We start from the raw sequence: 55,858 nt of genomic DNA on the forward strand, positions 1-55,858 counted from the left end.
CGGCCGGTTCGACGATGGTCGGCTCCGCGTCGACCGATTCGACGGCGACCGATTCGACGGCGGCCGGTTCCGCGTCGGTCGGTGCCGCTTCGGCCGTTTCGACGGCGGTCGGTTCGACGGCGGCTGGGACTGTCGCGTTGGGTTCGTCGCTGGCGAGGGCTGGGTCTTCGGCGAGGTCTCGTTGCTCCGGCTGCGGATCGTCGGCCTCGACCGTGGCCGGCTCCGGCAGGTCAGGGCCGGTGGACTCGCGATCGGCGACATCGGCATCCACCGTGTCAGGCGCCGCGGTGATTGGCGCTGTAGCGTCGGGCGCTGCTGTGCGGGTGGCGCCCGTGTCGTCGGCCGGCGTGTCGGCGGACGGGTGCGCCTCTGCCGACGCCTCGTCCTCCGGGATGACCTCCGCGGACTTCGGCCTGACCATGCGGGTCTCGGTGGTGGGCGAGAACCAGTCCTGCTTGACGGCGGCCCCACTGGTCGGCAGCGAACTGACCGGCGCGGCGCTGACGGGGCCACCGCTGACCGGTCCGCTGCTGATCGGACCACCACTGACCGGCGTGCCGGCAATCGAGCTGCCGCTGACCGGAACGCCGCTGATCGGGGCGGTGGTCGCGAGAGCAGTGTCGGGCGGGCTGTTGTCGATCGTCGCGCCGCTGACCTCGTCGTTGGCGGTGGTATCTGGAGGTTGGATGACGAGATCGGTCGGATCCGGGGCGGCAGGTTCCGGTTCCGGGGTGACCGCGCCGAGGCCGCTCATCGACAACAACCAGCCCAGACCGTGCGGTTCCTCCGCGCCGGCTTCCTCTTCGGCAACCGGGCTGGGCTGAGCCGACACGGGCGTGACCGCGGTGTCTTCTGGGCTCGGCGCCGTCTGCGTAGCCGCGTCATGCCCCGCGAAGGGCGGGATCGGCCGGGTGACTTCCGGATCGACTGCGGCAGAACCGCCCACAGCACGCTGAACCGTCGAACCGGTGGACTCAACCGGCGCCGACTGCTGCGGTGCCTCCTCGGACCGAGCGGGAACGCCATAAGGAGGCCGCAGCGCCTGCCGCTGGTCGACCGGCGGGGTGGACACCGGCGCCGGCGGCGGCGTGCCGTGCCGTGGCTGAGGCTGGTAGGGCTGGGTCGGCGGAGCCGGACGATAGTGCGCGGGCTGCGCGGGCTGCGCGGACGTGGGCCGAACAGCGGGCGGCGCCTGCTGCGGCCCAGCGGCCGGACTCGCCACGGCAGGCGGGCCGGCGTAAGCGGCAGGCGCCCAAGACTCAGGCGCGGGCCGGCCTTGCTGCTCGGGCCGCCCGGCCTGAACCGGCGGCACGGCAGCCGGCGGTGCGGAGTGCACCGGCGGTGCGGAGTGCACCGGCGGTGCGGAGTGCACCGGCGGTGCGGAGTGCACGGGTGGTGCGGAGTGCACGGGTGGTGCGGAGTGCACGGGTGGTGCGGAGTGGATGGGTGGTGCGGAGTGCACGAGTGGCGCTGAGTGGATGGGTGGCGCTGAGTGGACGGGCGGCGCCGGGGATGCGGGGTGCACGGGCGGTGTTGCGAAACCTGCGGGCCCGGAAGGCCCCGGCATCGCCGAGGGCGTGGACTGCGCGGGCGGCGCGGAGTGCACCGGCGGCCCAGTATGCCCAGGCGGCGTCGCGAAGGCCGCGGGCGCGGAATGCCCCGGCATCGCCGAGGGCGTGGACTGCACAGGCGGCGCGGAGTGCACAGGCGGCGCGGAGTGCACAGGCGGCGCGGAGTGCACAGGCGGCGCCGCATAGGCGGCAGGCGCGGCAGGTGTCTGCGTGGCCGGCGGCGGCCCGTAGGCAGCCGTCCGCCGCTGCTGAGCCTCCGCCGGCGGCACTGCCCGCATCGGCGCCGGGAAGCGCGGATCAGTCGGCGGCTCCGCACTGTGAGCCGCACGCCGAGCCGCAGGCGGCGCCGACCGAGGCGCCACCGACCGCGATTCACCCTGCTCAGCGCGCGGCCCCAGCGGCGTAGCAGGCCGCGGATCAACCGGCGAAGCCCAGGTCGGATCAGGCGCCACCGGCCGCGGGGCCGGATAGGGCGCCACCGGCGTAGTGGCAACCGGCCCCTGATAGGGCGGCGTGTCATGACTCACGGGCCGCGCCGGCTGGCCGTAGACCCGGTCGTCCCCGGGCCGGGCGGCCGGTTCCTGGGCGGGCCGCGACGGCGACTGCGAGGCCGGACCGATCCGGTACGGAACGTAAGCATCCCCGCTCGGCCGCGCCTCGGGTCCGGAACGTTGCGCCGGACGTGCCTGACCGCCGGGGAAGTCCTGCGGCGTGGCGGGACGACGCGGCTCCACCGGCCGATGCTCAGACTCGGCTCGCGCACCGGCCGACCGCGAGTCGTAAGACCGCCCGTCCGGGAACCGGGTGTCCGCAGCAAAACGGTTGTCCGCAGCCTGCTGACCTTGCTGGAACCGCGGATCCACCCGACGAGAATCAGGCGGCGACTGCCGAGAATCAGGGGAAGGTGGACCCTGACGACCCTGCGGAGCCTGCCCCGCGGACTGCGGCCGTTCCGCGGACGGCCGCTGATGCCGCCGCTCCTGCTCCGGCAGCCGATCCGGCAACGGCACCGGCCTGTTCCACGACGGCCCCTGCTGCTGCGACGGCCCCTGCTGCTGCGGCGGTGGCGCTGCTCCCGCCACGTACGGTGTCCGGCCCGCCGGTGCGGCGTACCCCTGCTGTTCCTCCGGCCCGGTCCACGACGGTGGCGGCTGCGGCGGGCGGCCGACCGTCGCGCGGCCGGCCGCCGGTGACACCGGGCGGGCCGTCGACGGGCCGCCCGATGATGGCGCCGGTGGGCCGGAGGCCTGGGCGATCGCCCGGAAGTCGGCGTCCCAGGCCGAGGCCGCTTCCGCTGCTCGGGAGGCGTCGTAGACGGGGTGGTGCACGGCCCGGCGGCGGCCCGGGTCGCCCGGGTAGCGCTGGCCGGGCAGGGGTTCCCATTCCCAGGTGATCTCGTACACCCAGGCGGGTTCGTCGTCCCAGCGGTCCGCGCCGGAGTGGGAGCTCCAACCGTTCATCGGGCAGCCCTCTGGGCGGCCGATGGCTGGTTACGCTCCGTCACGACGATTATCCACCTTGTCGGAAATAGCTCGGTGGCAGGGCGGTGCACCGGGTACAGTCGCCCGGCTCCGCTGCGGGGGTTTGTGGAAGGAGATTAACGGCGTGGACCGGCTCGACGCCAGGGTGCCTCAGATCTCTCCGCACCGGCCGTTCCGGGACACTCTCGCTACTTCCGGTGCTCTCGCATGGTCAGGTTTCCGGAGGTACGCCACCTACCGGCAGGCGACGATAGCCGGGGCGTTCACCAACACCGTCTTCGGGTTCCTCCGCTGTTACGTGCTGCTCGCCGTGGCCGCGGGTGCGGTCGGTGGCCGGCCCGCCGGCTATGACGCCGCGCAGCTGACCACTTTCGTGTGGGTGGGACAGGGGTTGCTCAGCGTAGTCGCGCTCTGGGGGTGGACGGAACTGGCCGACCGGATCCGCAGCGGTGACGTGACGGCCGATCTGCTGCGGCCCGTGCATCCGGTGCTCAGCTATCTGGCGCCGGACCTGGGCCGGGCCCTGCACGCGTTGCTCTTCCGGTTCGTGCCGCCGGTTGTCGTCGGCCTGATCTTCTTCGATCTGTATCTGCCCGGCCGCCTGTTCACCGTGCCGCTGTTCGCGGTGTCCGTGCTGCTCGCGGTGGTCGGCAGCATGGGCATGCGGTTCCTGGTCAACGCGACCGCGTACTGGCTGCACGACGCGCGCGGGCCGCTGGTGCTGTGGACGCTGGCCGCCGGGGTGCTGGCCGGGCTCTACTTCCCGCTGCGTTTCCTGCCCGACTGGCTGGCCGTGACGCTGTGGGTGGCCACGCCGTTCCCCGGCTTCCTGCAGACGCCGCTGGACGTGCTGGTCGAGCGGGATCCCACGCCGGTGCAGGTCGCCCTGGTCGTGCTGCAGGCCTGCTGGGCGGCGGTGCTGCTGGCGCTCTGCGCGCTGGTGCAGCGCCGCGCCGAGCGCCGGCTGGTGGCTCAGGGTGGCTGAGCTGCGGGCGTACGCCGCGCTGCTGGGTGGGCAGTGGCGGTCGATGATGGCGTACCGGGCGTCCTTCGTGGTCGAGATGATCACCAACATCGGGGGTACGGCGCTCGACGTCATCGCCGTCCTGGTGATCTTCCGCGCCACCCCGACCATCGCCGGTTTCACCCTCACCGAGGCCATCCTCATGGTGAGCCTGTCCTCGTGCGCCTTCAACCTGGCCGACTTCGTGGTCGGCAACATCGACCGGCTCACCACGTACGTGCGGACCGGGATGATGGACGCCGTCCTGCTCCGGCCGTTGAGCGCCTTGGGCCAGCTCGTCTTCATGGACCTGCCGCTGCGCAAGGCCCTGCGCGTCGCGCTGGCTGTCGTCGTGTTCCTGGTGGCCCTGCGGCTCAACGACATCGACTGGACGCCGGCCCGGGTGGCGCTGGCGTTGCTGGTGCCGGTGGCCGGGGCGGTGTTCTTCGGCGCGATCTTCGTGCTCAGCGCCAGCCTGGCGTTCTGGTGGGTGGACTCGGGGCAGCTCGGCAACGCGTTCACCTACGGCGGGCGGGACTTCACCTCGTATCCGGTGCCGGTCTATGCGGGCTGGTTCCGGGCCGTCTTCGCGTACGGCCTGGGTTTCGGGTTTGTGGCCTACCAGCCGGCGCTGGCGCTGCTGGGCCGCACCGACCCGCTCGGTCTGCCGGGCTGGACGGGTTACGTGTCATCGCTGGTCGCGCTGGTCGCGGCGGGCATCGCCGCGCTGGTCTGGCGGTCCGGCATCCGGCACTACCGCAGCACCGGATCATGAGGGGAAGATCGTGACCGTCATCCGGATGGACGGCCTGCGCAAGGACTTCACGGTACGGGTCCGCGCCGGCCGCCTGCGCCGCACGAAACGCACGGTGGCCGCGGTCGACGGCATCGACCTGCGGATCGAGCGCGGCGAGATGGTCGGCTACATCGGCCCGAACGGCGCCGGCAAGTCCACCACGCTGAAGATGCTGACCGGCGTGCTGACCCCGTCGGCCGGGACCGTGTCGGTGTGCGGGCTGACGCCGGTGCCGCAACGCACCCGGCTGGCCCTGCGCATCGGGGTGGTCTTCGGGCAGCGTTCGCAGCTGTGGTGGGATCTGCCGCTGCGCGAGTCGTTCAGCCTGCTGCGCCACATCTACCGGGTGCCGGCGCCCGAGCATGCCGCCCGGCTGCGGCGCTGCGTCGGCCTGCTGGACCTGGACGGCTTCCTGGACACCCCGGTACGGCAGCTGTCGCTCGGCCAGCGCATGCGCGGGGAACTCACCGCGGCGCTGCTGCACGGGCCCGAGGTGCTGTTCCTCGACGAGCCCACGATCGGCCTGGACGTGGTGAGCAAGCAGGCGGTGCGATCGTTCCTGGCCGAGCTGGGGGCCACCGGCGACGTCACTCTGGTGCTGACCACGCACGACCTGGCCGACATCGAGCGGCTCTGCCGGCGGCTGGTGGTGATCGACCACGGCCGGGTGGTGCACGACGGGACGATCGAGGCCCTGCACAACCGGTACGGGTCCCGCCGCCGCCTGGTCGTGGACCTCGACGCGCCGTTGCCGCCCGGCTTCACGGTCGACGGCGCCACGCTCGTCTCCGTCGAGGCCGACCGGCACCGCGCGTCGTTCGACCTGCTCTCGGACGAGGCCGGACCGGTGGTGGCCCGGCTGGCGGCGCTGTCGTCGCTGCGGGACATGTCCCTGGTCGAGCCGGACATCGAGGACGTGGTCGCCCGCCTGTACGCGTCCTAGCGGTGCTCCATCACCAGCACCGCCCACGTCCCGGGCTCGAGGGCCTGGTAGCTGTGCGGGATGTCGCCGGGAAAGGTCACGTAGTCGCCGGGACCGAGGTCGAGCTCCTCCCGTTCCGGCCCGACCCGTAGCCGGCCCGCCGCGACGACCAGGTGCTCGATGCTGCCGGGCAGGTGCGCGTCGGCCTGCCGGGAGCCGCCCGGCTCCAGCTCCATGACGTAGATGTCACGCCGCGCGTGGGCGCTGCCGGCGGCGAGCAGGGTCGCGAAGAAGTCGGCGTGGTCGGACTGCAGCCGAGGTCCCTCGCCGGCCCGTACCACCCGGATCAGCGGGGTGGGCGGCTCGACCAGCCGGCTGAACGGCACGCCGAGCGCCACCCCGAGCGACCAGAGGGTCTCCACGCTGGGGTTGCCGGTGCCCGACTCGAGCTGGGACAGCGTCGACTTGGCCAGTCCGGCCCGCCGGGCCAGCTCGGCCAGCGAGATGCCGACCCGCTCGCGCTCGCGGCGCAGGGCCGCGGCGATGGTGGCGAGCGGGGGAGCGGGGTGCGACATGTTCACTCCGTCGATCGAGTCGTTCGGTTTGACGAACGCCGGGCGCTTCGTTCATTATTTTGAACTATGCGTACGCCATCGCGAACACCGGACCACGCGCTGCTGCGCGACGCGGCGGCCATCGCGGCGGCGATGATCGCGGTGGGTGCGTCGTTCGGGGCCATCGCGATCGCGTACGGGCTGCCGACCTGGGTCCCGTTCCTGATGTCGACGGCGGTCTTCGCGGGCGGCGCCCAGTTCCTCGCCGTCGGCCTGATCGCCGCGGGCAACCCGATCGCCGCGGTCTTCGCCGGCCTGCTGCTCAACGCCCGCCACCTGCCGTTCGGCCTGGCGGTCTCGGCAACCGTCGGGCCCCGCTGGCGTGACCGGCTCATCGGCAGCCACCTGATGACCGACGAGGTGGTCGCGTTCACGCTGGCCGAGCCGGACCCGGTCCGGCGCCGCCGCACGTACTGGCTGATCGGCGTCACGCTGTTCACGTCGTGGAACGTGGGTACGGCCCTGGGCGTGTGGCTGGGCGGCGCTACGGGCGACCCGGCGACGCTGGGCCTGGACGCGGCCTTCCCGGCCGGCCTCATCGCCCTGATCCTGCCGTCCCTGCGCGACCGCGACACCCGCCTGGTCGCCCTGCTGGGCGCGGCGATGGCGGTGGCCCTGACCCCGGTCCTGCCGGCGGGCCTCCCGGTCCTGTGCGCTCTGCTCGGCCTCGCCGCGTTGTTCCGCCCCCGCCGCCGCCCCGGCCACCCGGCCGACACCGCCGGCGTCCGGCCATCCGGGCCGGCGGGGCAGGAGGCCGAGCCCGGCGGCCGGCCGCGTGAGGCGGCGGGGCAGGAGGCCGAGCCCGGCGTCCGGCCGCGTGAGGCGGCGGGGCAGGAGGCCGAGCCCGGCGTCCGGCCGCGTGAGGCGGCGGGGCAGGAGGCCGAGACGGGCGTCCGGCCGCGTGAGGCGGTGGGGCCGCAGGCCGAGACGGGCGTCCGGCCGCGAGGGACGGTGGCGCAGGAGGCCGAGACCGGCGTCCAGCCGCGAAGGAAAGCTGAACGCAGCGCGCCGGCCGGACCCGAGGGTGAGCGGCACGCGGAGTCCGAGGAGGCGTCATGCTGATCGCGGCGATTCTGACCCTGGCCGTGGGCACCTACACGATGCGGCTGGCCGGCGTGCTGCTGCGCGACCGCCTCGAGCTCTCCGACCAGCTCCAGCGCCTGCTCCCGATGGCCGCGGCAGCGCTGCTGGCGGCCCTGGCGACCACCGCCGCGCTGATGGAGGGGACGGGCTTCGCCGGCATCGCCCGCCCGGCCGGCGTGGTGGTCGGCGCCCTGCTGGCCTGGCGCCGGGCACCGTTCGTCGTGGTCGTCCTGGCCGCGGCCGCTACCGCGGCCTTGCTCCGGCTGGCCGGCATCGAGTAACCCGGCGCGGGTTTCTCCGAGCACGGACCTGGCAGGGTGAGGGTGGCCGCTCATGAGCCGCCAGGCGATTGGTCACTCTCGCCCGGTCTCGGCGGGAGCGACGGTCAGCACCATGCAACCAGGCACGACATCCAGTTCCTGATCTTGACCTTGATCTGGATGATCAGACTTTGTCGCCCAGCTCCACCTGAGGCTTCGGGACGCGCATGCGGCGGAAGGTCAGCCCGCGCATGATCCCGTAGAGGTAGAGCGACCCGATCCGCTGCGTCGTGTCCGGGAAGCGCTCCGAGACCAGCTTCTTCACCTTGCGGGCGATCAGCACGCTGTCGACGAGCACCGCGATCGCCAGGATCGCCCAGAGCAGGTTCGCCCCGATCTGGACCACCGGGGGCATCGCGCCCGTCGAGCCGATGAAGACGATGATCGCGCCGGCGAAGAACCAGGTGCCGGCCGTGCGCTTGGCGTCGACGATGTTACGGACCAGGGCGCGTTCCGGGCCGCGGTCGCGGGCCAGCAGATAGCGCTCGTCGCCGGCGCGCATGCCCGCCGACGCCTCGGCCCGCTCGACCTTCTGACGCTCGCGCATCTGCTTGTAGGCCTCGCGCCGGTTGGCCGGGGCCTGCGCCGTGTCGTGCCGGCGCTGCGCGTTGGTGCGCTTCGGCGTCGCGACGCCGAGCTCCTTCTTCGAGGGCGTGTAGGCCTTGGGCTTGGGCGCGGCCGACTGCCCGGCTTCGTCGGTCACCGTGGCGGTGGCGTCGGAGACGAGGTCGGGGGACTTTCGGCGAAACAGCGAGGACACCCCCGCAGCGTAGCCAAGAGCCCCCACAAACCCGAAACCGGGGGGGGGGGGGGGGGGGGGGGGGGGGGGGGAGGGGGGGGGGGGGGGGGGGGGGGGGGGGGAGGAGGGGGGGAGGGGGGGGGGGGGGGGGGGTTCGGCGGGGGTGGCTTTTCGGAGAAACGGTGGGGACCCCCCCGCAGGGGAGAAAAGACCCCCAAAAAACCCAAACCCCCCCCCCCCCACCCCCCCCCCGGTTTCCGAAAAGGCAGATCAGATGCGTTCGACCAGCGCGCCGAGGGCGGCCAGCTTGCCCTCGAAGTCCTCGTAGCCGCGGTTGATCAGGTCGACGCCGTACACCCGGGAGGTGCCCTCGGCGGCCAGCGCGGCGATCAGGTGGCTGAAGCCGGCCCGCAGGTCGGGGATGACCAGGTCGGCCGCGTGCAGCTTGCTGGGGCCGGCGATGACCGCGGAGTGCTTGAAGTTGCGCCGGCCGAAGCGGCACGGGGTGCCGCCGAGACAGTCGCGGTAGACCTGGATGGTCGCGCCCATCGTGTTCAGCGCCTCGGTGTAGCCCAGCCGCTGCTCGTAGACCGTCTCGTGCATGATCGACAGGCCGCGGGCCTGGGTCAGGGCCACCACCAGGGGCTGCTGCCAGTCGGTCATGAAGCCGGGGTGCACGTCGGTCTCCAGCGCCACGGCGTTGAGCTCGCCGCCCGGGTGCCAGAACCGGATGCCGCCCTCGACGCCGGTCACGCCGGTGCGCCCGACCCGGGCGTCGGTGATCTCGAACTCGCCGCCGATCGAGCGGAAGACGTTGAGGAACGTCATCATGTCGGCCTGCTGCGCGCCCAGCACCTCGATCTCGCCGCGGGTCGCGAGCGCGGCGGCGGCCCAGCTCGCGGCCTCGATCCGGTCCGGGATCGGCTTGTGGTTGTAACCGTGCAGGCGGGGCACGCCGAGGATCTCGATGACCCGGTCGGTGTGCACGGTGATGATCGCGCCCATCTTCTGCAGCACGCAGATCAGGTCCATGATCTCCGGCTCGATGGCCGCGTTGCGCAGCTCGGTCACGCCCTCGGCGCGCACCGCCGTGAGCAGCACCTGCTCGGTGGCGCCCACGCTCGGGTACGGTAGCTCCAGCTTCGTGCCGTGCAGTCCGTTGGGCGCCGTCAGGTGCATGCCCTCGGGCGTCTTGTCGACGACCGCGCCGAACTGCCGCAGCGCCTGGATGTGGAAGTCGATCGGCCGGGGCCCGATGTGGCAGCCGCCCAGGTCCGGGATGAACGCGTGCCCGAGCCGGTGCAGCAGCGGCCCGCAGAACAGGATCGGGATCCGGCTCGACCCGGCGTGCACGTTGATCTCGTCGCTGCTGGCGCTCTCCACGTTGGTGGGGTCCATGACGAGCTCGCCGTCGTCGGCGCCGTCGGTGACCTTCACACCGTGCAGGCCGAGCAGGCCGCGGACGACCTCCACGTCGCGGATGCGCGGCACGTCGAAGAGCCGGCTCGGCGACTCGCCCAGCAGGGCGGCCACCATGGCCTTGGAAACCAGGTTCTTGGCGCCACGGACCCGGATCTGTCCGTGCAGCGGCGTACCGCCGTGTACGGCCAGGACGTCGTCGGTCAACGCAACCTCCAGAGGCGGGCGCGTCAGCGCGCCCGGATGCGAACAGGGGTGCAGCCGACGGGGGGACCGGGCGGCTGCCGCCCGGGCAGCATAGCCCTGCGTGACCAGAGCAGAAATCATCACAACGCCCAAGGCGGCACGAATTGCTGATGATTAAGGCAACAAAAAGGTGCAACCGTGCGGACGGCTCATCGGCGATTACCGAGGGTGAGGTTTTACGGCAGTGCCAGCATCTGATCGAGGGCCACCCGCGCGTACTTCGCGGTGTCCTCATCGACGGTGATGCGGTTGGGCACGCGGCCCGCCACGAGCTCCTCGAGCGCCCACACGAGGTGCGGCAGATCGATGCGGTTCATGGTCGAGCAGTAGCAGACCGTCCGGTCCAGGAAGGTGATGTGCTTGTCCGGGTGGGCCAGGGCCATGCGGCGGACCAGGTTGAGCTCGGTGCCGACCGCCCAGGCCGACCCGGCGGGTGCCGCGTCCAGGGCCCGGATGATGTATTCGGTCGAGCCGACCTCATCGGCCGCGCGGACCACCTCGTGCTTGCACTCCGGGTGGACGAGCACACGCACGCCGGGCACCCGCTCGCGGACCTCGCGCACGCTGTCGATGGTGAACCGGCCGTGCACCGAGCAGTGCCCGCGCCAGAGGATCATCTTGGCGTCGCGCAGCTGCTCGGGGGTGAGGCCGCCGTTCGGCTTGTGCGGGTCGTAGAGCACGCAGTCGTCGAGGTCGAAGCCCATCTCCAGCACCGCCGTGTTGCGGCCGAGGTGTTGGTCGGGCAGGAAGAAGACCTTCGGGCTGCCTTTAGTCCGGTTAAGGGCGGTGGTGGGGCGGTTGGACGGGCCTTGTTCGAACGCCCAGTCCAGGGCCCGCTTGGCGTTGGACGAGGTGCAGACCACGCCGTTGTTGCGCCCGACGAAGCCCTTGATGTCGGCCGAGCTGTTCATGTACGTCACCGGGACGACATCGCCGGCGATACCGAGGTCGGTGAACTGCTCCCAGGCGGTCTCCACCTGGCCCAGCACGGCCATGTCGGCCATCGAGCAGCCGGCGGCCAGGTCGGGCAGGATCACCTGCTGGGACGGGCCGGTCAGGATGTCCGCGCTCTCGGCCATGAAGTGCACGCCGCAGAAGACGATGAACTCGGCGTCGGGGCGGGCCGCCGCCTCGCGGGCGAGCTTGAACGAGTCGCCGGTGACATCGGCGAACTGGATGACCTCGTCACGCTGGTAGTGGTGGCCCAGCACGAACACCCGGTCCCCGAGCGCGGCCTTGGCGGCCGTGGCCCGGGCGACGAGGTCGGGGTCGCTGGGCGCCGGCAGATCGCCGGGGCAGTCCACGCCGCGCTCGCTGGCGGGATCGGTGCCACGGCCGAGCAGCAGCAGGGCCGTGGCGGTGTTCGCAGGTTCGGTCCAGGTCGACGTCACGAGATCCATGTTTCCACAAGGTTGCCGTGCCGTCGGCCGGCGAAGGAGTGTCCTAGGGCACTCAGGGGGAACTCAGCGGCGGCGGCCCTGGAACTTGGTCGCGAGCCGGCGGAGCTTCTCCTGGTTCTCCGGCTTGGCCAGCTGACGCTGACCCTGCTGGACGATCTTCTGCCCCTTCGGGCTGCGCAGGAACATCTGCAGTCGCTGCATGAGAGTGGCCATGCAACCGAGCGTGACACCCCAACCTGTGTGAAGCCTGTACTTTCTCCCCGTGCGCGTATTGATCTGCCCCGACAAGTTCGCCGGCACGCTGACCGCCTCCGAGGTCGCCACCGCGGTGGCCGAGGGCTGGCACGAGACCGCCCCGGACGACGAGACGGTGCTGCGCCCGCTGTCCGACGGCGGTCCCGGCTTCGTCGAGGTGCTGGGCACCGCGCTCGCCGGCCGCCGGCTCCCGGTCGACACCGTCGACCCGCTGGGTCGCCCGGCCCGCGGCGAGGTGCTGCTGGTCGGTGACACGGCCTACGTGGAGAGCGCCCAGGCCTGCGGCCTGCACCTGCTCAGCAAGGAGGAGCGGGACGTCAACGCCGCTACCTCGTACGGGCTGGGCCTGCTGCTCGCCGCCGCGGTGGAGGCCGGCGCCGCCGAGGTGGTCGTCGGGCTCGGCGGTTCCGCGGTCAACGACGCCGGCGCCGGGATGCTGGCCGCGCTGGGTGCCGGCCCGGTCGACGTGAGCGGCTACGCCCTGCCGTACGGGGGTGCGCCGCTGATCACCGCGACCGCCCTCCCCGGTGAGCCGCAGCTGCGCCAGGTGCGCCTCGTGGCGGCCACCGACGTCGACAACCCGCTGGTCGGCCTGCACGGCGCCAGCAACGTCTACGGCCCGCAGAAGGGCGCCACCCGCGAGGACGTGCTGCGGCTGGACGCGGCGCTGGACCACTTCGCCGGCGTGCTGGAGCAGGCGTTCGGCGTCGAGAATCTGCGCATCCTGCCCGGTGGCGGCGCGGCCGGGGGGATCGGCGCCGCCCTGCTCGCCCTCGGCGGCCGGGTCGTCTCCGGGATCGGCCTGGTCACCGGCCTGATCAAGCTGGAGGAGCAGCTCGACGTGGCGGACCTGGTGATCACCGGTGAGGGCTCGTTCGACCACCAGTCCCTGCGTGGCAAGGTCGCCGCCGGCATCGCCAACGGCGCCCGCGACCGGGGCCTGCCCTGCGTGGTCATCGCCGGGCGCAACGAGACCGGTCACCGCGAGGCGGCCAGTGCCGGGGTCACCGAGACGTACGCCCTGATCGAGCACTTCGGCTCCGAGGAGCAGGCCCTCGCCGAGCCGGCCCGGGGCCTGCGCGAGGTCGCCGCCGGGCTCGCCCGGCAGTGGAGCAGATGACCAGGTGTTCGACATCTCGGCCCCAGCGATTGGGAATAAGCCCGGACAGCGTTAGCGTTGGCCGGTACGGCACATCACCGGACCGGCAGGAGAACCGCAACGTGACCACTGAAGCGCACACCGAGTCGACCGAGGCCACCACGGCCGCGCCGACCGGCGTCATTTTGACCGACGTCGCGGCCGCCAACGTCAAGCGTCTCATCGCGCAGGAAGGTCGCGATGACCTGCGCCTGCGCATCGCCGTGCAGCCCGGTGGCTGCTCCGGCCTGCGCTACCAGCTCTTCTTCGACGAGCGCTCGCTGGACGGTGACATCGTGGCGGAGTTCGACGGTGTCGAGGTCGTCGTCGACCGGATGAGCTCGCCGTACCTGGCGGGTGCCACGATCGACTTCGCGGACCGCATCGACGCCCAGGGCTTCACCATCGACAACCCGAACGCGCAGAACTCCTGCGCCTGCGGCGACTCGTTCCACTGATCCGTACCGCCGAGGGCCGTTCCCGTGATCGGGAGCGGCCCTCGACCATGTCCATCAGATGACGCCCGGGTGTCGCCCGGGCCGACGGCCGGTAGGCTCAGCCGGTAATCGCACCCGACCTCGAGGGCCGACATGAAGATCGCCGTTACCGGCTCGATCGCCACCGACCACCTGATGCACTTCCCCGGCAAGTTCGCCGAGCAGCTGATCGCCGACCAGCTGCACAAGGTCTCGCTCTCGTTCCTGGTCGACGACCTGGTCGTGCGGCGCGGCGGCGTGGCGTCGAACATCGCCTACGGCATGGGCAAGCTCGGCCTGCGTCCGATCCTGGTGGGTGCGGTCGGTGCCGACTTCGCCGACTACCGGTCCTGGCTCGAGCGGCACGGGGTCGACTGCGACTCGGTGCACGTCAGCGAGGTGGCCCACACGGCCCGCTTCGTCTGCACCACCGACGACGACCTGAACCAGATCGCCTCGTTCTACGCCGGCGCGATGAGCGAGGCCCGCAACATCGAGCTGGCCCCGGTCGCCGCCCGCGTCGGCGGCCTCGACCTGGTGCTGGTCAGCGCCAACGACCCGGCCGCGATGATCCGCCACTCGCAGGAGTGCCGGGCCCGTGGCTTCGCGTTCGCCGCCGACCCCTCACAGCAGCTCGCCCGGATGGACGGCAGCGACGTGCTGACGCTGATCACCGGCGCCGAATACCTGCTGACCAACGAGTACGAGCGCTCGCTGCTGGAGACCAAGGCCGGCCTCACCGGCGAGCAGGTCCTCGAGCAGGTCAAGATCCGGGTCACCACGCTGGGCAAGGACGGCGTGGAGATCACCGGCCACGGCCTGGAGCGGATCCACGTGCCGGTGGCTCGCGACGTCATCCCGGACGACCCGACCGGCGTCGGCGACGGCTTCCGGGCCGGCTTCTTCGCCGCCCTGGGCTGGGGCGTCGGCCTCGAGCGGGCCGCGCAGGTGGGCTCGCTGGTCGCCGCGCTCGTGCTCGAGACGGTCGGCCCGCAGGAGTACGACGTCAAGGCCGACTTCTTCCTCAAGCGCCTCGCCGACTCCTACGGTGACCAGGCCGCGGCTGACGTCCTGCCGCACCTGCCCGCCACGGCCTGACAGAGATGGTGCTAGCCGTCTTCGCCGGCCTGCCGGGCGTGGGCAAGAGCACGCTCGCCGAGCGGGTGGGGGCGGTGCTGCCGGCCGCTGTGCTGGCGGTCGACACCGTCGACTTCACCATGCGGGCGTACGACGTCACCGAGCCCCGGCCCGGCTATGCCGCGTACGGGGTGGTGGCGGCGCTCGCGGAGGCCCAGCTCCGGATGGGTCACCACGTGATCATCGACGCGGTGAACCCGGTGAAGGCGGCCCGCCAGCACTGGGTCGAGCTCGCCGAACGCCTCGACGTCCCGCTGCGGGTCGTCGAGGTGGTCTGCGGCGACGACGCCGAGCACCGCCGCCGGGTCGAGAGCCGCTTCGCCGCGCGCGCCCACGACGGCATCCCGGACTGGGTGCGAGTCCTGGAACGCCAGGCCGAGTACGAGCCGTACCTGGGCCCGCGGCTGGTTGTGGACACGTTCCTGGCCGAGGAGCCGGTGGGCCCGGTCGTCGACTACCTGAGCCTGCGCACCTCGTAGACGTCCGTCGCCGGGCTGCCCAGATACTCCTGGGCCTTCATCCGGCACCAGGCCGGGATGTCGTTGGCCGCTGCCGGGTCGTCCGCCAGCACCCGTACGACCTCGCCGACCGCCACCGTGGGCAGCCGTTTCGCCAGGTCGATGATCGGCAGTGGGCAGCGCCGGCCCCGCGAGTCCACCTCGATCACATCCCCGCCTCCGCCCGGAGCCCGGCGACCACCCCGGGCAGGACCGCCAGGAAGCGGTCCACCTCATCCTCGGTGGTCCCGCGGTGCAGCGACACCCGGACGTTGCCGTGGCTGAGCACGCCCATCGCCTCCAGCACGTGACTGGGCCGCAGCGTCGAGGCGGTGCACGACGAGCCCGAGGAGACGGCGAAGCCGTGCCGGTCCAGCGCGTGCAGCAGGGCCTCGCCGTCGACGTACAGGCAGGAGAAGGTGACCAGGTGCGGCAGCCGCTGCACCGGATCGCCGACCACCTCGACGTCGGGCACGGTGGCCGCGACGGTCGCCCGGATCCGCTCCACCAGGGCGGTGAGCCGCACGGCCTCGGTCTGCGCCTCGGCCAGCACGGCCCGCAGCGAGGCCGCGGCCGCGACGACGGCCGGCAGATCTAGCGCGCCGACCGGCCGCGGCCGGTGACGATCATCACCCGGGTACGGCGACAGCCACCGCACCCCCTTGCGCACCACCAGCACACCCACCCCCGGCGGACCGCCCCACTTGTGCGCGCTGGCCGTCAGCAGTGACCAGCCCGGTGGCACCGGCACCCGCCCGATCGACTGCGCGGCGTCCACGAACAGCGGCACGCCGTGCTCCGCGCAGGCCTCCGCGGCGGCGGCCACCGGCTGCACGGTGCCGACCTCGTGACTGGCGCTGATCAGGCTCGCGAGGGCCACTCCGGGGGCGCCGACCGTCGCGCGCCAGGCGTCCAGATCGAGCCGGCCGGCCAGGTCGACCCCGACCGGCACCGCCTCGCCGGCCTGGGCCGCGGCGTGCAGGACGGCCGAGTGCTCGATCGCCGAGTGGACCAGCGTCCGGCCGGCCCGCGCCCGCCCGGCTAGTCCGCCCAGGACAGCGGCGTGCACCGCGGCCGTACCCGAGGACTGGAAGGACACCTCGTCCTGCCGTACCCCCAGGGAGTCGGCGACGCTGCCCTGCGCCGCCTCACGCAGCTGCTGGGCCCGCCGGCCGGCGGCGTAGAGGCGGTCCGGATCGGCCCAGCCGTCCGCCAGGGCAGCCAGCAGTGCCTGCCGCGCGACGGGATGCGGGGGAGCGGCGCTGGCCGCGTCCAGGTAGGCGGGCGCACCGGCGGGATCGGCCATGAATTCCACCCTCCGAACGGTATCGTCCACATGATCAGTCGTTTCGCGGGTACGCCGAAGATCCGACCCCCGGTCAGCGGGTGGCAGGGCCAGGTCGAGTAGTGTGCGACCGTCGGTGACACCTTGCCGCCGGTGTCCGGATTTCGCACCGGGCGGTGCTCTAGGGAGGCAGGAGCAGGTGGTCTCAAGGAGTTCGGTCGCACGGCCGCGTGTCGTACGGCTCGCCGGGCTCGGTGTCGGTGGTGCCATGCTGCTGGCCCTGCTGTCGGGCTGTTCCGTGGACAGCGTCGGAAGCGCCTTCGGCGGGTTCGGCTGGCCCGAGCACGGCATCAGTCTTCAGGCCCACAAGATGTACGACCTGTGGATCGCGTCGACGATCGCGGCACTGGTCGTCGGGTTCTTCGTCTGGGGCCTGATCTTCTGGTGCATCATCCGGTACCGCAAGCGTGGCGACAATCTGCCCGTGCAGACCCGGTTCAACATGCCGCTCGAGGTTCTGTACACGGTGACCCCGGTGCTGATCGTCGCGGTGCTCTTCTACTACACGGCGATCGTGCAGACCGACGTGGACAAGATGTCCCGGAACCCGGACATGACCGTCGAGGTCGTGGCGTTCAAGTGGAACTGGCAGTTCAACTACCGCGACGCACCCGGCGCGGAGGCGAAGACGGTCGCGTCCAACCTCGGCTCGAGCGACGTCATCCCGCTGCTGGTCCTGCCCACGGGCAAGAAGATCCGCTTCGAGGAGACCAGCCGCGACGTCATCCACTCGTTCTGGGTGCCGGAGATGCTCTTCAAGCGTGACGTGTTCCCGGGCAACGTGCGCAACTCCTTCGAGGTGACCCTCGACCGTGAGGGCCGCTACGTCGGTCGCTGCGCCGAGCTCTGCGGGACGTACCACGCCTTCATGCAGTTCGAGCTGGTGGTCGTCTCCCCGGAGAAGTTCGACCAGTTCCTCGCCGCCAAGGAGGCCGGCGGTTCCACCCAGGACGCGATGGGTGCGATCGGCTTCACCGGCGACGAGCGCTTCGCCGTCACCACGCAGCCATTCGACACCCGCCGGACCGGACAGTCCTGGAACCAGTCCGGCAACACCGCGGCGGGGAAGTAGGGACCAGAGTTGAAGACCGAATACAAGATCTTCGCCGGCGTTGCCGTCTTCCTGTTCGGCGCGGCCGCCGTCTACGGTGCCTACACCTACGGCGAGGTGGGCAACCTCGAGTGGATCGGCTTCGTCGCCCTGATCCTCTCCGGCCTGCTCTGCTCGATGTGCGGTGGCTTCTTCTGGTTCGTGGCCCGGCGCATCGACCTGCGCCCGGAGGACCGCGAGGACGGCGAGATCGCCGAGGGCGCCGGCGAGGTCGGCTTCTTCAGCCCGGGCAGCTACTGGCCGTTCGGCCTGGCCCTGGCGGCGTCGACCGCCGGCCTGGGCCTGGTGTTCTGGCAGTGGTGGCTGGTCGCCCTGGGCATGATCCTGGTGATCTTCGCGTCGTGCGGCCTGCTGTTCGAGTACTACTCGGGCACCCGGCACCCCGCCGAGCACTGACCTCGTACGCAGCAACGTTCAGAAGGCCCGCATCCCCTCGGGGGTGCGGGCCTTCTGCTTGCCTGTGCCGCCCGCGCCGGGGCGCGGGGTCAGGTGGGTGTGGGTCAGGCGGCCCGGCGCTGCTGGGGGGCGACTCGGGACCCGCCCGCGGACAACAGCACGCGGAAGGTGACCGGGGCGACGATCTCCGCCGCGCCGCAGCGCGTGCAGAGCAGCTCGGGGCACTCCTCGGCATGGCCGTCGACGCAGGGTGGCGTCTCGAACGGCATCTCGGTGTCGCAGATGACGCAGCGCAGTTCTCGATCTCGCACGGGTGGCTCCTCTTCGCCGGAAGGTGGAATTACCCGAATGTCCTTCGAACGTTGTCACGGGCCGCGACGCGGGTCAGGAACCCGGCCCGGCGTGTCAGGAAAATATTGGCCGGTCACCGGCCCGCTCCGCGACCTCAGACGGTCTCGGCGGCCTTGGCCGACTTCGCGGCCCCGACCCAGCGGTCGAGCAGCGCCGTGGCCGCCCCCGAATCGACCGTCTCCGCGGCCCGGGCGATCCCGGCGCGCATCGTGTCGGCGAACGTGCCGGGGAACCGCGCGTGGGCCGCGAACGCCGCCGCCGCGTTGAGCAGGACGGCGTCGCGGACCGGGCCCTTCTCGCCGGCGAACGTGCGCACCGCCGCGTCGGCGTTGAACGCCGCGTCGCCGCCGCGCAGATCACCCGGGTTGCTGCGGGGCAGTCCGAAGTCGACCGCGTCCACCACGGACTCGGTCACCGTGCCGTCCTTGACCGTCCAGACCCGGGTCGGCGCCGCCGTGGTGAACTCGTCCAGGCCGTCCTCGCCGCGCATGACCAGCGCGGAGTCGCCACGGCGGGCGAAGACCTCGGCCATCACCGGGGCCATCCGCTGGTCGAAGCAGCCGACCGCCGCCGCGCGGGGCCGGGCCGGGTTGGTCAGCGGGCCCAGCACGTTGAAGAACGTCGGGTGGCCCAGCTCGCGGCGGGTCACGGCGGCGTGCCGCATGCCGGGGTGGTAGCGGGCGGCGAAGCAGAAGCCGATCCCGGCCTCGGCGACCGTGCGCTTGACCCCCTCCGGGCCCAGGTCCAGCGGGATGCCGAAGAACTCCAGCAGGTCCGCCGTGCCGCAGGCGGACGAGGCCGCGCGGTTGCCGTGCTTGACGACCGTGACCCCGGCCGCGGCCGTGATGATCGCGGCCATCGTGGAGATGTTGACCGTGTGGGCCCGGTCGCCGCCGGTGCCCACCACGTCGACGGCGTCCGCGCGGACGTCCTCAGGCAGCTCGATCACCGTGGCGTTGGCCAGCATGGCCTCGACCAGCCCGGCCAGCTCGCCGGGAGTCTCACCCTTGGCCCGCAGCGCCACCGCGAACCCGGCGACCTGCACCGGGGTGGCGTTGCCGGCCATGATCTCGCCCATGGCCCAGGCGGTGTCCTGCGCCGAGAGCTCCTCGGAGCGCAGCAGGGCACTCAGCAGGTTGGGCCAGGTCGGTGCTCCCATGCGGGGCACTCCTTCGGGGGGAGGGAGGGAGGCCGGCTCGCCTTCAGTCCGGTCAAGGGTGGCGGTGGGGTGGTTCGACGGGGGTTCAGCCCAGCTTGCCCATGGTGCCCAGCGGGATCACGCCGTTGCGGCGGCCGCGGAGCATGGCGGCGATGGTCTGACCGGTGGTCACCGGGTCGAGCGGGTGCACCAGCGTCGCGTCGACCTGGGCGAACGCGGCCAGCCAGCGGTCGGCGGCGCGGGCGATCACCACGCAGGTGGGCGGCGGGTCGGCGTACTCGTCCTTGGTCTGGCGGGCGATGCCCAGACCGCCGGCCGGGGCCGCCTCGCCGTCGAGGACCATCAGGTCGATCTCGTAGTCGTCCAGCAGGATCCGGCACTCCTCCCAGGTGGAGGCGTCGACGAACTCCACGGAGAGGTCGGCGGCGGGGCGGACGCCGATCGCCAGCCTGATCCGGTCCCGGACCGCTGGGTCGTCGCTGTACAGCAGGACGGTGTACTTGTCCGGCTGCGGCTTGCTGTCGTCGCTCATGTGTGCCCCGGTTCCCACGCTCGTAGGTGCCCGCTGATCGTACCGAACCGGTCAGCGGGCGTCCGGCTGTGGTCGTACCGTCGGGGCCGGGTCTGTGATCTTGGTCGCCGCCGCCGTGCCCGCGCCGGCCGGCTCGTCCGGCACCGCGCCGGCGCGGCGCTGGTCCTCGGCCTCCGCGCGGTCCAGGGCCCGGTCTATCCGCTTGGCCTCGCGCTCGGACTGCTTGATCCACTGCAGCACCAGGATGCCCAGCATCGTGACGCTGACGATCTCGCCGCCGGCCCACAGGATGCCGCCGGCCACCACCTGGTCGTTCCACGGATTCGACCAGTCCAGGCCCAGGCCCGGGTACCAGTCGCCGCCGAGCAGGGTCTTGCTCTGCATGATGGTCAGCCCCAGCACCGTGTGGAACGGCACGGACAGCACCATGAGCAGCGCCCGGGCCGGGTACGGCCAGCGGTTGGGCAGCGGGTCCAGGCCGAGCAGCGGCCAGAAGAACAGGCAGCCGGTGACGATGAAGTGCACGTGGATGAACTCGTGCAGCCAGGCGTGCTCGAGGGTGGCCCGGTAGAGCCCGGTGAAGTAGAGGACGAACGGGTTGGCCACGAAGATCCCGAACGCGACCAGCGGGAACGTCAGCACCCGGGCGGCCCCGCTGTGCAGCACCGCCAGCAGCACCTTGCGGTTGGCCGCGGGCAGCGTGCGCAGCGCCAGCGTCACCGGGGCGCCGAGGGCCAGGAAGATCGGGCCCACCATGGACAGCACCATGTGCTGCACCATGTGCACGCTCAGCAGCGTTGTGTCGTACGCCTCAAGGCCGGTGACGGTGACCGCGGCGATCGAGCCCAGCCCGCCGGCCAGGAAGGCCACCGTGCGGCCCCGCGGCCAGTGGTCACCGCGCTGCCGCAGGCGGTGCACGCCGTAGAGGTAGACCGCCCCGGCGATGACCAGGAAGAGCGCGAGCAGGCTGGTCAGCCGGATCTGGGTGAAGATCTCGGCGACGCTGAACGGCGGCGGCGCAGTATCCCCCGAGGCCGCCGCGAGCGTGGGCATTTCGACTGGCTGCACCCTTCGAGGCTAGGCCCCGACCGACCGTCACCGGCGCACGGGGCGCGAACCTGGTACGGATTGGGCCCCCCGCGACATGTTCGAGTGATCGCGGGGCAATAATGAGCCCGTGACAGCGGCAGCCATCGACAAGAGCCGGATCCACTCGCTGACGAGACCCAACATGGTCAGCGTGGGGACCATCGTGTGGCTCTCCAGTGAACTCATGTTCTTCGCGGCGTTGTTCGCCATGTACTTCTCGATCCGTGCCGCCGCCCCGGAGTTGTGGGAGGAGCACACCAAAGAGCTCAACATCCCCTACGCGACCACCTTCACGGTGATCCTGGTGCTCTCCTCGGTCACGTGCCAGCTCGGTGTCTTCGCGGCGGAGAAGGGTGACGTCTTCGCGCTGCGACGCTGGTTCACCATCACCTTCGTCATGGGCCTGATCTTCGTGCTCGGCCAGGCGAACGAGTACCGCACGCTGGTCAGCGAGGGTGTCAAGCTCAACAGCGACGGCTACGGCTCGATGTTCTACCTGACGACCGGGTTCCACGGTCTGCACGTCACGGGCGGTCTGATCGCCTTCATCGTCTACATGATCCGCACCACCATGGGCCGGTTCACGCCGGCGCAGGCCACGTCGGCGATCGTGGTGTCGTACTACTGGCACTTCGTCGACGTCGTGTGGATCGCGCTGTTCGCCATGATCTATTGGCTGCAGTAGCCGCCCGCCCGTGAGTTTCAAGGTCAAAACCCAGAGGACACAGCCCATGACTTCTGACACCCCCGCCGGCCGGCGTTTCCGGGTGTTCAACCGGCGGCGGTCGGCGCCGAGCCGGATGCGGCGGCGCCTCGGCGCGGCGGCGCGCATGCTCGCCGCGCTGGCGCTGGCCGGAGGCGTCTACACCGCTTTCGCCCCGGGCGCGTTCGCCGAGGACACCCCTCAGCTCTCCGCGTCCGCGCAGGAGGGCAAGGCGCTCTTCGACAACAGCTGCATCTCGTGCCACGGCCGCAACGCCGAGGGTGTCGAGGGTCGCGGGCCGAGCCTCATCGGCGTCGGTTCGGCCTCGGTCGAGTTCCAGGTGGGCACCGGCCGCATGCCGATGACCCGCCAGGAGGCCCAGGCCGAGCAGAAGCCGCCGCAGTTCGACAAGGCGCAGACCAAGCAGCTGGGGCAGTACATCCAGGAGCTGGGTGGCGGCCCGCAGATCCCGACCGGCGACCTGACCATGACCCTCGAGGAGAACCCCGAGGCGCTGGCGGCCGGTGGCGAGCTGTTCCGCATCAACTGCACTTCCTGCCACGGCTTCGGTGGCGGCGGTGGTGCGCTGTCCTCGGGTAAGTACGCGCCGAGCCTGCACGACGCGACGACCGAGGAGATCTACGCGGCCATGCTCAGCGGCCCGCAGAACATGCCCGTGTTCGGCGACAACGAGCTGACCCCGGACCAGAAGCGCGAGATCATCACGTACGTCAAGATGCAGCTCCAGGAGGACAAGGACCCGGGCGGCCTGTTCAACCTGGGCCGGTACGGTCCGGTCACCGAGGGGCTGGCGATCTTCGTCGTCGGCATCACGATCCTGGTCTTCGCGGCGCTGTGGATTGCGGGGAAGTCATGACCGTTGTCAAGGAACCGCACGGCGCGCACGGCGCCGGCGAGGAGCCGCTGGACCTCAGCGACCCGCGGCTGTCGCGCTTCGAGATCGTCCGGGAGGGCGCTCGCCGGGACGACATCGAGATCGTCACGTACGAGTCGCAGTTCCCGGGGCCGAACACCCGGGCGGAGAAGCGCATCGAGCGCTCGATCGCCCTGCTGTTCCTGGTCGCCGGCCTGCTCGGCCTGGTCTTCCTGATCGCGTACATCTTCTGGCCGTGGGAGTACGAGCTGGGTCACACCACCAGCGACTACTACACGCCGGTGCTGGGCATCTCGCTCGGCCTGGCGCTGCTGGCCATCGGCTTCGCGATCCTGACCTGGGCCAAGAAGCTGCTGCCGCACGAGGTCTCGATCCAGGACCGCCACGAGGCGATGTCCACCGACGAGGACCGGCAGATCGCCGGCCAGACGATGCTGTTCACGGCCGACGAGCTGGCCGTCCAGCGCCGGCCGCTGCTCAAGGGCGCGGTGGTGCTGGGCCTGACCCCGATCGCCCTCGCCGCGGTGGCCCCGCTGATCGGTGGCCTGATCCGCAGCCCGCACAAGCCGGACCGCGGTCAGGACCCGCCGATGTTCCGCACCGGCTTCGACCCGGTGCCCAACGAGGGCAAGCTGGTCCGGCTCACCCGCGAGGACGGCACGCCGATCCGGCCCGAGGACGTCAGCGTCGGCGGCCAGATCACGGTCTTCCCGGGCATCCCGCACGGCGCGACCAACGAGTACGCCGACTCGCCCACCCTGCTCATCCACCTGCGCGCCGGTGACGCCGCGGTGGCCCGCGCCGCGACCGACGGCGATGCCAAGAACAAGGGTGCGATGTGGGGGAACTACGTCGCCTACTCGAAGATCTGCACCCACGCCGGCTGCCCCGCCAGCCTGTACGAGCAGCAGACCAACCGGCTCCTCTGCCCGTGCCACCAGTCGCAGTTCCTGATCACGGAAAACGCCAGGCCGATCTTCGGTCCCGCGAGCCGCCGCCTGCCTCAGCTGCCCATCACGGTGGACGAGGAAGGCTTCTTCGTGGCAACGTCGGACTATCGAGAGGCCGTAGGGCCAGACTTCTGGGAGCGGCCATGAAGCGCCGGAAATTCGATCTAGCAGCCGTACCGGGTAAGACAGCCAAGGGCCTCGACGAGCGCCTGCAGGTCGCCACCCCGCTCCGCGGCCTGCTCAACAAGGTTTTCCCCGACCACTGGTCCTTCCTGCTGGGCGAGATCGCGCTCTTCTCGTTCATCGTCCTGCTGCTCAGTGGCGTCTTCCTGACCCTCTTCTTCGACCCGTCGATGAAGGAGGTCGCGTACGACGGCGCCTACCCGGCGCTGCGCGGCACCGAGATGTCGACCGCCTACGCGTCGTCGCTGGACCTGTCGTTCGAGGTTCGCGGTGGTCTGTTCATGCGCCAGATGCACCACTGGGCGGCCCTGCTCTTCATGGCCTCCATGATCGTGCACATGGCCCGCGTCTTCTTCACCGGCGCGTTCCGCAAGCCGCGTGAGGCCAACTGGATCATCGGTATCGCGCTGTTCCTGCTCGGCTTCCTCGCCGGCTTCACCGGCTACTCCCTGCCGGACGACGGCCTGTCCGGCACCGGCCTGCGCATCGCCTCGGCGATCATGCTGTCGATCCCGGTCGTCGGCTCCTGGGTGTCGGCGTCGGTCTTCGGCGGCGAGTTCCCCGGCGAGCTGATCATCGGCCGCTTCTACATCGCCCACGTGCTGCTCATCCCGGGCGGCCTGCTCGCGCTGATCAGCGTGCACCTGGGTCTGGTCTTCAAGCAGAAGCACACCCAGTGGCCCGGCCCCGGCCGGACCAACTCGAACGTCGTCGGCGAGCGCATGTTCCCGCGGTACGCGCTCAAGCAGGGCGGCTTCTTCATGGCCGTCTTCGGCGTCATCTCGCTGATGGCCGGCCTGTTCCAGATCAACCCGATCTGGCTGTTCGGGCCGTACCGGGCCTCCGAGGTCTCCTCGGCGAGCCAGCCCGACTGGTACGTCATGTTCATGGACGGCCTGGTCCGGCTCATGCCGGCCTGGCAGATCGACATTCCGATCGGCAACGGCTACGTGATCCCGCCGCTGTTCTGGCCGGCCGTCGTCGGCCTGGGAGCGCTGTTCACGGTCCCGATGATGTACCCGTTCATCGAGGCCCGGCGGATGAAGGACAACAAGTCCCATCACCTGCTCCAGCGCCCGCGTGACGCACCCGAGCGCACCGGCGTCGGCGCGATGGCGTTCACGTTCTTCATCGTGGCCACCATCTCCGGCGGCAACGACGTCATCGCCGACAAGTTCCACATCAGCCTGAACGCGATGACCTGGGCCGGCCGCATCGGCCTGGTGATCCTGCCGCCGCTGGCGTACTGGCTGGCCGTGCGGATCTGCCTGGGCCTGCAGCAGCACGACCGCGAGGTGCTGGCCCACGGCGTGGAGACCGGCATCATCAAGCGGGCCCCCGACGGCCGGTTCTACGAGGTCCACCAGCCGCTGGGCCCGGTCGACGACCACGGCCACCCGCTGCCGCTGGACTACGCGGGCTGGGTCGTCCCGAAGAAGATGAACCGCCTCGGCGCCCTGGCGCCCGCGGTGAAGGGCTTCTTCTTCCCGGTCGAGAAGCCGGCCGAGGCGCCGGTGTCACCGGGCATGCCGCCGGTGACCGCCCGCGAGGAGCGCGAGGAGATCACCTCCGGCCGCTGATCGATGAGCACGGAGAAGGGGACCCCACGGGGTCCCCTTTTTCATGCCCGCAAGCGGCCGACGGACTCGGCGTAGTAGAGCGACTCCGCCAGATGAAAGGCGATCTGCCGCGGCGACCAGGCCGCGCCGTCACGCCGATCGAGCTGGGTGTCGGAGAGAGCCCGCAGCCGCACGTCGAAGACCTGCGCCAGCCGGGTGAGCCGGCTGCGGGCCTCGTCGAGGTCGGCCGCGGTGAAGGCGGCGAGATCGGCGGCGGTGGTGGTCGCGGAGGCATGCCAGGCGTCCGGGATCGTCGGCACTCCGGCGACGCGGGCCTCGATCTCGGCCAGGTGGTCGATGAGGTGGTCGGTGACCCGCCGGATGGCCTTGTGCGGGGTGTAGAGGCGGTCGCCGGCCGGGACGGGGACGCCGTCCCAGGCGGTCCAGGTGGCCGCCAGGGTCAGGACCTGGTCGACCACGCCGGTCACGACCTCGGCGGGATGCCGGTCGTCGGTCAGCGGGGTGTCGGACATCGCGGGAGCGTATCCGCGGCCACCGACACTTTTACGGCGCTCGCCGGCGCTTGGTCGGGACCTCACGGCGCCCGACGGCGCTCGGCCGGGACCTTACGGCGCTCGCCGGCGCTCGGTCGGGACCTCACGGCGCCCGACGGCGGTTGGTCGGTGGCGGCGGGATTGGTCGGCGCTCGGCGGCCGGCGCCTGGCGGTGCCGGACGGTGTTCAGTCGGCGTCGGGCAGGCCGATCGCGAAGGCGTCCTCCAGGTCGTGCTTGGAGTAGGCGCGGAAGGCGATGTGCGACTCCGTGTTCAGAACCCCCGGGGTCTTGGAGATCCGGCCCGCGATCACCTCGGCGATCTCGTCGAACTGGGCGACCCGGACGATCGCGATCAGGTCGACGTTGCCGGCCACCGAGTAGACCTCGCTGACGCCGGGCAGCGCGGCGAGCGCCTCGGCGACCTCCGGGATGGAGTCGGTGGCGCACTCGATGTGCACGATCGCGGTGTTCACGCTGGCGTCTCCTCGGCGATGAGGCGGATGAGTCGGACGGGTCGGTTCATGCTATCCACGGCGCGGCCGGCGGTCAGGCGGGGACGGTGAGGTCTTTGCCGGCGCGGACGGCGTCCCGCAGCGACTCGCCCTCGTGCACTGTCGCACCCGGCCAGATCACGCACCGGGTGACGCTGCCGTGGACCTCGGCGTGGGCACCGATCACGGACTCGGCCGCCCGGCCGGTCAGCGTGGCCGTGGGGTCGGTCAGGCCGGCTGCCGCGTGCAGGTTGGCCTTCAGGTAGTCCGCCGGCGTACCGGTGTCGATGTAGACGCCGTCGTAGGTGACCAGCTCAAGCTCGCCGGCGGCCTCGGCCGGGCGCCACACCGTGCGGACCAGGTCGGACGGCTCGTCGGTGAGGTCGCGGAGGTAGCGCCACGGCACGAGCGAGAAACCGGCGAACCGGTGGCCGCTGAAGCCGCCGGTCGTGCCCGGGGCCAGGGGGCGGGTCAACATCCGTACGGTCTCTCCGGTCCAGCCCTCCAGCAGCGCCGCGATGTCCTTGCCGGGCTCGCGTTGCGAATCCGCCAGATACGCGTCCGCGTTGCCGATCAGCGCTCCCCGGCCGTCGATCCACCCCCGGAGGCGGCCGAGGCCGCCGGAGGTGCCCAGCGGGCCGTCAGGCTCCACGGACAGGTGCGCGCGACCGCCGACGTGGGTGACGACCTGCTCGGCGAGGTACGCGGCGTTGACGGCCACCTGGGACGGTCCGCTCAGACCGAGGCCACCGATCCGGGTCAGCGCCCGGTCCAGCAGAGCGACGTTGCCTACCGGGCACAGCGCCTTGGGCAGCAGCTCGGTCAGAGGCCGCAGCCGCTGACCCTCGCCGGCCGCCAGCACCACCGCGGCGACGGCCGGCGTCATGACGGGCTGTGGGCCGCGTGCGGGCCCATGCCGTAGACGCCGAGGACGATCGCCGTGTTCGGGGTCAGCCGGGGCAGGTCGTCCAGCGGGAACCAGCCCGCCTCCAGGACCTCACCACCGTCGACCACCAGCGGGGTGGTCGACGCCGGGACCGTACCCATGAAGATCGTGTCGACCCAGCCCTTGGCGTGCACGATGGCGTTCGGCACCGCCGGGATCAGATCGTCCGGGTCGATGACCACGCCCGACTCCTCGGACAGCTCACGCGCCGCGCCCACGGCCGGCGGCTCCGCCTTCTTCAGCAGACCGGCCGGCAGGCCCCAGCTGCGGCCGGGCGGCTGCCGCAGCAGCAGCAACCGGCCGGGCTCCGGCGCCTCCGAGTCGCGGATGATCGTCACGGCGCCGACCATATATTTCGGCACGATCAGGCGGACGATGCGGCGGCGCACGGAATGCGGCAGCCGGTAGAACGTCTGGTACGCGACGCCACGCAACCGCCGGTGGATGTTCACCCCGCCAGGCTAGCGGCCGGGCGCGATGGGCTCAGTCCGGGTGGTCGACCAGGGCGATGAGCTGCTCGACCACCTGGTCGGGCTCGAGGTTGCGCTCGGTGACCGCCACCAGCATGGTCTCCAGGTCGGGATAGCCGAGCTCCTCGGCCAGCCGGCGCAGCGGAACCTCGCTGGCCAGCCCCCGGTCGTGCTTGCGCAGGGTCAGCCCGATCGTCGCGCGGCCCAGCCGGACCTTGTCGGCGATGCTGATGCCGGGGGAGTTCTCCTCGGCGAAGTAGCGGTTGATCTGCATCTGCGCCTGGGTCGACTTCACGAAGCCGAGCCATTCCTTGCGGGGTCCGCGCGGCGCCGTGCCCCGCTCCACCTCGACGGGCCCGTCGGTCTCGGTAAAGATCTCCACCACGTCGCCGTCGCGCAGGGGAGAGCTCAGCGGAGCGAGCCGGCCGTTGATCGTCGCGGCGAGCGTCTCGTCGCCCTTGTCGGCACTGAGCTCGTACGCCAGGTCGACGGGGGTCGAGCCGGCCGGCAGGTCGAACGTGTTGCCGTGGGCGAACACCTGGATCTGGCCCTCGGCGAGGTCGCAGCGCAGCGAGGCGAGGAACTGGCCGGCGTCGGTGGTGTCCTGCTGCCAGTCCAGCACCCGCTTGAGCCAGGTCAGCTGATCAGCGCCCGCGGCCTCGGCGCCCTCGGTCGACTTGGGGTACCGGTAGCCGGTGGCGACGCCGTACTCGGCGCAGCGGTGCATTGACACCGTACGGATCAGCACCTCGACCAGGCGGCCCTCGGGACCGGTCACCGTGGTGTGCAGCGAGCGGTAGAGGTTGTTCTTCGGGGAGGCGATGAAGTCCTTGAACCGGCCGGCGACCGGGCGCCACTGGCCGTGGATCGCGCCGAGCGCGGCGTAACAGTCGGTCTCCGGCCCGTCGACGATCACCGCGATGCGGGGCAGGTCCAGCGGGACCGCGTGGCCGCCGGCGACCGTGTCCTTCCAGATCGAGTAGTAGTGCCGGGGGCGGGCCATGACCTTGGCGTCCACCCGGGAGCGGCGCAGCGCGACCTGGGCCTTGGCCTTGACGTCGTCGAGGTACTCCGCCCAGCCCGGGCGGTTCTTCACGTGCTCGTCGATGCGGGCGTAGGAATCCGGCTCGAGGTGATAGAGCACCACGTCGTCGAGGTCGCGCTTGAGGGCCTGGATGCCGAGGCGGTCGCACAGCGGGACCAGCACGTCGAGGGTCGCGGTGGCGATCCGGGCCCGGGAGGCGGGGGAGCGGGCATCGAGGGTGCGCATGTTGTGCAGCCGGTCGGCCAGCTTGATCACCAGCACCCGGACGTCCTTGCCGGCGGCCACGATCATCTTGCGGATCGTCTCGGCCTCGGCGACCTTGCCGTAGAACGCCTTGTCGAACTTGGTCACGCCGTCGACCAGGTGGGTCACCTCGGGGCCGAAGTCGCCGTGCAGCGTCTCCAGCGTGTAACTGGTGTCCTCGACCGTGTCGTGCAGCAGCGCGGCGACCAGGGTGGTGGTGTCCATGCCGAGCTCGGCGCAGATCTGCGCGACCGCGAGCGGGTGCGTGATGTACGGATCGCCGCTCTTGCGGAACTGGCCCCGGTGCATGTTCTCCGCGACGGCATAGCTGCGGCGCAGCACGCCCGCGTCAGCGGAGGGGTGGATGTGACGGTGGGTGCGGGTGAGCGTGGTGACCGGGTCGTCGTCGTTGCCCTGGAAGCTGAGGAACGAACGCAGCCGGCGCGAAAGTGGGATCTCCGCGGGTGACGGAGACAGGGCACGTCCAAGGGCGGCGCCGTGGCCGGCGTCGACGTCCACTCGGACACCCCCTCACCGATCTACCGCGAGATCCGCCCGGCCCGCTTCGTTCACCCCGAACGGTACGCACGGATCCCACCGATTTTCACGGCTTCGCACGCCGTGTTCCCTACAGCCTAAGCGAGCGAGCGTCATCCGAACGGTCAGTTACCGATGAGCGAACGGACGAGTCTCTTCTCGACGCCGCGGCTTCCGCCCTGGTGAGCAGCGTAGTGAAGCGCGCAGCGCCACGCGCCGGTGACACCCAGTCGCCAGAAGTTTCCACCAGGCGGGTGTCGGGCCGTTCCAGCCAGGCCAGAATCCGCTCGGTCTCCTCCGCCGAGGCGGCCGGGACGGGACCTGGTCCTGTCAGGACCGTCTCCGCGGTGGCGCGGGCCATGTCGAGGGTCGGCCGGGGGTGCAGCCGGGGCGGTGAGGTCGCCGCGGCGGCGAGCCGGCCGTGCCGGACCACGATGATCTCCCACCCGTAGGCGTCGTTGCGCCGGGCGGCGACCAGCTCGCTGATACCGGTGAGCGCGCCGAGGCGTTGCATCCGGACGGTGGCGCGCAGGAGCGCCACGAGCCGGGATCTGATCACCGCCGCCTCCTCGTAGCGCTGCCGGTCGGACAGCACCTCGATGCGGGCGAGCAGGGCGTCCACCAGGGGCTGGGGGTCGCCGTAGGTGGCGGTGCGAAAGGGCAGGGCGGCTCTGCGGGCGTACTCCTCCGGGGTGATCTCGTGCTCGCAGGGCGCCGGGCACCGGCCCAGCTCAGCCAGCGCGCAGGCGGGCGTGCGGGTCTTGATCGAGAGCTTGTGGGTGCACTGGCGCAGCGGCACGGCGTCGTAGACACCCGCCGCGGCCAGCTCGGCCGTGCGGCGCGAGGAGAACGGGCCGAGATAGGCGGCGCCGTCCTCGGCCAGCGACCGGACCACCGACAGGCGGGGGTACGCCTCGGCGGTCAGCTTGAGCCAGACGACCCGCTCCGGATATTTCGACCTGCGGTTGTACGGCGGCGCGTGCGCCGCGATGAGTCGCAGCTCACGCACCTCCGCCTCCAGCGAGTGGGCGCACTCCACCGCCTCCACCCGGACCGCGGCGCCGATCATCTCGGACATCCGGGCCCGCTTCTCGCTGGCGGTGAAGTAGCTGCGCACCCGGGTCGCGATGTCGACCGACGTGCCGACGTAGAGCGGCCGCTCGTCGGCGGCACGGAAGACGTAGACCCCCGGGACGTGCGGCAGGCCGTCGGCGAGGTGCCGCTGGCGCCGCTGGGTCGGGGTGACCGCCTTGGCGAACTCGATGGCGTCGCCCAGCGTGTGCACCTTGAAGCTGCCCAGCCGCTCGATCAGCCCGTGCAGCACGTCGACCGTGGCCCGGGCGTCGTCCAGGGCCCGGTGGGTGGGCTGGACGGCGGCCCGGAAGAACTGGGCCAGGGTGCCGAGCTTGCGGTTGGGCACCTCGTCCTTGGTCAGCGCCCGGCGGGCCAGCGCGGCGGTGTCCAGCACCCGCAGCTGCGGCCAGGGATGCCCGTGCCGGGCGCAGGCGGCCTTCAGGAAGCCGACGTCGTACGGCGCGTTGTGCGCGACCAGGACGGCCCCGCGCAGGAACTCCAGCAGGCTCGGCAGCACCGCCTCGATCGGCGGCGCCGGGGCCAGCATGGCCTCGGTGATGCCGGTCAGCACGGTGATGAACGGCGGGATGCGCTCACCCGGGTTGACCAGGGTGCCGAGCACCCCCAGCTCCTCGCCGGCGCGCACCTTGACCGCGCCGATCTCGGTGATGCCGCCGCCGTCCGGCGCCCCGCCGGTCGTCTCCAGGTCGAGCACGACGAAGGTCGTGTCCCGCAGGGACAGCGCCGCCGGATCGACGGAGCCGTCGGCGCTCAGGAGGGTGTCCAGAGTGCCCTGCACGTATGCCGGTTGTGCCACGACGGGCAATTTAAAGAGGGGGTATGACAAACTCCGGCCCGCGGCGGGAAAACATCACTTGCTACCGCAAGCTTTTCCGCTGCCCACGGTGGGAGAATAGAGAAATGTCCGCGCCGCCGCCGTTCGACGACCGCCCCTACGAGGAGGCGGCTCGTGGGACGGAGGGTGCTCCGGACCAGGCCGGGGACGACGACACCGGGCATACCATCGGCCCGGCCGCGGCCGAGGCGGCCGGTCCGGACGCTTTCCAGGCTTCTGACCAGGGCATCGACCCGTCCGGGGACCTGGGCGCGGACCTTGACCTGTCCGCCGGCCTCGGCGCTGCCGGGGAGCGCGAGCCGGCCTCCGGCTGCGATGCCGAAGACGGGTTGGACGAGGACCACGGGCCCGAGCCCACCCTTCCCGAGGCTGTCCGGCAGCGGATCACGATTCTGGCCGCGGCCGCGCTCACCGGGCTGCCGGCCGACGAGACCCCCGTGCCGTTGCGCCGGGTGGCCAAATTCGCACCCAACCGCCGGGCCCGGCTCGGCGGGCCCGCCATCGCCGCCCAGCTCGCCTCCGACCCGCTGTTCCGGCAGCGGATCAGCGGCCGCATCGTCACCGACGCCGGTGACCTGGGCGCCGCCGTGGCCGGCGGGATGGCCCCCGCCGCGGCCGACCCGGTCGAGGTCGCCGCGCTGGCCTATCTGGCCAGGCCGGAGGGCTGGCGCGGGCTGATCGAGGCCGCCGGCGAGTCGGTCCGCGCCGAGGCCGACGTCGCCGCGATCGCCGGCCAGATCCGCGACGCCGAGCTGCGGGCCGCCCGCGCCGAGCACGACCGGGCGGTCGCCAAGGTCGAGGCCGACAAGCTGCGCGACGAGCTGGCCCGGGTCCGCGAGGAGCTCGGCCAGCTGCGCGAGGAGGCCCGCTCCACCTCGCGCGCCCTGCGCGAGACGCAGGCGGCCCAGAAGCGGGCCGCCGACCTGTTGGCCACCGAGAAGGGCCGGCAGGCCAAGGTGACGGCCGACCACGAGGCCGAGGTACGGCGGCTGAAGACCCGTCTCGCCGAGGCGGAGGCGGCGGCTGCCTCCGGCAAGCAGAGCGCCAAGGACGCCCGGGCGGCCGACGAGACCCGTCTCTGGCTGCTGCTGGAGACGATCGGGCAGGCCGCGTCCGGGTTGCGGCGCGAGCTGGCCCTGGGCCCGACCGACAAGCTGCCGGCCGACTTCGTGGCGGACACCGCGGCGGACCGGCCCGGCGCGCTCGAACGGTCGCGTCCGCGCGCCCAGGACACCGACGACCCCGGCCGGCTGGACCAGCTCCTGGCGCTGCCGCGGGCGCACCTCATCGTGGACGGCTACAACGTCACCAAGCGCGGCTTCGCCGAGATGTCGCTCGAGCAGCAGCGCAAACGCCTGATCACCGGGCTGGGCGGGATCGCCGCGCAGACCGGCGACGAGGTCACGGTCGTCTTCGACGGCGCCGAGCGGGTGCACGGCCTGCCGCCCGCCCCGCGCGGCGTACGCGTGCTCTTCTCGCACAAGGGCGACACCGCCGACGAGCTCATCCGTCAGCTCGTGCGGGCCGAGCCGGCCGGCCGCCCGCTGGTCGTGATCTCGTCCGACCGCGAGGTGGCCGACGGGGTACGCCGGCACGGCGCGTACCCGATGGGAGCCGACTCACTGCTGCGCCGGCTCGCCCGCTCCTGATTTTTGTCATACCCCCTCCATAGCGTGACTGTCACCGATGGTGGTCGGTCCGCGACAGCTCCTCTTCCCCCTGCGCGGGCCGCACCCCCCACGATGCGGAGGAAATGATGATCATCGACTGCGGGCGCTGCGCCGAGCGGACCGATGAATGCAACGGATGCCTGGTCAGCACGTTGTACGACACCCCCGACGGCATCGCCGACCTCACTCCCGGTGAGTTGCGGGCGATCGAGACGTTCGAGCTGGCCGGCTTCGAGGTGGAGCTGCTGGAGACACCGGACCCGCCGGTCTCCGTCCCGCTCTACCCGCGCCGCCGCCACGTGGCGTGATCACGTCTCTAGGATGGCCCGATGACTCCCCGGCTCTGGGCGGCGTGCGCGCTGGGCGTGCTGGTGGTGGCGCTGATCGCGTACGCGGCGACAGTGGTCCCGTGGCACCGGCCGCCGGCGCCCCGGGCTGACCAGCTCGACGCCCTGCGCGGCCTGCCCGGCGACCAGGTGCAGCGGGCCCGCGCCTTCCACTCCGACCTGCGCCCGGGCTCGTACGGCGCCATGGCGGTCAGCCTCCTGGCGGCCCTGGTGCTCGGCCTCACACCGCTGGGGGCGCGGTTGGTGTCCCTGGTCGGGCGCCCGTTCGGCGACCACTGGATCGCTCAGGCCGTCCTCGGTGGCCTGGTGATCGTGCTGGTCGTCGAGGTGCTCACGCTGCCGTTCGCGGCCTGGCGGCACACCGTCGTCGTGCGCTACGGCATCTCCACCCAGACCTGGGGCCCGTGGGCGGTCGACCTGGCCAAGTCCTATGCGGTCGGTGCGGTCATCGGCGGCCTGGCCCTGCTCGGCTTCTTCACCGTGACCCGGCTCGCCCCGCGCTGGTGGTGGGCGTTCGGCGCGGTCGGGGCCGCGGCGCTGGTGGTGCTGCTGTCGTTCGTGCTGCCGGTGCTCGTCGAGCCGATCTTCAACAAGTTCACCCCGATGGCCCAGGGCCCGCTGCGCACCGAGCTGATGAGCCTCGCCGCCCGCGACGGCGTGCCGGTGCGCGACGTCCTGGTCGCCGACGCCTCCCGCCGCACCCGGGCCGTCAACGCGTACGTGTCCGGGTTCGGGCCGACCCGGCGGATCGTCGTGTACGACACGATGCTGACCGAGGCCACGCCCGAGGAGGTGGTCTCGGTCACAGCGCACGAGCTGGGTCACGCCAAGCGTGGCGACGTGGTGACCGGCACGATCATCGGCGCGCTGGGCGCGGCGGCCGCGGTGATCGCGCTCTACCTGCTCGGCTCCCTGGGCTGGCTGCTGCGGCTGGCCGGCACGGAGTCGATGGGTGAGCCGCGGACGATCGCGCTGCTGCTCGCCCTGGTGAGTGTGGCCGGGCTGATCGGCGGGCCCGCTCAGGCGCTGGTCTCGCGGCGCATCGAGGCCCGGGCCGACGCGCACGCCCTGGAGCTGACCGGCGACGCGGCGACGTTCGAGGCGATGCAACGCCGGCTCGGCTCCGTGAACCTCTCCGACCCCGACCCGCCGACCTGGGAGCACCTCATGTTCGCCTCGCACCCGTCCACCGTGGAGCGGATGGCCGCCGCCCGCGCGTACGCCCGAGGGGAACGCTGATGGGCCGCACCCTGCTGGTCACCAACGACTTCCCACCGCGCCCGGGTGGCATCCAGCAGTTCGTGCACAACCTCGCCGTCCGCCAGCCCGCCGGCTCGGTGGTGGCCTATGCGTCCACCTGGAAGGGCGCGGCGGAGTTCGACGCCGAGCAGCCGTTCGAGGTCGTGCGGGAGGACACCGGGGTGCTGCTGCCGACCCCGGCGGTCGCCCGGCGGGCTGCCGAGATCGCCCGGTCGCACGGTTGCGACAGCGTCTGGTTCGGGGCCGGGGCACCGCTGGGCCTGCTCGCGGACGGGCTGCGGCGGCGCGCGGGCATCGAGCGGGCGGTGTCGTTGACCCACGGCCACGAGATCGGCTGGGCCGCGCTGCCCGGGGCCCGCCAGCTGCTGCGCCGCATCGCCCGCGGCAACGACGTGATCACCTACCTGACGGAGTTCCAGCGGGTGCGGCTGGACCGGGCGCTGCACGGGCTGACCGCGCTGGAACGGCTGACGCCGGGGGTGGACGTGGACGCGTACCACCCGGGGGTGGACGGCTCGCAGATGCGCGCCCGGCACGGGCTCAGCGACCGCCCGGTGATCGTCTGTGTGTCCCGGCTGGTGCCCCGCAAGGGTCAGGACATGCTGATCCGCGCCTTGCCGACGATCCGCCGCCGGGTCCCGGGCGCGGCCCTGCTGATCGTGAGCGGCGGCCCGTACCGGGAGAAGTTGCAGGCCCTGGCCCGGGCCGAGGGTGTCGAGTCGGACGTGGTGTTCACCGGCTCGGTCCGCTGGGAGGAGCTGCCGGCCCACTACGCGGCCGGTGACGTGTTCGCGATGCCGTGCCGCACGAGGGGCGCGGGGCTCGACGTGGAGGGTCTCGGCATCGTCTACCTGGAGGCCTCGGCGACGGGTCTGCCCGTGCTGGCCGGCGACTCCGGGGGAGCGCCCGACGCGGTCCGGGAGGGCGAGACGGGTTACGTGGTCGGCGGCAGTGACGTGCCAGCGATCGCGGACCGGCTGGCGGAGCTGCTGGCCGACCCGGCGCGGGCGCGGGCGATGGGCGCGGCCGGGCGGGCGTGGGTCGAGAAGGAATGGCGGTGGGAGACGAAGGCGGCTCAGCTCACCGAGCTGGTGCAACCGTGAATGAGCCCTCACTCCTGGTATATGGATGGACACGCTGGGTTGAGGAGGCGTAGGAACGGCTGAGAGCCCTCGGAACGGGAGCCGTCGATGCAGGACGCCATCCAGCAGCAGGACCCTCCGACTCCTACTCCGCCGCCTGAGGCGGCCGGCCCGGGTGACGGGCGGGTGCCGGATGTCGGCCTGGACTCCGGTGGGGACGGCGAGTGGTCCGACGACGCGGAGCTGGCGGTGCCGTACTGGCTGACCAGCACCGAGGAGGCCGCCAACACCACGTTCCTGCGGATGCTGCGGCGCTTGCCCCGGCTGCTGCGGTCGGCCTGGGCACTGGCCTGGCAGGCGAGCCGGCGGACCACCATCGCCGTCGTCACGTTCCAGCTCGCCGCGGGAGTGGCCAGTGCGGTCGGGCTCATCAGCGTGGTCGGTGTCTTCGACGGGCTGCTGCGGGAGGGACCGACGCCGGAACGGGTGCGGGCCGCCGTACCCTCGCTGCTTCTGCTCGTCGGCTCCGCCGCCGTGCGCAGCGTGCTGACGTCGGCCGGGGCGGCGGCCAACGGCCGGCTGTCCCCGAAGGTCTCGCAGGCCGCCCAGATGCGGCTGCTGGATCTGACCACCCGCGTCGACCTGTCCACCTTCGACGACCCGGGCTGGCGCGACGCCATGGAACGGGCCCGCGACCGGGGCATCGACGCCGCCCAGTACCTCGTCGACCGGGCCATCGAGCTCGGCACCAACCTGATCGGCCTGGCCGCCGCGGCCGGGGTGCTGGCGGTGCTGCACCCGGTCCTGCTGCCGCTGCTCGTGCTCGCGGTGCTGCCGATCGGGTGGGCCGCCGTGCGCTCCGCCCGGCTGCGCTACCGGCGGATGCTGCGGCTCATCGCCGTCTGGCGGCGGCAGCGGATGCTCGCCGAGCTGCTCGCCGCCCGCGAGCCCGCGCCGGAGCTGCGCGCGTTCACCGTGCGGGAGTATCTGCTGGCCGAGGTGCGGCGGCTGCTCGCCGTCTCGACCAACGAGGAGATCCGGATCACCACCCGGCAGATCCGCACCAATCTGGCCGGCACCGCGCTGAGCAGCGTCGCCACCGGACTCACCTACGCCACGTTGCTCTGGCTGCTCTGGACCGGCCGGATGGAACTCGCGGTGGGCGGCGCTGCCGCGTACGCGATCAGCATGGGGATCGGCAAGCTCACCGAACTCGCCCACAGCGCCAACCGGGTCTTCGAACAGGGCCTGTACTTCGCCGACTTCCAAGGATTCTGCGACCTGTCCCTGAGCCGCACCGAATCCAGCTCGGGCGCCGCGGTGCCGGCGCTGTCGCGGGAGATCCGCCTCGACCACGTCACGTTCAGCTATCCCGACGCCGAACGCCCGGCGGTCCGCGACGTCAGCATGACCCTGCGCCGAGGGGAGATCATCGCGCTGGTCGGCGAGAACGGTTCCGGAAAATCCACCCTGGCCAGCCTGCTCGCGGGCCTCTTCCAGCCGCAGAGCGGCAGCATCAGCTGGGACGGCGTCGACCTCACCCGCTACGACCCGGAGACCATCCGCGGCCAGGTCGCGGTCGTGATGCAGGAACCAACCCGATGGCCGCTCTCCGCGCGGGCCAACATCACCATCGGACGGTACGACCACAGCGTCGAACCCGAACGTGTGCTCGGCGCGGCCCGGGCCGGTGACGCCCACGAATTCGTGATGGAACTGGCCCGCCAGTACGACACGCTGCTGTCCCGGCACTTCACCGACGGCGCCGACCTCTCCGGCGGACAGTGGCAGCGGCTGGCGGTGAGCCGGGCGTTCTACCGCGACGCCCCGCTGCTGATCTGCGACGAACCGACCGCCAACCTCGACGCGCGGGCCGAGCACGACGTCTACCAGCGGCTCCGGGAGCTGGCCGCGGGCCGTACCGTCGTGCTGATCACCCACCGGATGGCCAGCGTCCGCGAGGCGGACCGGATCTTCGTGCTGGACCACGGTGAGGTGGTCGAAGAGGGTGATCACGCGACGCTGATGGCGGGCGAGGGGATCTACGCGCAGTTGTTCTCGTTGCAGGCGAGCGCGTATCAGACGGCGGCGTAGGTCACATCGCGGCGGGGTGCGGGGCGTGCCAGAGTTGGTGGGTGGACACCACCGGGCTGATCGTTGTTGCGGCGGTCCTTGTGCTGGGCACCGTGGCCGGGTTGTGGCGGCGGCGGACCGATGGGCGGTTCGTCGCGGGCGCATCGGTTTCTGCCGGGGCGGTCGGTGGGGGATCGGCCGTCGGTGGGGGATCGGCCTTGGCCGCGGCGGGACCTGGCTTGGGCGGGCGTGACGCTGATTCTTCGCGGGGCGGCGCCGGCTCGGGTGGGGATGGCGGTGCCGCCGGGCAGCGGATCGACCCTGCCCTGCTGGCGCAGTTGGGTGTCCAGCCGGCGCAGGCCACGCTGCTGCAGTTCTCGTCCGCCTTCTGTGCGCCGTGCCGGGCTGTCCGGCGGGTCAGCGGTGAGGTCGCCGACCTGCTCCCCGGCGTGCGGCACGTCGAGGTGGACGCCGAGAGCCACCTGGAGGCGGTTCGTGCGCTGGGCATCTGGCGTACCCCGACGCTGCTGGTACTGGACGCCGAGGGCCGGGTCGCCAAGCGCGCCACCGGCGTACCGGGAAAGGCGCAACTCATCGCCGTGCTCGGCGATCTGCTCCCGGCCGCCTGACCCGTCCTGACCTGGGAATCTGCACCTCCACGGCGGTGATGGGACTCACCAGGACGACGGCCGCCGGCCGTGTAACGCTCACTCCATGCAGCTTGACCCGCGTGGGCCACGGTTCGCCGCGGCGCTGACCACTCTTGTCCTCGTCGTCGTCCTGGCCACTGGATGGGGCTGGCTCGCGCTGGCCCAGACCGCCGTCTTCGCGATCACCGCCGCCGACCCGCGCCGCGGGCCGTACGCCCTGCTCTACCGCTTCCTCGTCGCGCCCCGCCTCGGGCCGGCCACCGAGCGGGAGGACGCCGCGCCGGTCCGGTTCGCGCAGCTGGTCGGTTTCGCCTTCCTGGCTGTTGCTTCGGTCGGCTACCTGTCCGGTGCTCCGGCTGTCGGCCTGGTGTTCGCGGGGTTCGGCCTGCTGGCGGCCTTCCTCAACGCGGCCTTCGGCCTCTGCCTCGGATGCGAGGCCTACCTCGCCGCCCGCCGGCTGACCGCCCGCCGCGCCTGACGCTCAGCCAGCCCTTCTCCTGCAGGTAGCCGACGGGGCATCAGCCGCCGCACCCAGCCACGCGCTCGGGCGCGCTACCGCAGCCCGCCGCCCTCGCCCCAGCCTGCGGGCAGCCGCCCTCGCTGCCCGCTGCTTGCCGTCGCTGCTCGCCGCCCCGGATCCCGGCGGCCGCTATTTGCCTTGCGGGATCGCCGCCCGCCTCGCCCGTCTCCACCCAGCAGTTGAGTAGACATATCGCCCACCCGGGTGGCCCTGCCCTAGCTCGACAGGGCTGAAAACAAGTAGCGCCCGGAAACGCCCAGGATGCCGCATCCGTGCCCGGAAAGACGGATCCGCCCGCCACCCTCAGCGAGGGCGACGGGCGGATGCCGTGAGCAGATCAGAACTTGGGAGCGTCCGGAGCCTCGAGCAGACCCAGCCGCAGCGCCGTCATCAGCGCCTGGGCCCGGTTGGCCGCGCCCAGCTTCTCGTACAGCTTGGAGATGTGGGTCTTGGCCGTGGACTCGCTGACGAACAGCTGCTTGGCGATGCCGGCCACGCTCATGCCGTCCGCCAGCAGGCGCAGGACCTGGCCTTCGCGGGGCGAGAGCTGCGGGCCCGATGGTGCCAGGCGCCGCTTCATGGCTTCGGCGAGGTCGGCCGCGGTGAACGCGCTCGGTGCCGAGGCGGCGTGCCGTGCGGCGGCCACGACCTCGTCGGCGGGGGCCGTCTTGGGCACGAACGCGCTGGCCCCGGCCTCGAGGGCGCCGAAGAGCTGGTCGTCGCCCGCGTACATGGTGAGCACCACGATGCCCATGTTGGCGTTGTTCTTGCGCAGCGCGCGGGTGGCCTCGAGGCCGCTGCCGTCGGGCAGCCGCAGGTCCATGATGACCACGTCGGGCTGCAAAGCACCGGCCTGCCGGACTGCTTCGGCGGCCGTGGCCGCCTCGCCGACGACCTCGAACTGCCGGTCCCGCTCGAACGCGTGCCGCAGCCCCTTACGGATCAGGTCGTGATCGTCGACGAGCAGCACCTTGGTGCGGGTCGTCGGCATCGGACTGGTCGACATGCTCGGGTTACTCCCCTTCTGGTGCGGAAACGCTATCCCGCACGCTATCGCGCCGAGCGGAAGTTCCGAGCACTACCGCAACGGTTGTCCCGCTGGGGTGTCGCGGCCGGATCTCCAGTCGGCCCCGGATACGTTCCGCCCTCTCGGCCATGATCGCAAGGCCGTAGCGGCCGTCCGGACGATCATCGGCAAATCCCTTGCCGTCGTCGGTGACCTCGATCTGCGCGTACGGCGGGTCGACCGTGCACGTGACCCACAGGTTGGAGGCTCCCGCGTGCTTGCGGGCGTTGGTGATCGCCTCCTGGGCGATGCGCAGCAGCTCGGCCTCCGTGGCGGCGGGCAGCCGGGCGGTGGACTCGTCGAAGGTGAAGTGCACCCGCAGCCCGGCCGACGTGCCCAGGGTGCGGGCGTACTCGGCGATGGCCGCGGCCAGGCCGCCGTTGCGATCCACCTCGGAACGCAGCTCGAACAGGCTCAGCCGCAGCTCGGTGATCACGCGGGTGACCTCGCCGCGCAGCGTGCGCAGCTCCTCGGCGGTCTCGTCGGCCCCCTCGGGCAGGGTGGCCTGGGCGTTGTCGATGCCGTACCCGACCATGACCAGCTCCTGCGCCACCCCGTCGTGGATCTCCCGGGCCAGCCGCTGTCGCTCCTCATTGGTCGCCAGCGACCGCACGTCGTCGAAGAGCAGCGCGGCCTCCAGCCGCAACGCGGCCGGGCCGGTCACCTCGGTGACCCGGGCGACGACCGCCGACGGGTACGCGCTGGGCACGTCGGCCTCGAGGATCACCAGACCGATCGTGCGCACCCCGGCGACCAGCGGCACGACCAGCGACGAGGCGTCCCCGCCCTGGTGGGAGCGGGCCTGCGAGCGGGAGGCGGTCTGCGGCTGCTGCGAGGCCCAGGCGTCGGCGATCGCCGAGTCGGCGTCGAGGGTGACCTCCCAGTCGACCCGTTCGGCGCCGGTCTGCGCGAGCACGACCAGCCGCCCGCCACCGCTGGCGGACAGCACGGCGGCGCGGTGACCGGGCGCGACCTGGCGGAGCTCCTCCAGCAGGTGCTCGGAGATGCCGCCGGGATCGAGCGTGGCGCCCGGCAGTGAGCGGGCGACGCTGCGCAGCTGGGTCAGCAGGCGGGTCGCTTCCGCGTACGGTTGCGGTTTGTTCTCGACCGGGGTCATGAGCTGGCGCATGGTGTCGGCCGCGAAGGTGATGATCGCGCCCAGGACCAGCCATTGCCCGCACGCGGCGAGGTAGCCCGGCTGCAGGATGACCGTGTCGCCGTTGCCGACGACGAGCCCGCCGGCGACCATCGCGACGGCCGCGACCCCGAGCAGCGCGGCGCCCTCGGTGGCCCGGCGCTGCAACCCGGCGGTGAGCAGCGGGACGACCAGGTAGGGCAGGATCGCCTCGGCGCCGAAGCCGGCGGCGATGGTCCCGTTCGCGGCCACGGCCACGGATCCGGCGGCCAGGCCGACGACCGCGGCCTCGGCGAAGCGCCCGATCGGCGCGGCGATCCGATGATCCGGCGCGAACAGCGCCGGCAGGGCGGCGACCAGCAGCAACGCGATCCAGCGGAGCTGGCCGGGATCCCGGGTGGCGATGAGGGTGAGCGCCGCGACCAGGGCGAGCACGATGAGGCGGGCCGCCACCGCGAGCGGATGGACGCGCGCGGGGACGCTGGCTGAGGCTGGCACGTGACGGATCGTAGCCGCACCCTCCGACAAGCTCGCATCCGCGACCCGGCGGAGATCGGTGGCCGCAAGGCCGGGAGTGGCAAGGTCAAGGGCCAGATCAAGAGCTCCATGTCGTAGGTCCGTGCGTGGCTCAGGCCGTCGCTCCCGCCGAGAACGGCCTGATTGCATGGGGCGGACCGCGGTGGCCGGGCCGGGCGGTCCCGCGACAGGTGGCGGTGCGGAACCGGTCGGCGACGGGCGGTGCCCGGTCGTCCGGATGTGGGCTCGTACCGGGTAGCCTGCCAGCCATGGCGGACACCTCGACGCAGTCGATCCAGGTCCATGCGCCCCTCGCTCAGGTGGCCGCGGTGATCTGCGACTTTCCGCGCTACCCCGAGTGGGCGGACGCGATGAAACAGGTCGAGGTGCTCGAGGAGTACGAGGACGGGTACGCCGCCCAGGTCCGGTTCGTCATCGACGCGGGACCGCTCAACGACGACTACACGCTCGACTACGCGTACGCGGAGGATCTGTCGCGCATCGAGTGGCACCTGGTCGCACCCTCGAAGATGCAGCGCACCCTCAACGGCTCGTATGACCTGGCCGACAACGGCGACGGAACCACGACAGTGACGTACATGCTGGAGGTGGAGCTCTCCATCGGCATGCTCGGCATGTTCCGCCGCAAGGCCGAGAAGATGATCATGGACACGGCGCTGAAGGAACTCAAACGCCGCGTCGAGAGCCTCGCCAAGGCGTAGCCGGGCAGCACGTCCGGCCGCGCCGCACACGCGGTCGCGAGCAGGGGGAGCAGGACAATGGCAGAGCCCACAGGTACGGCCCGCCAGGAGGCCGAGAAGCTGGTCGCGACGGTTCTCGCCATGGCGTCCCAAGCGGGCCTGGGCGGCCCGTCCGAGGACCGCGACCCGGCTGCCCGGACCGGCCTCACCGGCTTGACGGACCGGCTCTCCGGCCTGATGGACCAGTTCCTCGGCGGCACCCCGGACAACCAACCGGCCAGGCCGAGCGAGACCACCGACCGCGACCACCCCACCGACCCGCGCGAAGCGGGCCCGGGCGTGGCTACCGACTCAGGCGAAGCGGGCCCGGGCGTGGCCACCGCCTCGCGCGAAGCCGGCTCGAACGCGGCCGCCGACCGGCGGGAAGCCGGTGTCGGCGGCGGTGATCGACACGCCACCGGCTCACCGCAGACCGGTGCGCGGGGCGCGGCCGAGCGCGCCGACGAAATGCCGGGTGCGCGGGATGCGGCCGAGCGCGGCCACGGAATGCCGGGTGCGCGGGATGCGGCCGAGCGCGGCCACGGAATGCCGGGTGCGCGGGATGCGGCCGAGCGCGGCCACGGAATGCCGGGTGCGGGGGGTGCGGCCGAGCGCGGCGGCGGAATGCCGGGTGCGGGGGGCAGCGGCGAGCCGCGGGGCGGTGCTCCGGCAGATCGCGATCAGCCGGGTTTCGACTGGCGCGAGGCTTACCAGCACACGCTCGACTCACTGGGCGCGCAGGCACGACAGGCCGCCGGCCGGCAGTTGTGGGCGGGTGCCACCCGCTTCGGCGGCTGGTCCACGGGCAGTGCGGAATGCTGCATGTGCCCGATCTGCCGGGCCATCGCCGGAGTGCGCAACCCGACCCCCGAGCAGGCCGAACGCCTGGCGACCGGCGCGGGCGACTTCGCGAGCGGAGTGGCGAGCCTGCTCCGGGCCTTCTCGACGGTGACGGGCACGACCGGAACGTCGACCCACCGCAAGCCACCGCCCCGCCCGACGACCACGCCGGACCAGGCCTGGTCCACGGCGACCCGCCGGGCCAAGCCGGCCGAAACCACCCCGCCCGACTACGAGGTCCGCGAGACCGACGACCCATGGACGGCGGCGACCCGCGCTCCCCGCCCTCAAGCTGCGGAGGCCCCGGCAGCGCGAGCCACCGCACCGGAAGACCCGACGACCGGGACCGCGGCCGACCAAGCAGCCACCCAGACCGACGCAACCGGCCCCGAAGCCACTCCCACCGAGCCGGCAGCCGCACCGTCGTCCAGGCCGGGCGACCCCTGGGCGGCTGCCACCCGCACCTCCCAACCACCCACCCGACCGCGCACCGCACCCGCCCCGACGCCCCGCCCAGCACAGAAGAACCCCGACTCGAAGCCGGATGGTCCCGCCCGGCCGGGCGCCCACGCGAAGCCGGACGGTCACGCGGGTGCCCGGCGAGACGCCGGTCCGGCTGGTGGGTCGGCGCAGGCCGCAAGCCAAGCCGCCGCGCAGACGGACGCCGTCGGCGCCGCGCCGACGTCTACGACCGCCGCGCAGACGGACGCCGTCGGCGCCGCACCGACGTCTACGACCGCCGCGCAGACGGACGCCGTCGGCGCCGCACCGACGTCTACGACCGCCGCGCAGGCGGACGCCGTCGGCGCCGCGCCGACGTCTACGACCGCGGAGGAGGCGAACGCCGCCGGAGTCGCGGCGGACTCGGCCGAGGCCGGTGCGTGGGTCGTGACGCCTGGCGGGTCCGTCTCGCACCCCGCGCCCGACGCTGAAAGCGCAGACCAGCAGCCTCAGAAGAAGGCGGAGCCGGCGCAGGGTGACCCGTGGGCTGCTGCGACTCGTTCGCCCAGGCGGGCCGGCAAGGCCGCACCGGGCCGGCCATCCGCGGGGACCGCTCCCACTGCGGCCGCGCAACCCACCACCGACCGCCCCGAAAGCACCCAGCCCGCTCCGATCCAGGACCCCGCTGCTGCGGTTGATCAAGCCAGTGCGCGTACCGGAAAAAGGCCTCAAGAAACCCGATCCCCCACCCCCTCCGGACGCCCTCCTCTGCCTGACAATGGTCCCGGCTCCCCTCGACGCGTGACGGGGGCCACCGATGTCTGGGCGGCGGTTACCGCCGCAAATGGCGACACGGCCGGTGATACCGGCGTGGCGCATACGCCCAGCGTGGATCATGATGTTCCGGGCACTGCGCCGGCTGCTGAGGCGGCCGAGGGCCGTGGTGCCGGTTCGGGCGACGACGCCCGTCCCGGCGACGCGGTGTGACACAACAGAGGGGACGGGCAGCGTGACGCTGACCATCGGAATCGACGTCGGCGGCACGAAGGTGGCCGGCGGGGTGGTGGACGACCGCGGCGTCGTGCTCGCGCAGACGCGGCGGGAGACGCCGGCCGAGGATCCTGCCGGTACCCGGGACACCATCGTGGCCGTCGCGGCCGAGCTGGCTGCCGCCCATCCGGAGGCCAAGGCGGTCGGCATCGGTGCTGCCGCCTGGATCGACGCCGCCGGGGCCACCGTCCTGTTCGCGCCCAATCTGGCCTGGCGGGACGAGCCGGTACGGGATTACGTCGCCAAGGCCGTCGGGCTGCCCACCGTGCTGGAGAACGACGCGAATGTCGCCGCCTGGGCCGAGTTCCGGTACGGCGCCGCCCGGCACGCCGACGACTCCATGGTCATGATCACTGTCGGGACCGGGATCGGTGGCGGCATCGTCATCAACGGCGGGTTGTGGCGGGGCGCCAACGGCATCGCCGGCGAGCTCGGGCACATCCAGTCCGTGAACGACGGGCATCCGTGCGGCTGTGGCCGGCTCGGCTGCCTGGAGCAGTACGCCAGTGGCAACGCGCTGGTGCGGTTCGCCCAGGCGGGCGCGCGGCAGGAGCCGGGGCGGGCGACGTTGCTGCTGGAGCTGGCCGGTGGTGATCCGGCCGCGATCGGCGGGCGGATGATCACCGAGGCCGCGCACGGCGGGGACGGCGTGGCCCGCGACGCGTTCGCGCAGATCGGCTACTGGCTCGGGGTCGCGATGGCCGATCTGGCCCAGGCGTTCGACCCGCAGGTGCTGGTGGTCGGCGGCGGCGTGATCGACGCCGGCGAGCTGTTGATGGGACCCACCGAACGGACGTATCGGGACCAGCTCGCCCAACGCGGGAGGTTTCCGGTCGCCGAGATCAGGGCAGCTGAGACCGGCAACACGGCAGGTGTGCTCGGCGCCGCCGATCTCGCCCGACGTATCTGACCAACGACGAGGAGCACGCCGTGTCCGGGGTCCCGCTGCGGGTGTTGAGCTACAACGTGCACGGCCTGCGCGACGATCGGGCGGCCCTCACCGGGCTCGTCCGCGACCTCGCCCCCGATGTCGTCGTCGTGCAGGAGGCGCCGCGCCGGTTCCGCTGGCGGCAGAAGTGCGCCTCCCTGGCCAGCGACTTCGGCATGGTCGTGGCCGCCGGCGGGCTGCCCTCGCTGGGCAACCTGCTGCTCGTCAGCCTCCGGGTACGGGTGCACGAGCAGTGGTGCCTGCGTTATCCGCTCACCCCGGGCCGGCACCTGCGCGGCGCCGCGTTCGCCCGGTGCTCGGTGCGCGGCGCCCGGTTCACCGTCTCCGGTTCGCACCTGGCCACCGATGCCCGGGAACGCCCGGATCAGGCGGCCCGCTGGAAGGAGGCACTGGCGGCGGTCGACGGTCCGCTGATCGCCGCCGGTGACCTCAACGAGGGGCCGGGCGGGGGCGCCTGGCGTACGGTCGCCGACGGTCTCACCGACGCCGCCGGTGCCGCCTCCGCGGCCCTCACCTTCCCGGCCACCCTGCCCCGGTTGCGCCTCGACGGGCTCTTCGTCTCGCCCGACATCACGGTCGAGCGGTACGAGGTCGTGGAGACCGATCAGGCCCGCCGGGCCAGCGACCACCTGCCCGTTCTCGCGGAGCTGTCCCTGCCTTCCGAGTAGCTCTCGCTTCTGCGAGGATCTCCGGGTGCCCGACACCCCTGAGATCGCCGATCGGCACGACGCCGTCTGTGTCATCGGCGCCGGCGGCAGTGGCCTCGCGGCGATCAAGAACCTGCGTGAGCAGGGCTTCGCCGTCGACTGCTACGAACGTGAGACGTCCGTCGGCGGCGCCTGGAACTGGCGGCATGACCGCAGCCCGGTGTACGCCTCTGCCCACCTCATTTCTTCCCGCCCGCTCACCGAGTTCCCCGACTTCCCGATGCCCGACGACTGGCCGGACTACCCGCACCACAGCAAGCTGCTCAGCTACCTGGAGCGGTACGCGCAGCACTTCGGTCTCGGCGACAGCATCTGGTTCGGCACCGAGGTCGTGGCGGTGACACCGGTCGGCGACGGCCGCTGGGACGTCACCACGCGCAGCACCGGCGGCGGCGTCGAGCGGATCCAGCGGTACGCGGCGGTCGTCGTCGCCAACGGGCACAACTGGTCGCCGAAGCCGCTGCCGGTGGACACGTCGAAGTACCGGGGGCAGGTGATCCACGCGTCGGCGTACAAGGACCCGGCGCAGTTGCGCGGCCGCAAGGTGCTGGTGGTCGGCGGCGGCAACACCGGCTGTGACATCGCCGTCGAGGCCGCCCAGCAGGCGAGCGCGGTCTGGCACTCGACCCGCCGCGGCTACTGGTACGCCCCCAAGTACGTCTTCGGCCGCCCCGCCGACCAGGTCAACGACAAGATGCTGCAACTGCGCCTGCCGTTGTGGCTGCGCCAGTGGATCTACCACCGCACGCTGCGGCTCACCGTCGGCGACATCACCCGGTACGGCCTGCCCGAGCCTGACCACCGCCCGTACGAGAGCCACCCGGTGGTCAACAGCCAGCTCGTCTACTACCTGGGCCACGGCCGGATCACCCCGGTGCCGGACGTGACCCGCCTCGAGGGGTCGACTGTGGAGCTGGCCGACGGCCGCCGCGTCGAGCCCGACCTGGTCATCACCGCGACCGGTTATCTGCCCCGGTTCGAGTTCCTGGCCCCCGAGCTGCTCGACATCGACGACGACGGCAAGCCCGATCTGCATCTGCACGCGTTCGCCCGCAAGCATCCGACGCTCGCGGTGATCGGGCTGGTGCAGCCGGACGCCGGGCTGTTCCCGCTCGCGCACTGGCAGAGCGTGGCCGTGGCCCGCTGGCTGCGGTTGCGGGCCACCGACCCGGTCCGGGCGGCCGCGGTGCAGCAGCGGGAGTCGGCGCGGCCGCTGCGGTCATGGACCCGGCTGCGGGTGGTGCCGTCGTCGCGGCACTGGTTCGAGGTCAGCCACACGAGTTATCTGCGCACTCTCGAAGATCTGTTGAAGCAGCTGGAGCCGGCATGAGTCCGCAGGTGTTGCGGTTCGCGGACTGGACGTCGCCGGTGCCGCCGGTGCGGCGGGAGGTGCTCAGCGCCGTTCCCGAGACCCCCGAGGACAACAATCCGCCGGTGCTGTTCGTGCCGGGGCTGGGCCACGGCGCGTGGGCGTTCGCCGAGCACTGGCTGGGGCACACGGCGTCGCGCGGCTTCGCCGCCCATTCGGTGAGCCCTCGGGCGAACGGGTCGCTGCGGGCGTACGTGCACGACGTCGTGCAGGTCGCGGCCGGGCTGCCGCGGCAGGCTGTGCTGGTCGGTCACGGCGCGGGCGCGCTGGTGGTGGCGCATGCCCTCGCGCGGTATCCAGCCCGGGCCGCGGTGCTGGCCTCGCCGGTGCCGGAGGGCTGGTCGGCGCTGGGCGCCGCGTTGCGGGCCAATCCGTTCGGCACGCTGCCCGCCATGTTCGGGGCGGCGCCCCGGCTGAGCCGCAAGCAGCTGTTCAGCGCCGGGCTGGCCGAGGCCGACGCCTACCGGGCGAAACTCGAGCGCACCCCGGCCGCGGTCTATCGGCAGGTGCTGTTCGCGCCCTCGCCGGCGGCACCGGTCGGTGACCCGCCGACGCTCGTGGTGGGCAGCCCGGACGACCGGGTGGTGCCGCGCAAGGCGCTCGACCGTACGGCGGCCCGCTTCGGCGCGGCCCCGCTGCTGTTCCCCGGCATGGCCCACGACCTGATGCTGGACACCAACTGGCCGGAGCCGATCGACGCGATCCTGGACTGGCTCGCCAAGGAACTCGCCGGCTGACCGCGTCACCGGGCGTCGGCGTAGGCGGCGAACCGGTCGACGAGGCTCTGCGGCGCGTTGTCGTCGAAGCAGAGCGCCAGGTTGTCGGCGGCCTCCCGGGCGGCTTCCGTGCTGCGCGGGAAAAGATTTTTCTCGTACGCGGAAAGCGCGGCCTCGACGTCGCCGGGGTGCGCGGCGATGGCCGTGCCCAGTTCGGCGCCGTCGAGCATGGCCAGGTTGGCGCCCTCGCCGGCGAACGGCGACATGAGGTGCGCGGCGTCGCCCAGCAGCGTCACGCCGGGCACCCGCTCCCAGCGGTGCTCGATCGGCAGGGCGTGGATGGCCCGGGGGTGCAGGGCGCCGTCGGCCTCGGTGATCAGCGCCCGCAGTTCGGGTGACCAGTCGGCGAAGTGCTCCAGCAGGACCGCCTTGGCCCGGCCGGGGTCGGTGAAGTCGACGCCGGCGATCCACTCCTGCGGTGTGCTGAGCGCGGCGTAGACGTGCAGGCTGCCGTCGGTCTCCCGGTGGGCCAGGAAGCCCTTGCCCGCGCCGAGCGCGAACAGCATGCCGGCGCCGACCACCGCGGCCGGCCCGGGGTGCCGGGCATCGGCGTCGAGCAGGTCGATCTCGACGAACGACACCCCCGCGTACGCCGGCCGGGCCTCGGACAGCAGCGGCCGGATCCGTGACCAGGCGCCGTCCGCCCCGACCAGGACGTCGCTGACCACCGTGGTGCCGTCGGCGAAGCCGAGCTCGTGCCGGCCCGCGCCGAGGGCCCGGGCGCCGGTGAGCTTGCGGCCCCAGCGGATGGTGCCGGCCGGCAGCGACTCCAGCAGCATCCGCCGCAGGTGCCCGCGGTCGACCTCCGGGCGGGTGCCGTCACCCTCGTCGGCGTCCTCGTGCAGCACGGTGTTGTGCCGGTCCAGGACCCGGGTGGCCTCGCCGCCGGGGTGGATGATGGCGCGGAACTCGTCGATCAGCCCGGCCGCGTGCAGGGCGACCTGGCCGTTGTAGTCGTGGATGTCGAGCATGCCGCCCTGGGTGCGGGCGGCGGGGGAGTCGTCGAACTCGTAGATGGTGGCCGGGATGCCGTGGACGTGCAGGACGCGGGCCAGGACCAGCCCGCCCAGCCCGGCTCCGACGATGGTGACGGTGGGCGTGTGCATGATGCCTCCAGGGAGTACGTGTTCGTGACGAACATGTTCGGAACGGGCAAGGCTTGTTCAGTCGATCGGGGTGCTGCTCAGTCCCTTGGCGGGATGCTGCTCAGCCCATTGATCAGGGCGGCGAAAGCCCAGCGGGTGCGCTGCTCGCCGGTGCCGGAGAGCAACTCGTCGCGGGTGCGGTGGATGTGCGGATAGCTGTCGGCGTCCGCCTCACGGACGACGGCCGCGAGTTCCTCCTCCTCGCCGGCGGCCTCGGTGGCCTCGTCCCGGCTGCCCTGCTCGGCGGCGACCGCGGTGGCGTGCTGGAGCAGCAGGTCGACGCCCCAGGCGGCCTGGCGGACGGGCACGCCTTCGGCGAGCAGGAGCCCGAGGATCGTGTCGATCAGGCGGAGGTAGTGCGGTCCGCTCGGGCGCAGCGTCAGCACCGAACGGGCCAGGCTGGGATACCCGAAGAGCAGGACGGTGTACTCGTACAGCAGGTCGATCAGCTCGCCGGAGAAGTCGAGGTCGGCCAGCAGCTCGTCCAGCAGGGCGCCGTGCAGCTCGGCGGTGTTGCGGACGTAGACGTACAGCGAGGCCGGGCCGGTCTCCAGCTCGCTCGCCAGTCGGCGCATGGTGAGCCGTTCCAGGCCCTCCGCCCGCATCACCCGCAGCCCGGTCGCCACCAGGACCTCCCGGCTCAGGGGAGCCTTAACCGGACGATCACGGCGACTGACGGGGACGCGGCGCGGGCTCATGAACATGATCGTAGCGAACATGTTCGTCATCCGCAACGACGCTATTTGCGCAGGCCCGCCGCCAGGCGCCCGGAGTGGTCCAGCGCGGTGAGGTAGGCGCGCGCCCAGGCGAGGATGTCGTAGCGGGTCAGATGGTCGCGCATCGCCCGCATCCGGCGTCGCAGGTCCGCCGGGTCGGCGTCGAGTGCGTCCAGCAGCGTCGCCTTGAGGCCGTCCACGTCGTGCGGGTTGACCAGGAACGCGTCCTCGAACTCGGCCGCCGCCCCGGCGAACTCGCTGAGCACCAGCGCTCCGGTGCCGGCGGCGCGGGCGGCCACGTACTCCTTGGCGACCAGGTTCATGCCGTCGCGCAACGGGGTCACCACCATGACGTCGGCGGTCAGGTAGAGCGCGGCCAGGTCGGCGCGGTCGAACGGCTGGTTCAGGTAGTGGATGGCGGGTTCGCCGACGCGGCCGTACTCGCCGTTGATCCGGCCGACCTCGCCCTCGATCCGGTCCCGCAGCACCCGGTAGCTGTCCACGCGTTCCCGGCTCGGCACAGCCACCTGCACCAGGACGGTGTCGTGCACCTTGACCCGGCCGTCCCGCAGCAACTCGCTGTACGCCGTCAGCCGGTGCTCGATGCCCTTGGTGTAGTCCAGCCGGTCGACGCTGAGCAGCACCCGCCGCGGCCGGCCCAGGTCGGTGCGCAGCTGCTCGGCGTGCTCGACGATGTCGGGGCGGGCGGCCAGCGCCTGCATCTCGCTGACGTCGATCGAGACCGGGAACGCGCCGGTACGCACCACCCGCCCGTCCAGGGTGATCTGGTCGTCGGTGGACCGCGCGCCGAGCAGCTTGGTGGCCAGCTGGGCGACGTTGTGCGCGGCCTGCGGGCGCTGGAAGCCGACCAGGTCCGCGCCGAGCATCCCGCGCAGCAGCTCGACCCGGCGGGGGAGCTGCATGAACAGCTCGGGCGGCGGGAACGGCACGTGCAGGAAGAAGCCGATGAGCACGTCCGGGCGCAGCTCGCGCAGCAGCTGCGGGACCAGCTGCAGGTGGTAGTCCTGGATCCAGATCGCGGCCCCGGGCTCGGCGACCTCGGCGGCCGCCTCGGCGAAGCGCCGGTTCACGTCGCGGTACGTCTCCCACCAGCGCCGGTCGAAAACGGGCTGCTCGACGGCGTCGTGGTAGAGCGGCCAGAGGGTCGAGTTGGCGAAGCCCTCGTAGTAGCCGCGAAGCTCCTCCTCGGACAGTGCCACCGGCCGGATCCGCAGGGTGCCGATGTCGGGCAGGGTGGGAGCGCTGTCGATGCCGCCGTTCCAGCCGACCCAGGTCGCCGGTGTCTGCTGCAGGATCGCGTGCAGGGCGCTGGCCAGGCCGCCGGGGCTGCGCCGCCATTCACATGCACCGTCCGGGGCGGCACTGTCATCCAGTGGGAGGCGGTTGGCGACGACCACGAGCGAGCTCTGGCGCATCCACGAAAGGTTACGCGATGGCTACCGAGAGGAACAACGGCAGTGATCTATGTCCTTTCGGACCGTCTTCAGACGACTGCGCCGTCGTCGAAGTCGTCGTCGTCGTCGCCCGAGCGCAGCCGCCAGACCAGCGTCACCGCGCCGCCGACGATCGCGGTGAAGCCGATCAGGGTGACGAAGTTGCGCTCGATCGGCAGCAGCCACGGGAACAGGAACAGCAGGAAACCGAGCACCACGCCGAGCACACCGGCGACCGCGTACTTCGAGATGTGCGGCAGCGGCGGCGGAGGCGGCGGGGTGTAGCGCTCGTCGTCCTCGTCGGTGTCGTCGTCATCCGTACCGGCGCCGGTGCCGAACGTGTCCAGCCCGTCGAGCAGGGACGGCTCATCCGTACGGCGGCGGTTGAGCGAGACGCCCGAGAAGTCGGCGGCCGACGGCAGGGTGCCACCCGGCCGGCGCGGCTGCTCCGGCGGATCGGACGGCGGCAGCTCCGGCGCGCGGGTCGGATCCACTCCCTCCGACGCCGGCCACGGCGGGGCTGTCGGATCGATCGGGGTGTGGAAACCGGCAACGATCTTGGCCCACTCGGCGTCCACGGTGCTCTGGTCGGTGCGGGTCTCGGACTTCGGCGTGACCGGGGTCGGTCCCACCCCGCCGGTCAGCTTGTGCAGATGCTCGCGGGCCGTGGCCAGATGGGTGCGGTCGACATAGAGCCGGTCGGTGGGCCGGGCCGGGAACGTCGTGGCGCGCAGGATCGGATTCAGGTCCGCGGACGGCTGCAGGTATGCCGCGATACCACCGGCGGCCAGCACGTCCAGGAGGTGTTCACCGACGCGGGGATCCACGTCGCCCGCGGCCGCGTAGTCGGCCGCGTCGAGCCCGTTGTCCCGCCGCCCGCGGCGGGCGCCACCCGCTGACACCCTGCTCACTCCTCGCTTCGCGCCGTCGCGCGCTGTGCCCGCCCCGTCCGGCGGATTCGGTACCCGTTCAGCTGCGCCCGGCCGACCGTGCCTTGAATGGTGACACGTGACATGCCGGTTCCGGGAGTGCGTTGTGGCGTGCCGCTCCCGCTTCGTACGCTTTCGGTGGCCACAGACCGTGGCGCGCGGGAAAGGACACCGGTGTTCTACTGGCTGCTCAAGTACGTCGTGCTGGGACCCGTCCTGAAATGCCTCTTCCGCCCCGATGTGGAGGGGTTGCACCACGTACCGCGGAGCGGACCGGTGATTCTGGCCTGCAACCACCTCTCCTTCTCCGACTCGATCTTCACACCCCTGCTGGTGAATCGGAGGGTGACGTTCGTCGCCAAAGCGGAGTACTTCACCGGTAAGGGGATCAAAGGCTGGCTCATGCGACAGTTCTTCGTCAGCACGGGGACGATCCCGGTGGACCGTTCGGGCGGCAAGGCGGCCCGGGCGGCTCTGGACACCCAGCTGCGGGTGCTGCGCGGCGGGAACATCGCGGGCATCTACCCCGAGGGGACGCGCTCGCCGGACGGCCGGCTCTACCGCGGCAAGACCGGAGTGGCCCGGCTGGCCCTGGAGAGCGGCGCCCCGGTCGTGCCGGTCGCCCTGCTCAACACCGACGAGATCCAGCCGACCGGCAAGCTCATCCCCAAGATCAAGCGGGTCCGCATCCGCTTCGGCGCGCCGCTGGACTTCTCCCGCTACGCGAACTCCCTGGGCGACCGCTTCGTCGAGCGGGCGGTGACCGACGAGATCATGTACGAACTGATGACCCTGACCGGCCGCCCCTACGTGGACGTCTACGCCGCATCCCTGAAAACAGCAATCGTCGCCCCGAGCCGCTCGACTTCCGCGACCGTGGAAAAAACCTGACCCTTTGCGGTACGCGTGCCGGCGTCACCCGACCGCAACACCGGGGCTGGAGTGGCGCGGTAATCGGCTCGATCGGGTCTGCGGCGCCGTCCCGCTGGGACCGGCCGGACACGGACCCCGGCCCGCTTCGCCGGCCGCGACGCCAAGCCACCCTCGGCCTGGTCGACGCCTGGACCGGCCGCCCAGCCCGGAAGCTGCGAAACTCCAGCCCCGGACCTGCGGTTGCGCGACGCCGGGACGCGTAAGGGAAAAGAGGAAGCTACCGGTCCGCCATGCCGGCCCGGCGGCGAAGGGCCGAGACGTCCGTGACGACGATGCGGCGGCCTTCGGTGCGGAGCCAGCCGCGGCTGGCGAAGGAGCCGATCGCCTGGTTGACGCTCTGCCGGGAGCCGCCCGCCATCTCCGCCAGCTGGCTCTGGTTGAGCTCGATCGTGATCATCGGGGCCTGGCTCTCGCCGGCCAGCCGGACCAGGGTCTTGGCCACCCGGCCGGGCAGGTCGAGGAAGACGTGGTCGGCGTTCTGCTCCGTGAGGCGGCGGATCAGCGCGCCCACCGAGCGCATCACCGCGTCCAGGATGCGCGGGTTCGAGTGGACCAGGTCGATGAACGCCACGCGGGACAGGGCCAGGGCCTGGCTGTCCTCGATCGCTTCGGCCGACGCTGAGCGGGTCAGCGCGTCCAGCAGGGAGACCTCGCCGAGCACGTCGGGCGGGCGGACCACGGTCAGGACCGCGCGTTCGCCCGTCGGGGCGGTGCGGAAGACGGCGATGGCGCCGCGGCGCAGGATGATCAGGGAGTCGCCGGGGTCGTGCTCGACGAAGAGGATCTGACCTTTGCGGTACGTGCGTGGCACCGCGGCTGCGATCACCCGCTGGCGGACGTCCGGCTCCAGCCCGGCGAACATCTCCACGCCTGTGAGCGCGTCTCCTTGCTCTGCCAGTCGATGATCCACGGTCAGTCCCTCCCCGATCGGGACCCCCGTGGACACAGTTGTCCGGCGCCGGCCCCACGACGCGAACGATCACTCTTAGCATGAAGAGCCACGTCGACGCCATTTGATACATCCAGCAGACGCGTACGATCATCCCGCTTGCGTAGCTATCTGTACACCCTCTAATCGCCCGGCGTGACTATCGCCCACGGTGTCCGTCGTCATTACGGTCTGTACCGGGATAATCGCCGCCGTGCCGGATGACGACCTTCTTCGATCGACTTTGCGCGACCAGTGGCACCTCGTACCCGCCGAGATCACGGCGCTGCCCGGGGGTCTGCTCTCGCACGGCTGGGACGTGACCGCGGGCGGCGAACGCTTCGTGGCCCGCCTGGCCGACCCCGCCGCGCGCCAGCCGGTCGAGGCCGGCCTGGCCGCCGCCGAACACCTGCGGGGCACCGGCATCGAGGCGGGGGAACCGGTGCGGACCCTGGCCGGCGGCCTCACCGCGGAGACCCCGGCCGGGGCGCTGGCCGTGCTGCGCCGGGCCCCGGGCCGTACGCTCGACGGCCGCGACCCGGTCGACCAGCAGTTCTGGGGCGACCGCCTGGGTGCGGTGCACAGCCGGCTGCAGGGCTTCCACCACCCGGGGCTGCGCCGCTGGAACCTGCTCGACCCGGAGGCGGCGCACCTGGCCATCGAGCCGTGGCTGCGCCCGGCGGTCACCGAGGCGGTCACCGCCATGACCCGGCTGACGGTCACCGACCGGCTCACGTACGGGGTGCTGCACGGCGACCCGGCTCCGGAGATCTTCCTGATCGACCCGGCGACCGGCCGCGCGGGCCTGCTCGACTGCGGCGCCAGCGGCACGGGCCCGCTGCTCTACGACGTGGCGGCGGCCGTGGTCTACGCGGGCGGCACCGACACCTCGGCCGAGCTGCTCGACGGTTACCTCGCGGCCGGCCCGGTCGACGAGGGTGAACTGCACGCGGCGCTGCCGGTCCTGCTGCGGTT

55 protein-coding genes (2 of these 55 running past the window's edge) are annotated in these 55,858 nt (G+C 72.1%); 30 read left to right on the forward strand and 25 right to left on the reverse strand.

Going from position 1 to position 55,858, the window contains the following annotated elements:
• A protein-coding gene (locus tag ACZ6S4_RS31235) for a WG repeat-containing protein (protein WP_465478342.1) crosses the window boundary here: on the reverse strand, positions 1 to 832 show its 5' portion. It extends 2,282 nt beyond the left edge of the window; the window shows 832 of its 3,114 coding nt (coding positions 1–832); the start codon lies at positions 830 to 832; its stop codon lies beyond the left edge, outside the window.
• A 2,374-nt stretch (positions 833 to 3,206) separates the two neighbouring features.
• Between ACZ6S4_RS31235 and ACZ6S4_RS31240 the strand changes: the two genes are divergently transcribed.
• The 3 genes from ACZ6S4_RS31240 to ACZ6S4_RS31250 are packed head-to-tail and all read left to right on the forward strand — an operon-like array spanning position 3,207 to position 5,794.
• Complete coding sequence (locus ACZ6S4_RS31240) at positions 3,207 to 4,037, forward strand: ABC transporter permease (protein WP_465478432.1); 831 nt, start codon at positions 3,207 to 3,209, stop codon at positions 4,035 to 4,037.
• Complete coding sequence (locus tag ACZ6S4_RS31245; RefSeq protein ID WP_465478343.1) at positions 4,030 to 4,830, forward strand: ABC transporter permease; 801 nt, start codon at positions 4,030 to 4,032, stop codon at positions 4,828 to 4,830. Before ACZ6S4_RS31240 ends, ACZ6S4_RS31245 begins: the two co-directional genes overlap by 8 nt.
• Before the next feature lie 10 nt (positions 4,831 to 4,840).
• The gene (locus tag ACZ6S4_RS31250; protein ID WP_465478344.1) at positions 4,841 to 5,794 is read left to right on the forward strand and encodes an ABC transporter ATP-binding protein; all 954 of its coding nucleotides are present in this window, start codon (positions 4,841 to 4,843) and stop codon (positions 5,792 to 5,794) included.
• Here ACZ6S4_RS31250 and ACZ6S4_RS31255 read toward each other — a convergent pair.
• A complete protein-coding gene (locus ACZ6S4_RS31255) occupies positions 5,791 to 6,348 on the reverse strand; it encodes a helix-turn-helix domain-containing protein (protein WP_465478345.1) in 558 nt (185 codons plus the stop codon). The two genes, ACZ6S4_RS31250 and ACZ6S4_RS31255, sit on opposite strands and share 4 nt — an antisense overlap.
• 66 nt (positions 6,349 to 6,414) lie before the next feature.
• On the opposite strand from ACZ6S4_RS31255, the gene ACZ6S4_RS31260 reads away from it, so the two are divergent.
• Both ACZ6S4_RS31260 and ACZ6S4_RS31265 read left to right on the forward strand, forming a co-directional pair.
• Entirely contained in the window at positions 6,415 to 7,449 is a 1,035-nt protein-coding gene (locus ACZ6S4_RS31260) for an AzlC family ABC transporter permease (protein WP_465478346.1), read from the forward strand.
• On the forward strand, positions 7,443 to 7,751 hold the full coding sequence (locus ACZ6S4_RS31265; protein ID WP_465478347.1) for an AzlD domain-containing protein: 309 nt from the start codon (positions 7,443 to 7,445) through the stop codon (positions 7,749 to 7,751). Before ACZ6S4_RS31260 ends, ACZ6S4_RS31265 begins: the two co-directional genes overlap by 7 nt.
• Positions 7,752 to 7,914: 163 nt before the next feature.
• Here ACZ6S4_RS31265 and ACZ6S4_RS31270 read toward each other — a convergent pair whose 3' ends face one another.
• From ACZ6S4_RS31270 to ACZ6S4_RS31285, 4 genes are all read right to left on the reverse strand, one after another.
• On the reverse strand, positions 7,915 to 8,550 hold the full coding sequence (locus ACZ6S4_RS31270; RefSeq protein WP_465478348.1) for a DUF3043 domain-containing protein: 636 nt from the start codon (positions 8,548 to 8,550) through the stop codon (positions 7,915 to 7,917).
• A 249-nt stretch (positions 8,551 to 8,799) separates the two neighbouring features.
• Entirely contained in the window at positions 8,800 to 10,155 is a 1,356-nt protein-coding gene (gene murA, locus ACZ6S4_RS31275) for a UDP-N-acetylglucosamine 1-carboxyvinyltransferase (RefSeq protein ID WP_360814493.1), read from the reverse strand.
• A gap of 215 nt (positions 10,156 to 10,370) precedes the next feature.
• Complete coding sequence (gene nadA / locus ACZ6S4_RS31280) at positions 10,371 to 11,585, reverse strand: quinolinate synthase NadA (RefSeq protein WP_465478433.1); 1,215 nt, start codon at positions 11,583 to 11,585, stop codon at positions 10,371 to 10,373.
• Positions 11,586 to 11,657: 72 nt separating this feature from the next.
• Entirely contained in the window at positions 11,658 to 11,807 is a 150-nt protein-coding gene (locus ACZ6S4_RS31285; RefSeq protein WP_212990411.1) for a hypothetical protein, read from the reverse strand.
• Between the two features lie 49 nt (positions 11,808 to 11,856).
• On the opposite strand from ACZ6S4_RS31285, the gene ACZ6S4_RS31290 reads away from it, so the two are divergent.
• From ACZ6S4_RS31290 to ACZ6S4_RS31305, 4 genes are all read left to right on the forward strand, one after another.
• Positions 11,857 to 12,969 (forward strand): glycerate kinase family protein, encoded by a 1,113-nt coding sequence (locus ACZ6S4_RS31290; RefSeq protein ID WP_465478349.1) that lies wholly within the window; start codon positions 11,857 to 11,859, stop codon positions 12,967 to 12,969.
• Between the two features lie 101 nt (positions 12,970 to 13,070).
• Positions 13,071 to 13,445 carry an iron-sulfur cluster insertion protein ErpA gene (erpA, locus tag ACZ6S4_RS31295; RefSeq protein ID WP_360548229.1) on the forward strand — a complete coding sequence of 125 codons (375 nt, stop codon included), beginning with the start codon at positions 13,071 to 13,073 and terminating at the stop codon, positions 13,443 to 13,445.
• Between the two features lie 132 nt (positions 13,446 to 13,577).
• The gene (locus tag ACZ6S4_RS31300) at positions 13,578 to 14,561 is read left to right on the forward strand and encodes a carbohydrate kinase family protein (RefSeq protein WP_465478350.1); all 984 of its coding nucleotides are present in this window, start codon (positions 13,578 to 13,580) and stop codon (positions 14,559 to 14,561) included.
• A 5-nt stretch (positions 14,562 to 14,566) separates the two neighbouring features.
• A complete protein-coding gene (locus ACZ6S4_RS31305; RefSeq protein WP_465478351.1) occupies positions 14,567 to 15,079 on the forward strand; it encodes a P-loop nucleotide/nucleoside kinase family protein in 513 nt (170 codons plus the stop codon).
• Here ACZ6S4_RS31305 and ACZ6S4_RS31310 read toward each other — a convergent pair.
• Positions 15,055 to 15,267 carry a sulfurtransferase TusA family protein gene (locus ACZ6S4_RS31310; RefSeq protein WP_465478352.1) on the reverse strand — a complete coding sequence of 71 codons (213 nt, stop codon included), beginning with the start codon at positions 15,265 to 15,267 and terminating at the stop codon, positions 15,055 to 15,057. The two genes, ACZ6S4_RS31305 and ACZ6S4_RS31310, sit on opposite strands and share 25 nt — an antisense overlap.
• Entirely contained in the window at positions 15,264 to 16,403 is a 1,140-nt protein-coding gene (locus tag ACZ6S4_RS31315) for a cysteine desulfurase family protein (protein ID WP_465478353.1), read from the reverse strand. Before ACZ6S4_RS31315 ends, ACZ6S4_RS31310 begins: the two co-directional genes overlap by 4 nt.
• A gap of 247 nt (positions 16,404 to 16,650) precedes the next feature.
• On the opposite strand from ACZ6S4_RS31315, the gene ctaC reads away from it, so the two are divergent.
• On the forward strand, positions 16,651 to 17,514 hold the full coding sequence (ctaC, locus tag ACZ6S4_RS31320; RefSeq protein ID WP_465478434.1) for an aa3-type cytochrome oxidase subunit II: 864 nt from the start codon (positions 16,651 to 16,653) through the stop codon (positions 17,512 to 17,514).
• Between the two features lie 9 nt (positions 17,515 to 17,523).
• Complete coding sequence (locus tag ACZ6S4_RS31325) at positions 17,524 to 17,949, forward strand: cytochrome c oxidase subunit 4 (protein ID WP_465478354.1); 426 nt, start codon at positions 17,524 to 17,526, stop codon at positions 17,947 to 17,949.
• 104 nt (positions 17,950 to 18,053) lie between these two features.
• Here ACZ6S4_RS31325 and ACZ6S4_RS31330 read toward each other — a convergent pair whose 3' ends face one another.
• From ACZ6S4_RS31330 to ACZ6S4_RS31345, 4 genes are all read right to left on the reverse strand, one after another.
• Positions 18,054 to 18,260 carry a hypothetical protein gene (locus ACZ6S4_RS31330; protein WP_451915617.1) on the reverse strand — a complete coding sequence of 69 codons (207 nt, stop codon included), beginning with the start codon at positions 18,258 to 18,260 and terminating at the stop codon, positions 18,054 to 18,056.
• A 134-nt stretch (positions 18,261 to 18,394) separates the two neighbouring features.
• Positions 18,395 to 19,459: an anthranilate phosphoribosyltransferase gene (gene trpD, locus ACZ6S4_RS31335; RefSeq protein WP_465478355.1), complete on the reverse strand. Its 1,065-nt coding sequence runs from the start codon at positions 19,457 to 19,459 to the stop codon at positions 18,395 to 18,397.
• 85 nt (positions 19,460 to 19,544) lie between these two features.
• Positions 19,545 to 19,991 (reverse strand): hypothetical protein, encoded by a 447-nt coding sequence (locus ACZ6S4_RS31340; RefSeq protein WP_465478356.1) that lies wholly within the window; start codon positions 19,989 to 19,991, stop codon positions 19,545 to 19,547.
• A gap of 51 nt (positions 19,992 to 20,042) precedes the next feature.
• Positions 20,043 to 21,044 carry a cytochrome c oxidase assembly protein gene (locus ACZ6S4_RS31345; RefSeq protein WP_465478435.1) on the reverse strand — a complete coding sequence of 334 codons (1,002 nt, stop codon included), beginning with the start codon at positions 21,042 to 21,044 and terminating at the stop codon, positions 20,043 to 20,045.
• Positions 21,045 to 21,168: 124 nt separating this feature from the next.
• On the opposite strand from ACZ6S4_RS31345, the gene ctaE reads away from it, so the two are divergent.
• From ctaE to qcrB, 4 genes are read left to right on the forward strand one after another with little or no spacing between them, the layout of a single operon-like run.
• Complete coding sequence (gene ctaE, locus ACZ6S4_RS31350) at positions 21,169 to 21,765, forward strand: aa3-type cytochrome oxidase subunit III (protein WP_465478357.1); 597 nt, start codon at positions 21,169 to 21,171, stop codon at positions 21,763 to 21,765.
• Between the two features lie 46 nt (positions 21,766 to 21,811).
• Positions 21,812 to 22,660: a cytochrome bc1 complex diheme cytochrome c subunit gene (gene qcrC / locus ACZ6S4_RS31355; RefSeq protein ID WP_465478358.1), complete on the forward strand. Its 849-nt coding sequence runs from the start codon at positions 21,812 to 21,814 to the stop codon at positions 22,658 to 22,660.
• Positions 22,657 to 23,775 (forward strand): cytochrome bc1 complex Rieske iron-sulfur subunit, encoded by a 1,119-nt coding sequence (gene qcrA, locus ACZ6S4_RS31360; RefSeq protein ID WP_465478359.1) that lies wholly within the window; start codon positions 22,657 to 22,659, stop codon positions 23,773 to 23,775. The genes qcrC and qcrA overlap by 4 nt, the downstream gene beginning before the upstream one ends.
• The gene (gene qcrB, locus ACZ6S4_RS31365; protein WP_465478360.1) at positions 23,772 to 25,391 is read left to right on the forward strand and encodes a cytochrome bc1 complex cytochrome b subunit; all 1,620 of its coding nucleotides are present in this window, start codon (positions 23,772 to 23,774) and stop codon (positions 25,389 to 25,391) included. The genes qcrA and qcrB overlap by 4 nt, the downstream gene beginning before the upstream one ends.
• Positions 25,392 to 25,432: 41 nt before the next feature.
• Here qcrB and ACZ6S4_RS31370 read toward each other — a convergent pair whose 3' ends face one another.
• The 6 genes from ACZ6S4_RS31370 to ACZ6S4_RS31395 form a co-directional block, all read right to left on the reverse strand.
• Complete coding sequence (locus ACZ6S4_RS31370) at positions 25,433 to 25,903, reverse strand: hypothetical protein (RefSeq protein ID WP_465478361.1); 471 nt, start codon at positions 25,901 to 25,903, stop codon at positions 25,433 to 25,435.
• A 207-nt stretch (positions 25,904 to 26,110) separates the two neighbouring features.
• Positions 26,111 to 26,398: an Lrp/AsnC family transcriptional regulator gene (locus ACZ6S4_RS31375; RefSeq protein WP_433726500.1), complete on the reverse strand. Its 288-nt coding sequence runs from the start codon at positions 26,396 to 26,398 to the stop codon at positions 26,111 to 26,113.
• 73 nt (positions 26,399 to 26,471) lie between these two features.
• Positions 26,472 to 27,302: a sugar phosphate nucleotidyltransferase gene (locus tag ACZ6S4_RS31380; protein ID WP_465478362.1), complete on the reverse strand. Its 831-nt coding sequence runs from the start codon at positions 27,300 to 27,302 to the stop codon at positions 26,472 to 26,474.
• Positions 27,299 to 27,814, reverse strand: a complete 516-nt coding sequence (locus tag ACZ6S4_RS31385) for an NUDIX hydrolase (RefSeq protein ID WP_465478363.1) — start codon at positions 27,812 to 27,814, stop codon at positions 27,299 to 27,301. Before ACZ6S4_RS31385 ends, ACZ6S4_RS31380 begins: the two co-directional genes overlap by 4 nt.
• A 31-nt stretch (positions 27,815 to 27,845) precedes the next feature.
• Complete coding sequence (locus tag ACZ6S4_RS31390; protein WP_465478364.1) at positions 27,846 to 29,639, reverse strand: RelA/SpoT family protein; 1,794 nt, start codon at positions 29,637 to 29,639, stop codon at positions 27,846 to 27,848.
• Positions 29,640 to 29,748: 109 nt separating this feature from the next.
• A complete protein-coding gene (locus ACZ6S4_RS31395; RefSeq protein ID WP_465478365.1) occupies positions 29,749 to 31,548 on the reverse strand; it encodes a DEDD exonuclease domain-containing protein in 1,800 nt (599 codons plus the stop codon).
• 104 nt (positions 31,549 to 31,652) lie between these two features.
• Here ACZ6S4_RS31395 and ACZ6S4_RS31400 point away from each other — a divergent pair, with 104 nt between their 5' ends.
• The 7 genes from ACZ6S4_RS31400 (at position 31,653) to ACZ6S4_RS31430 (ending at position 39,147) form a co-directional block, all read left to right on the forward strand.
• Positions 31,653 to 33,236 carry an NYN domain-containing protein gene (locus ACZ6S4_RS31400; protein WP_465478366.1) on the forward strand — a complete coding sequence of 528 codons (1,584 nt, stop codon included), beginning with the start codon at positions 31,653 to 31,655 and terminating at the stop codon, positions 33,234 to 33,236.
• A 107-nt stretch (positions 33,237 to 33,343) separates the two neighbouring features.
• On the forward strand, positions 33,344 to 33,565 hold the full coding sequence (locus ACZ6S4_RS31405; RefSeq protein ID WP_360549028.1) for a hypothetical protein: 222 nt from the start codon (positions 33,344 to 33,346) through the stop codon (positions 33,563 to 33,565).
• 21 nt (positions 33,566 to 33,586) lie between these two features.
• Positions 33,587 to 34,843, forward strand: a complete 1,257-nt coding sequence (locus ACZ6S4_RS31410) for a M48 family metallopeptidase (RefSeq protein ID WP_465478367.1) — start codon at positions 33,587 to 33,589, stop codon at positions 34,841 to 34,843.
• Positions 34,843 to 35,967, forward strand: a complete 1,125-nt coding sequence (locus ACZ6S4_RS31415; protein WP_465478368.1) for a glycosyltransferase family 4 protein — start codon at positions 34,843 to 34,845, stop codon at positions 35,965 to 35,967. Before ACZ6S4_RS31410 ends, ACZ6S4_RS31415 begins: the two co-directional genes overlap by 1 nt.
• An 87-nt stretch (positions 35,968 to 36,054) precedes the next feature.
• Positions 36,055 to 38,040: an ABC transporter ATP-binding protein gene (locus ACZ6S4_RS31420; RefSeq protein ID WP_465478369.1), complete on the forward strand. Its 1,986-nt coding sequence runs from the start codon at positions 36,055 to 36,057 to the stop codon at positions 38,038 to 38,040.
• Between the two features lie 218 nt (positions 38,041 to 38,258).
• Positions 38,259 to 38,648 (forward strand): TlpA family protein disulfide reductase, encoded by a 390-nt coding sequence (locus tag ACZ6S4_RS31425; RefSeq protein WP_465478370.1) that lies wholly within the window; start codon positions 38,259 to 38,261, stop codon positions 38,646 to 38,648.
• Between the two features lie 85 nt (positions 38,649 to 38,733).
• Positions 38,734 to 39,147 (forward strand): DUF4395 domain-containing protein, encoded by a 414-nt coding sequence (locus ACZ6S4_RS31430; RefSeq protein WP_465478371.1) that lies wholly within the window; start codon positions 38,734 to 38,736, stop codon positions 39,145 to 39,147.
• A 379-nt stretch (positions 39,148 to 39,526) separates the two neighbouring features.
• Here the strand turns inward: ACZ6S4_RS31430 and ACZ6S4_RS31435 are convergent, their stop codons facing one another.
• Both ACZ6S4_RS31435 and ACZ6S4_RS31440 read right to left on the reverse strand, forming a co-directional pair.
• Entirely contained in the window at positions 39,527 to 40,195 is a 669-nt protein-coding gene (locus tag ACZ6S4_RS31435) for a response regulator transcription factor (protein WP_023359837.1), read from the reverse strand.
• A 7-nt stretch (positions 40,196 to 40,202) separates the two neighbouring features.
• Positions 40,203 to 41,888 (reverse strand): GAF domain-containing sensor histidine kinase, encoded by a 1,686-nt coding sequence (locus ACZ6S4_RS31440; RefSeq protein WP_465478372.1) that lies wholly within the window; start codon positions 41,886 to 41,888, stop codon positions 40,203 to 40,205.
• A 287-nt stretch (positions 41,889 to 42,175) separates the two neighbouring features.
• Between ACZ6S4_RS31440 and ACZ6S4_RS31445 the strand changes: the two genes are divergently transcribed.
• From ACZ6S4_RS31445 to ACZ6S4_RS31470, 6 genes are read left to right on the forward strand one after another with little or no spacing between them, the layout of a single operon-like run.
• The gene (locus ACZ6S4_RS31445) at positions 42,176 to 42,628 is read left to right on the forward strand and encodes an SRPBCC family protein (RefSeq protein ID WP_360548179.1); all 453 of its coding nucleotides are present in this window, start codon (positions 42,176 to 42,178) and stop codon (positions 42,626 to 42,628) included.
• A 57-nt stretch (positions 42,629 to 42,685) separates the two neighbouring features.
• The gene (locus ACZ6S4_RS31450) at positions 42,686 to 44,914 is read left to right on the forward strand and encodes a hypothetical protein (protein ID WP_465478373.1); all 2,229 of its coding nucleotides are present in this window, start codon (positions 42,686 to 42,688) and stop codon (positions 44,912 to 44,914) included.
• A gap of 22 nt (positions 44,915 to 44,936) precedes the next feature.
• Positions 44,937 to 45,887 (forward strand): ROK family glucokinase, encoded by a 951-nt coding sequence (locus ACZ6S4_RS31455; protein WP_465478374.1) that lies wholly within the window; start codon positions 44,937 to 44,939, stop codon positions 45,885 to 45,887.
• A 20-nt stretch (positions 45,888 to 45,907) separates the two neighbouring features.
• The gene (locus ACZ6S4_RS31460; protein ID WP_465478375.1) at positions 45,908 to 46,594 is read left to right on the forward strand and encodes an endonuclease/exonuclease/phosphatase family protein; all 687 of its coding nucleotides are present in this window, start codon (positions 45,908 to 45,910) and stop codon (positions 46,592 to 46,594) included.
• 25 nt (positions 46,595 to 46,619) lie between these two features.
• Positions 46,620 to 47,963, forward strand: coding sequence for a flavin-containing monooxygenase (locus ACZ6S4_RS31465; RefSeq protein ID WP_465478376.1), 1,344 nt, complete (start codon positions 46,620 to 46,622; stop codon positions 47,961 to 47,963).
• The gene (locus ACZ6S4_RS31470; protein WP_465478377.1) at positions 47,960 to 48,739 is read left to right on the forward strand and encodes an alpha/beta hydrolase; all 780 of its coding nucleotides are present in this window, start codon (positions 47,960 to 47,962) and stop codon (positions 48,737 to 48,739) included. The genes ACZ6S4_RS31465 and ACZ6S4_RS31470 overlap by 4 nt, the downstream gene beginning before the upstream one ends.
• A 5-nt stretch (positions 48,740 to 48,744) precedes the next feature.
• Here the strand turns inward: ACZ6S4_RS31470 and ACZ6S4_RS31475 are convergent, their stop codons facing one another.
• The 4 genes from ACZ6S4_RS31475 to ACZ6S4_RS31490 form a co-directional block, all read right to left on the reverse strand.
• On the reverse strand, positions 48,745 to 49,884 hold the full coding sequence (locus ACZ6S4_RS31475; RefSeq protein ID WP_465478378.1) for an FAD-dependent oxidoreductase: 1,140 nt from the start codon (positions 49,882 to 49,884) through the stop codon (positions 48,745 to 48,747).
• A 77-nt stretch (positions 49,885 to 49,961) separates the two neighbouring features.
• The gene (locus ACZ6S4_RS31480) at positions 49,962 to 50,549 is read right to left on the reverse strand and encodes a TetR/AcrR family transcriptional regulator C-terminal domain-containing protein (protein WP_465478379.1); all 588 of its coding nucleotides are present in this window, start codon (positions 50,547 to 50,549) and stop codon (positions 49,962 to 49,964) included.
• Positions 50,550 to 50,662: 113 nt separating this feature from the next.
• Positions 50,663 to 52,075 (reverse strand): alpha,alpha-trehalose-phosphate synthase (UDP-forming), encoded by a 1,413-nt coding sequence (locus ACZ6S4_RS31485; protein WP_465478380.1) that lies wholly within the window; start codon positions 52,073 to 52,075, stop codon positions 50,663 to 50,665.
• Between the two features lie 68 nt (positions 52,076 to 52,143).
• Positions 52,144 to 52,995, reverse strand: a complete 852-nt coding sequence (locus ACZ6S4_RS31490) for a DUF308 domain-containing protein (RefSeq protein WP_465478381.1) — start codon at positions 52,993 to 52,995, stop codon at positions 52,144 to 52,146.
• 201 nt (positions 52,996 to 53,196) lie between these two features.
• Between ACZ6S4_RS31490 and ACZ6S4_RS31495 the strand changes: the two genes are divergently transcribed.
• On the forward strand, positions 53,197 to 53,913 hold the full coding sequence (locus ACZ6S4_RS31495) for a lysophospholipid acyltransferase family protein (protein ID WP_465478436.1): 717 nt from the start codon (positions 53,197 to 53,199) through the stop codon (positions 53,911 to 53,913).
• A 259-nt stretch (positions 53,914 to 54,172) separates the two neighbouring features.
• Here ACZ6S4_RS31495 and ACZ6S4_RS31500 read toward each other — a convergent pair whose 3' ends face one another.
• Entirely contained in the window at positions 54,173 to 54,865 is a 693-nt protein-coding gene (locus ACZ6S4_RS31500) for a Crp/Fnr family transcriptional regulator (protein WP_023359859.1), read from the reverse strand.
• 232 nt (positions 54,866 to 55,097) lie between these two features.
• On the opposite strand from ACZ6S4_RS31500, the gene ACZ6S4_RS31505 reads away from it, so the two are divergent.
• On the forward strand, positions 55,098 to 55,858 hold the 5' portion of the coding sequence (locus ACZ6S4_RS31505; protein ID WP_433726539.1) for a phosphotransferase enzyme family protein. The gene runs 121 nt beyond the window's last position; only the first 761 of its 882 coding nucleotides appear in the window; its start codon is at positions 55,098 to 55,100; its stop codon lies beyond the right edge, outside the window.

This window comes from Actinoplanes sp. NPDC051405 (assembly GCF_055586185.1).

Coding starts and splice junctions, on each gene's coding strand:
- ACZ6S4_RS31255 (WP_465478345.1), bottom strand. CDS start 6,348: ATGTCGCACCCCGCTCCCCCGCTCGCCACCATCGCCGCGGCCCTGCGC.
- ACZ6S4_RS31260 (WP_465478346.1), top strand. CDS start 6,415: ATGCGTACGCCATCGCGAACACCGGACCACGCGCTGCTGCGCGACGCG.
- ACZ6S4_RS31265 (WP_465478347.1), top strand. CDS start 7,443: ATGCTGATCGCGGCGATTCTGACCCTGGCCGTGGGCACCTACACGATG.
- ACZ6S4_RS31285 (WP_212990411.1), bottom strand. CDS start 11,807: ATGGCCACTCTCATGCAGCGACTGCAGATGTTCCTGCGCAGCCCGAAG.
- ACZ6S4_RS31300 (WP_465478350.1), top strand. CDS start 13,578: ATGAAGATCGCCGTTACCGGCTCGATCGCCACCGACCACCTGATGCAC.
- ACZ6S4_RS31305 (WP_465478351.1), top strand. CDS start 14,567: ATGGTGCTAGCCGTCTTCGCCGGCCTGCCGGGCGTGGGCAAGAGCACG.
- ACZ6S4_RS31315 (WP_465478353.1), bottom strand. CDS start 16,403: ATGGCCGATCCCGCCGGTGCGCCCGCCTACCTGGACGCGGCCAGCGCC.
- ctaC (WP_465478434.1), top strand. CDS start 16,651: ATGCTGCTGGCCCTGCTGTCGGGCTGTTCCGTGGACAGCGTCGGAAGC.
- trpD (WP_465478355.1), bottom strand. CDS start 19,459: ATGGGAGCACCGACCTGGCCCAACCTGCTGAGTGCCCTGCTGCGCTCC.
- ACZ6S4_RS31340 (WP_465478356.1), bottom strand. CDS start 19,991: ATGAGCGACGACAGCAAGCCGCAGCCGGACAAGTACACCGTCCTGCTG.
- ACZ6S4_RS31345 (WP_465478435.1), bottom strand. CDS start 21,044: ATGCCCACGCTCGCGGCGGCCTCGGGGGATACTGCGCCGCCGCCGTTC.
- qcrC (WP_465478358.1), top strand. CDS start 21,812: ATGACTTCTGACACCCCCGCCGGCCGGCGTTTCCGGGTGTTCAACCGG.
- qcrA (WP_465478359.1), top strand. CDS start 22,657: ATGACCGTTGTCAAGGAACCGCACGGCGCGCACGGCGCCGGCGAGGAG.
- qcrB (WP_465478360.1), top strand. CDS start 23,772: ATGAAGCGCCGGAAATTCGATCTAGCAGCCGTACCGGGTAAGACAGCC.
- ACZ6S4_RS31370 (WP_465478361.1), bottom strand. CDS start 25,903: ATGTCCGACACCCCGCTGACCGACGACCGGCATCCCGCCGAGGTCGTG.
- ACZ6S4_RS31380 (WP_465478362.1), bottom strand. CDS start 27,302: ATGACGCCGGCCGTCGCCGCGGTGGTGCTGGCGGCCGGCGAGGGTCAG.
- ACZ6S4_RS31400 (WP_465478366.1), top strand. CDS start 31,653: ATGTCCGCGCCGCCGCCGTTCGACGACCGCCCCTACGAGGAGGCGGCT.
- ACZ6S4_RS31405 (WP_360549028.1), top strand. CDS start 33,344: ATGATCATCGACTGCGGGCGCTGCGCCGAGCGGACCGATGAATGCAAC.
- ACZ6S4_RS31410 (WP_465478367.1), top strand. CDS start 33,587: ATGACTCCCCGGCTCTGGGCGGCGTGCGCGCTGGGCGTGCTGGTGGTG.
- ACZ6S4_RS31415 (WP_465478368.1), top strand. CDS start 34,843: ATGGGCCGCACCCTGCTGGTCACCAACGACTTCCCACCGCGCCCGGGT.
- ACZ6S4_RS31420 (WP_465478369.1), top strand. CDS start 36,055: ATGCAGGACGCCATCCAGCAGCAGGACCCTCCGACTCCTACTCCGCCG.
- ACZ6S4_RS31430 (WP_465478371.1), top strand. CDS start 38,734: ATGCAGCTTGACCCGCGTGGGCCACGGTTCGCCGCGGCGCTGACCACT.
- ACZ6S4_RS31435 (WP_023359837.1), bottom strand. CDS start 40,195: ATGTCGACCAGTCCGATGCCGACGACCCGCACCAAGGTGCTGCTCGTC.
- ACZ6S4_RS31445 (WP_360548179.1), top strand. CDS start 42,176: ATGGCGGACACCTCGACGCAGTCGATCCAGGTCCATGCGCCCCTCGCT.
- ACZ6S4_RS31450 (WP_465478373.1), top strand. CDS start 42,686: ATGGCAGAGCCCACAGGTACGGCCCGCCAGGAGGCCGAGAAGCTGGTC.
- ACZ6S4_RS31470 (WP_465478377.1), top strand. CDS start 47,960: ATGAGTCCGCAGGTGTTGCGGTTCGCGGACTGGACGTCGCCGGTGCCG.
- ACZ6S4_RS31475 (WP_465478378.1), bottom strand. CDS start 49,884: ATGCACACGCCCACCGTCACCATCGTCGGAGCCGGGCTGGGCGGGCTG.
- ACZ6S4_RS31485 (WP_465478380.1), bottom strand. CDS start 52,075: ATGCGCCAGAGCTCGCTCGTGGTCGTCGCCAACCGCCTCCCACTGGAT.